At 69.7% G+C, this 57671-nt stretch carries 43 protein-coding genes and 2 pseudogenes (1 of these 45 running past the window's edge); 18 read left to right on the forward strand and 27 right to left on the reverse strand.

Translation table 11 applies throughout. The features are described from left to right. A pseudogene (locus tag AX018_RS07500) lies at positions 1–307 on the forward strand (IS5/IS1182 family transposase); the annotation flags it as partial. A gap of 62 nt (positions 308–369) precedes the next feature. Beyond that, positions 370–516, forward strand: coding sequence for a hypothetical protein (locus AX018_RS25190; RefSeq protein ID WP_170146204.1), 147 nt, complete (start codon positions 370–372; stop codon positions 514–516). A 73-nt stretch (positions 517–589) separates the two neighbouring features. Here AX018_RS25190 and pyrF read toward each other — a convergent pair whose 3' ends face one another. The 7 genes from pyrF to def form a co-directional block, all read right to left on the reverse strand. Then, positions 590–1414 (reverse strand): orotidine-5'-phosphate decarboxylase, encoded by an 825-nt coding sequence (gene pyrF, locus AX018_RS07505; RefSeq protein WP_111876754.1) that lies wholly within the window; start codon positions 1412–1414, stop codon positions 590–592. Positions 1415–1498: 84 nt separating this feature from the next. Then, positions 1499–2695 (reverse strand): phosphoglycerate kinase, encoded by a 1197-nt coding sequence (locus tag AX018_RS07510; protein WP_111876684.1) that lies wholly within the window; start codon positions 2693–2695, stop codon positions 1499–1501. A 133-nt stretch (positions 2696–2828) separates the two neighbouring features. Beyond that, a complete protein-coding gene (locus AX018_RS07515) occupies positions 2829–3152 on the reverse strand; it encodes an AzlD domain-containing protein (RefSeq protein ID WP_111876755.1) in 324 nt (107 codons plus the stop codon). A gap of 34 nt (positions 3153–3186) precedes the next feature. Next, the gene (locus AX018_RS07520; RefSeq protein WP_111876756.1) at positions 3187–3987 is read right to left on the reverse strand and encodes an AzlC family ABC transporter permease; all 801 of its coding nucleotides are present in this window, start codon (positions 3985–3987) and stop codon (positions 3187–3189) included. A 62-nt stretch (positions 3988–4049) separates the two neighbouring features. Then, positions 4050–5042 (reverse strand): methionyl-tRNA formyltransferase, encoded by a 993-nt coding sequence (gene fmt / locus AX018_RS07525; RefSeq protein WP_111876757.1) that lies wholly within the window; start codon positions 5040–5042, stop codon positions 4050–4052. 34 nt (positions 5043–5076) lie between these two features. After that, positions 5077–5604, reverse strand: coding sequence for a hypothetical protein (locus AX018_RS07530; protein WP_111876685.1), 528 nt, complete (start codon positions 5602–5604; stop codon positions 5077–5079). A gap of 2 nt (positions 5605–5606) precedes the next feature. Beyond that, a complete protein-coding gene (gene def / locus AX018_RS07535; protein ID WP_111876686.1) occupies positions 5607–6116 on the reverse strand; it encodes a peptide deformylase in 510 nt (169 codons plus the stop codon). A gap of 214 nt (positions 6117–6330) precedes the next feature. Between def and AX018_RS07540 the strand changes: the two genes are divergently transcribed. Both AX018_RS07540 and dprA read left to right on the forward strand, forming a co-directional pair. Continuing rightward, a complete protein-coding gene (locus AX018_RS07540) occupies positions 6331–7548 on the forward strand; it encodes a LysM peptidoglycan-binding domain-containing protein (protein WP_245951472.1) in 1218 nt (405 codons plus the stop codon). A gap of 58 nt (positions 7549–7606) precedes the next feature. Beyond that, on the forward strand, positions 7607–8833 hold the full coding sequence (gene dprA / locus AX018_RS07545; protein ID WP_111876688.1) for a DNA-processing protein DprA: 1227 nt from the start codon (positions 7607–7609) through the stop codon (positions 8831–8833). Positions 8834–8851: 18 nt separating this feature from the next. On the opposite strand, the gene argC is transcribed toward dprA, so the two are convergent. Next, positions 8852–9784 (reverse strand): N-acetyl-gamma-glutamyl-phosphate reductase, encoded by a 933-nt coding sequence (gene argC, locus AX018_RS07550; protein ID WP_111876689.1) that lies wholly within the window; start codon positions 9782–9784, stop codon positions 8852–8854. Between the two features lie 178 nt (positions 9785–9962). On the opposite strand from argC, the gene sucC reads away from it, so the two are divergent. From sucC to AX018_RS07585, 7 genes are all read left to right on the forward strand, one after another. Further along, the gene (gene sucC, locus AX018_RS07555) at positions 9963–11123 is read left to right on the forward strand and encodes an ADP-forming succinate--CoA ligase subunit beta (RefSeq protein WP_111876690.1); all 1161 of its coding nucleotides are present in this window, start codon (positions 9963–9965) and stop codon (positions 11121–11123) included. An 18-nt stretch (positions 11124–11141) separates the two neighbouring features. Then, positions 11142–12038 (forward strand): succinate--CoA ligase subunit alpha, encoded by an 897-nt coding sequence (gene sucD, locus AX018_RS07560; RefSeq protein ID WP_111876691.1) that lies wholly within the window; start codon positions 11142–11144, stop codon positions 12036–12038. Between the two features lie 125 nt (positions 12039–12163). Next, positions 12164–12850, forward strand: coding sequence for a TerC family protein (locus tag AX018_RS07565; protein ID WP_111876692.1), 687 nt, complete (start codon positions 12164–12166; stop codon positions 12848–12850). Positions 12851–13121: 271 nt separating this feature from the next. Next, entirely contained in the window at positions 13122–13931 is an 810-nt protein-coding gene (locus tag AX018_RS07570) for a Stp1/IreP family PP2C-type Ser/Thr phosphatase (protein ID WP_111876693.1), read from the forward strand. 120 nt (positions 13932–14051) lie between these two features. Further along, positions 14052–14711: an FHA domain-containing protein gene (locus tag AX018_RS07575; protein ID WP_111876694.1), complete on the forward strand. Its 660-nt coding sequence runs from the start codon at positions 14052–14054 to the stop codon at positions 14709–14711. 207 nt (positions 14712–14918) lie between these two features. Then, a complete protein-coding gene (locus tag AX018_RS07580; protein ID WP_111876758.1) occupies positions 14919–15422 on the forward strand; it encodes a pilin in 504 nt (167 codons plus the stop codon). Between the two features lie 173 nt (positions 15423–15595). Next, a complete protein-coding gene (locus AX018_RS07585) occupies positions 15596–17206 on the forward strand; it encodes a PglL family O-oligosaccharyltransferase (RefSeq protein ID WP_170146205.1) in 1611 nt (536 codons plus the stop codon). Here AX018_RS07585 and moaC read toward each other — a convergent pair. Next, the gene (gene moaC, locus AX018_RS07590; RefSeq protein ID WP_111876696.1) at positions 17184–17693 is read right to left on the reverse strand and encodes a cyclic pyranopterin monophosphate synthase MoaC; all 510 of its coding nucleotides are present in this window, start codon (positions 17691–17693) and stop codon (positions 17184–17186) included. The two genes, AX018_RS07585 and moaC, sit on opposite strands and share 23 nt — an antisense overlap. Positions 17694–17863: 170 nt before the next feature. On the opposite strand from moaC, the gene AX018_RS07595 reads away from it, so the two are divergent. Continuing rightward, positions 17864–19501: a M48 family metalloprotease gene (locus AX018_RS07595; protein ID WP_211322393.1), complete on the forward strand. Its 1638-nt coding sequence runs from the start codon at positions 17864–17866 to the stop codon at positions 19499–19501. Here the strand turns inward: AX018_RS07595 and AX018_RS07600 are convergent. The 3 genes from AX018_RS07600 to AX018_RS07610 all read right to left on the reverse strand — a co-directional run bounded on the left by AX018_RS07600 (position 19469) and on the right by AX018_RS07610 (position 21247). Further along, positions 19469–19825, reverse strand: coding sequence for a phage holin family protein (locus tag AX018_RS07600; protein ID WP_111876698.1), 357 nt, complete (start codon positions 19823–19825; stop codon positions 19469–19471). The genes AX018_RS07595 and AX018_RS07600 overlap by 33 nt on opposite strands. A 95-nt stretch (positions 19826–19920) precedes the next feature. Next, positions 19921–20394, reverse strand: a complete 474-nt coding sequence (locus AX018_RS07605) for a universal stress protein (RefSeq protein ID WP_111876699.1) — start codon at positions 20392–20394, stop codon at positions 19921–19923. Between the two features lie 115 nt (positions 20395–20509). After that, a complete protein-coding gene (locus AX018_RS07610; protein ID WP_111876700.1) occupies positions 20510–21247 on the reverse strand; it encodes a TerC family protein in 738 nt (245 codons plus the stop codon). A gap of 559 nt (positions 21248–21806) precedes the next feature. Between AX018_RS07610 and AX018_RS07615 the strand changes: the two are divergent. Next, positions 21807–22205, forward strand: a pseudogene (locus AX018_RS07615) (DUF3717 domain-containing protein); the annotation flags it as partial. An 84-nt stretch (positions 22206–22289) separates the two neighbouring features. Further along, complete coding sequence (locus AX018_RS07620; RefSeq protein WP_111876759.1) at positions 22290–22604, forward strand: DUF2007 domain-containing protein; 315 nt, start codon at positions 22290–22292, stop codon at positions 22602–22604. Positions 22605–22770: 166 nt separating this feature from the next. Here AX018_RS07620 and AX018_RS07625 read toward each other — a convergent pair whose 3' ends face one another. Both AX018_RS07625 and AX018_RS07630 read right to left on the reverse strand, forming a co-directional pair. Continuing rightward, positions 22771–23463 carry a type 1 glutamine amidotransferase domain-containing protein gene (locus AX018_RS07625; protein WP_111876701.1) on the reverse strand — a complete coding sequence of 231 codons (693 nt, stop codon included), beginning with the start codon at positions 23461–23463 and terminating at the stop codon, positions 22771–22773. A gap of 62 nt (positions 23464–23525) precedes the next feature. Next, positions 23526–24941, reverse strand: a complete 1416-nt coding sequence (locus AX018_RS07630; RefSeq protein ID WP_111876702.1) for a coniferyl aldehyde dehydrogenase — start codon at positions 24939–24941, stop codon at positions 23526–23528. 184 nt (positions 24942–25125) lie between these two features. On the opposite strand from AX018_RS07630, the gene AX018_RS07635 reads away from it, so the two are divergent. Next, entirely contained in the window at positions 25126–26067 is a 942-nt protein-coding gene (locus AX018_RS07635; protein WP_111876703.1) for a LysR family transcriptional regulator, read from the forward strand. Between the two features lie 109 nt (positions 26068–26176). Here AX018_RS07635 and AX018_RS07640 read toward each other — a convergent pair whose 3' ends face one another. Together AX018_RS07640 and purB are read right to left on the reverse strand one after the other, a co-directional pair. Then, positions 26177–26737, reverse strand: coding sequence for a YaeQ family protein (locus AX018_RS07640; protein ID WP_111876704.1), 561 nt, complete (start codon positions 26735–26737; stop codon positions 26177–26179). Positions 26738–26828: 91 nt separating this feature from the next. Then, on the reverse strand, positions 26829–28208 hold the full coding sequence (gene purB / locus AX018_RS07645; protein ID WP_111876705.1) for an adenylosuccinate lyase: 1380 nt from the start codon (positions 28206–28208) through the stop codon (positions 26829–26831). Between the two features lie 126 nt (positions 28209–28334). Here purB and AX018_RS07650 point away from each other — a divergent pair, with 126 nt between their 5' ends. After that, positions 28335–28949, forward strand: coding sequence for a glutathione S-transferase N-terminal domain-containing protein (locus AX018_RS07650; RefSeq protein WP_111876706.1), 615 nt, complete (start codon positions 28335–28337; stop codon positions 28947–28949). 357 nt (positions 28950–29306) lie between these two features. Here the strand turns inward: AX018_RS07650 and AX018_RS07655 are convergent, their stop codons facing one another. The 10 genes from AX018_RS07655 to AX018_RS07700 all read right to left on the reverse strand — a co-directional run bounded on the left by AX018_RS07655 (position 29307) and on the right by AX018_RS07700 (position 48556). Then, positions 29307–29933 (reverse strand): glutathione peroxidase, encoded by a 627-nt coding sequence (locus tag AX018_RS07655; RefSeq protein ID WP_111876707.1) that lies wholly within the window; start codon positions 29931–29933, stop codon positions 29307–29309. 86 nt (positions 29934–30019) lie between these two features. Next, positions 30020–31231, reverse strand: coding sequence for an HD-GYP domain-containing protein (locus tag AX018_RS07660; RefSeq protein WP_111876760.1), 1212 nt, complete (start codon positions 31229–31231; stop codon positions 30020–30022). 113 nt (positions 31232–31344) lie between these two features. Further along, on the reverse strand, positions 31345–35943 hold the full coding sequence (locus tag AX018_RS07665; protein ID WP_211322388.1) for a hypothetical protein: 4599 nt from the start codon (positions 35941–35943) through the stop codon (positions 31345–31347). 125 nt (positions 35944–36068) lie between these two features. Further along, positions 36069–39143: an efflux RND transporter permease subunit gene (locus AX018_RS07670; RefSeq protein WP_111876708.1), complete on the reverse strand. Its 3075-nt coding sequence runs from the start codon at positions 39141–39143 to the stop codon at positions 36069–36071. A 62-nt stretch (positions 39144–39205) separates the two neighbouring features. After that, on the reverse strand, positions 39206–40399 hold the full coding sequence (locus tag AX018_RS07675) for an efflux RND transporter periplasmic adaptor subunit (RefSeq protein ID WP_111876709.1): 1194 nt from the start codon (positions 40397–40399) through the stop codon (positions 39206–39208). Positions 40400–40505: 106 nt separating this feature from the next. Beyond that, on the reverse strand, positions 40506–41924 hold the full coding sequence (locus AX018_RS07680; RefSeq protein ID WP_111876710.1) for an efflux transporter outer membrane subunit: 1419 nt from the start codon (positions 41922–41924) through the stop codon (positions 40506–40508). Further along, positions 41921–42688 carry a CerR family C-terminal domain-containing protein gene (locus tag AX018_RS07685; protein ID WP_111876711.1) on the reverse strand — a complete coding sequence of 256 codons (768 nt, stop codon included), beginning with the start codon at positions 42686–42688 and terminating at the stop codon, positions 41921–41923. The genes AX018_RS07680 and AX018_RS07685 overlap by 4 nt, the downstream gene beginning before the upstream one ends. Positions 42689–42879: 191 nt before the next feature. Continuing rightward, entirely contained in the window at positions 42880–43080 is a 201-nt protein-coding gene (locus AX018_RS07690; protein WP_111876712.1) for an MbtH family protein, read from the reverse strand. A gap of 35 nt (positions 43081–43115) precedes the next feature. Further along, entirely contained in the window at positions 43116–44444 is a 1329-nt protein-coding gene (locus tag AX018_RS07695; RefSeq protein WP_111876713.1) for a glycosyltransferase, read from the reverse strand. A 14-nt stretch (positions 44445–44458) separates the two neighbouring features. After that, positions 44459–48556 carry an SDR family oxidoreductase gene (locus AX018_RS07700; protein ID WP_353618486.1) on the reverse strand — a complete coding sequence of 1366 codons (4098 nt, stop codon included), beginning with the start codon at positions 48554–48556 and terminating at the stop codon, positions 44459–44461. Between the two features lie 842 nt (positions 48557–49398). Here AX018_RS07700 and AX018_RS25905 point away from each other — a divergent pair. Beyond that, positions 49399–51216 carry a methyl-accepting chemotaxis protein gene (locus AX018_RS25905; protein WP_111876714.1) on the forward strand — a complete coding sequence of 606 codons (1818 nt, stop codon included), beginning with the start codon at positions 49399–49401 and terminating at the stop codon, positions 51214–51216. A 225-nt stretch (positions 51217–51441) separates the two neighbouring features. On the opposite strand, the gene glnE is transcribed toward AX018_RS25905, so the two are convergent. Further along, positions 51442–54192, reverse strand: a complete 2751-nt coding sequence (gene glnE, locus AX018_RS07710; RefSeq protein ID WP_111876715.1) for a bifunctional [glutamate--ammonia ligase]-adenylyl-L-tyrosine phosphorylase/[glutamate--ammonia-ligase] adenylyltransferase — start codon at positions 54190–54192, stop codon at positions 51442–51444. Positions 54193–54293: 101 nt separating this feature from the next. Here glnE and AX018_RS07715 point away from each other — a divergent pair, with 101 nt between their 5' ends. Beyond that, positions 54294–57671 carry the 5' portion of a YhdP family protein gene (locus AX018_RS07715; RefSeq protein ID WP_111876716.1) on the forward strand. 918 nt of this gene lie beyond the right edge of the window, so the window shows 3378 of its 4296 coding nt (coding positions 1–3378); it begins with the start codon at positions 54294–54296; the stop codon falls past the right edge of the window.

Below are 57671 nucleotides of genomic sequence, written 5' to 3' on the forward strand. Positions count from 1 at the left end.
AGGGGTACGCATCCTGATGTCAGGCCAAAAGCGAGGCATCACCCGAACGCTCAAGGCCATGATCCGCCGGCGCAGCGCCATCGAGCCGGCCATCGGGCACATGAAGATGGACGGGCGGCTGGGGCGCAACCCGCTCAAGGGGGCGCTGGGCGATGCGCTGCATGCGGTGATGTGCGGCGCTGGGCACAACCTGCGCATGATCCTGGCTGCGCTGCGGCTTCTATGCGCCCGACTCGGGCTGTCGATGCAGGCAGTCATCGCTGCATTGATCGCCCCTTCGCTCAACAACAGACCTGCCTGCGGCTGAAAACAGGATTGTTCAGGGCGGACTAGGTAGAGGGATTTCTCTACGGCAGCGGAGCGGGCTTCGTGCGGCTGGTGGACCGTGAAGGAAAGGTGCTGGGCGAATCCGAATTCTCGGAAAGCGCGATGGTGCGCCCTCACTGGTCGGACGATTGCCGCACTGTCAGCTTCGGCTCCGATGTCGATCCGGCTCCTTTGACCGTGCGGCCGTGACAGGCCAGCGCCGCCGCCGGAGCCCGCCCCGCCTCGGGCGCGCGGATGCGGGCCGGCGGTGCGGTTTGCTGCTTCAGCCCCGTGCCGCGTTCAGCGCATCGCGCGTGGCCTGGGCCGCGCGGCGTGCGGCGGCGGCGAAGTCGTCGCCCTCGCCCGCGTAGAGGATGGCGCGCGACGAATTGACCACGATGGGGCCGTTCGGCCGCAGCCCGGCGCGCACGGTGGCGGCCGCGTCGCCGCCCTGGGCGCCCACGCCGGGGATCAGCAGCGGCAGCGTGGGCGCGAGCGCGCGCACGCGCTCGATCTCGGCGGGGTAGGTGGCGCCCACCACCAGGCCGAGCTGGCCGTTGCGGTTCCAGGGGCCCTGGGCCTGCCGCGCGATGTGCTCGTAGAGCAGCGGCTGGCCGTCCACGCCCGCGAGGCGCTGGCTCTGCAGGTCGTCGCCGCCGGGGTTGGAGGTGCGGCACAGAAGGAACGCACCCTTGCCGTGGTAGGCCAGGTAGGGCTCGATGGAGTCGAAACCCATGAAGGGCGAGAGCGTCACCGCATCGGCGCCGTAGCGCTCGAAGGCCTCGATCGCGTACTGCTGGGCGGTGGAGCCGATGTCGCCGCGCTTGGCGTCGAGGATCACGGGCACGTGCGGCGCGGCGGCGCGCATGTGCCGCACGAGCCGTTCGAGCTGGTCCTCGGCGCGGTGCGCGGCGAAGTAGGCGATCTGCGGCTTGAACGCGCAGGCGAGGTCGGCCGTGGCATCGACGATCGCGGCGCAGAAGTCGTGGATCCGGCCGGCGTTGCCGCGCAGGGCGAGGGGGAAGCGCGAAGGCTCCGGGTCCAGGCCCACGCAGAGCAGGGAGTCGTTGCGCGCGGTCGCGTCCCGCAGTTGTTCGATGAAGGTCATGGCCGCCATTTCAGGGTCGAGCAGGCTGCATGTCGCCGTGTTTGCTAGGCATGCAGCTATGGTTTTTATAGTGCCTTGCGGGTCTCAGGCGGCGCGGGCGCGCTTTTGCAGGATCTCGAAGGCCGGCAGCTCCTTGCCCTCCAGCACCTCCAGGAAGGCGCCGCCGCCGGTGGAGATATAGCCCACCTGCTGCTCGATGCCGTACTTGGCGATGGCCGCGAGCGTGTCGCCGCCGCCCGCGATGCTGAACGCATCGCTCTCGGCGATGGCGCGCGCGATGGTCTCGGTGCCGTGCGAGAACGCGTCGAACTCGAACACGCCCACGGGGCCGTTCCAGACGATGGTGCCGGCCGACTGCAGCTGCGCGGCGAGCTTCTTCGCCGTCTCGGGGCCGATGTCCAGGATCAGGTCGTCCTCGGCCACGTCGGCGGCGGCCTTCACCGTGGCCGGCGCGTCGGCCGCGAAGGTCTTGGCCACCACCACGTCGGTGGGGATCGGCACCTCGGCGCCGCGGGCCTTCATGGCCTCGATCACGGCCTTCGCCTCGCCCACCAGGGCGGGCTCGGCCAGGCTCTTGCCGATCGGCAGGCCGGCGGCCAGCATGAAGGTGTTGGCGATGCCGCCGCCCACGATGAGCCGGTCCACGTTCTTCGCGAGGCTCTGCAGGATGGTGAGCTTGGTGGACACCTTGGAGCCCGCCACGATGGCCGCCAGGGGCCGGCGCGGGTTGGCCAGCGCCTTGGTGATGGCATCGATCTCGGCGGCCAGCAGCGGGCCGGCGCAGGCGGTCTTGGCGTATTCGGCGATGCCGTAGGTCGTGCCCTCGGCGCGGTGCGCGGTGCCGAAGGCGTCGTTCACGTAGATGTCGCAGAGCTTCGCCAGCTTCTGGGCCAGCTCGGGCTGGTTCTTCTTCTCGCCCACGTTCACGCGGCAGTTCTCCAGCAGCACGACCTGGCCGGGCTGCACGGTGACGCCGCCCACCCAGTCGGTGACCAGCGGCACCTCGCGGCCCAGCAGCTCGGACAGCCGCGCGGCCACGGGTGCGAGCGAATCGGCGGGCGTGAGCGTGCCTTCGGTGGGGCGGCCCAGGTGGCTCGTCACCATCACCGCCGCGCCGGCGTCCAGCGCCATGCGGATGCAGGGAACGGACGCGCGGATGCGCGTGTCCTCGGTGATGCGGCCGGCATCGTCCTGCGGCACGTTCAGGTCGGCGCGGATGAACACGCGCTGGCCACGGGCCTGGCCTTGGGCGCAGAGGTCGGAGAAGCGAAGGATGTGCATGGGGGGAGCGGTGTGGAAGGAGCCCGGCCCCGGCCGGAGAACGCGGCGGGTGCCCGGGCGGTGGCTGAAAAAACTGCGCAGGATTGTAGGCGGCGCCCCGCGCCCGGGGCCCTGGGGGCCGCAGGGCTACTACCTACCAGCCCAGCCCGATGTGCAGCGGCAGGTACACCGCCATGCCCACGCTGATCGTGCCCAGGATGCCGCGCCGCCAGAAGTAGTAGGCCACGGCCGGCAGGCGCGCGTCCCGCCAGGTTTCGATCAGCTCGCCGTGCGCCATGAACAGCTCGGGCGCGATCACGGCCGCCAGCGCCGCCAGCGGCGCGTACTTGAGGCCGCGCTTGAGCCAGTCGGGCATCGGCAGCTCGTTCTCGGGGATCATGAAGAACGCGCGGGTGACCAGCGTGATCACCGCCAGCCCGAGGATCGCGATCACGGTTTCGGTCACCGAGGCGTCCATGCCGCCTCCCGGTTCCATCGCGTGCGGGGCGGGGTCATGGATGCTCCTCCTCGCGCAGGGGCACCACGTCGCCGTCTTCCACGTGCTTCTTCTCGTCGGGCCGCAGCGTGCCGTGCGCGGGCACCAGCCGCACCTCGGGCTTGCGGCGCAGGTGGCGGTCCACCGCCTCGATCAGCAGCCCCGCGGCCACGGCGGCCGCGATCGCCACCAGGATGTTGAGCTTGAGCGGCAGCGAGAAAGCGGCGATCGCCGCCGTCATCGCCACGCCCGTGGCGAGCCACGTGGCGCGGTCGAACAGCATCGACAGCAGCACGCCCAGCAGCGCCAGCACGCCCGCGAAGCCCAGGCCCCAGGAGAGCGGCACCGCGTTCGCGAACAGGATGCCGGCGATCGAGGGCACCTGCCACGAGCACCAGTTGAGCGCCGCGGCGCCCCAGAAATACGGCACCTGCTCGGCCTGCGGCTCGGGCTTGGGAAAGCGCTTCATGAACGCGACGAAGATCACGTCGCCGCTGAAGTAGCCCAGCGCGAGCCGCTGGCGGCGCGGCAGCCACGCGAAATAGCTGCGCCACATGCTGCTGAAGATGACGAAGCGCAGGTTCACGCACGAGGCCGTGAGCCACACCACCCACAGCGGCGCGCCCACCGCGAGCAGCGGCAGCACCGCGAGCTGCGCGCTGCCGGCGTACACCGCCAGCGACATGGCGATGGCCAGGGGCGCCGACATGCCGCTCTTGACCATCGCCACCCCGGTCACCAGGCCCCAGGCCCCGATGCCCACGCTGGTGCCGATCATGTCGGTCATGCCCATGCGGAAATACGGGTGCCGGACCATGCCCCGCGCGGAGTCCGCCACGGGCTGGGGAGCGTCCCGCGTGGAAGTGCCGTCGTCCACGCTCATGCGGCCATCCCTTCGGGGCCGCCGAGCACCATGCCCGGCGCCAGCGGGCGGCCGCGCAGGAAGTCGCCCACCGGCAGGCGCTTGCCGCCCGCGCGCTGCAGCACCGTGAGCCGCAGCACGCCGCCTTGGCCGGGCGCGCCGCAGGCCACGGCCACGCCGGTGCTGTCCACGGCCAGGACCTGCCCGGGCCGCGCATCCGCCGGTGCCGGCGCGCCGCCGACCGCGCACCCCCAGACCTTGATGGTTTCCCCCTCGCACTGCGTGGAGGCGCCGGGGAACGGGTCGAAGGCGCGGATGCGCCGGTCGATGGCTTCGGCGGGCAGGGCCCAGTCGATGGCGCTCTCGGCCTTCTCGATCTTGTGCGCGTAGGTCACGCCCTCGGCGGGCTGGGGCGTGGCGTCGAGGCCGTCGCGGGCCGCCCATTCCAGCGTCTGCACGATCAGGCGCCCGCCCAGCTCGGCCAGCCGGTCGTGCAGCGTGGCGGTGGTGTCGTCCGGCGCGATGGCGGTTTTTTCGTGCAGCAGCATCGCGCCCGTATCGAGGCCCGCGTCCATCTGCATGATGGTCACGCCCGTCTCGGCGTCGCCCGCCTCGATGGCGCGGTGGATGGGCGCCGCGCCGCGCCAGCGCGGCAGCAGGCTCGCGTGGATGTTCAGGCAGCCCAGCCGGGGCAGGTCCAGCACCCACTGCGGCAGGATCAGCCCGTAGGCGGCCACCACCATCGCATCGGCCCCGGCGGCTTCGATCGCGGCGCGCGCGGCGGCGGCGTCTTCGGGGTACTTGCCGTCCAGCCGCAGGCCGCGCGGCTGCGCCACGGCGATGCCCCGGGCCAGGGCGCACTGCTTCACGGGCGAGGCCTGCAGCTTCATGCCGCGCCCGGCGGGCCGGTCGGGCTGGGAGAACACCAGGGGCACCTCGATGCCGGCGGCCAAAAGGCGCTCCAGGGCCACCCGCGCGAAATCGGGGGTGCCCGCAAAAATGATCTTCATGGACAACGGCAAGCGGGGGCGTCGGTGCGCCCGGTCAGAAAGGAGGCCAATCGCGCGGATCGGGCTCGTCGGTGAACATTACCTTCTGCACCACGCCGCGGCGGTCGATGTGCACGTGCGCGAAGCGGCGCGTTCTCAGGTCGTCGAGGAAACGGTAGGTCCAGATGTCGCCGTCGAAGCGCGCCACCTGCTCCACGCGCATCGGCGGGCCGAAGGTGCGGCGCACGTCCTCCACCGACCAGCCCGCCGGGATGCCCGCGAGGTTCTGGAAAGTGAGCACCTGGTCGCGGCGCACGAGGCGGCCCGTGGCATCGAAATCGAGGTGGTACACCTGCCGGCCCGCGGGCTGGGTGCTGTAGAGCAGGCGCTCGCCGCCGCCGGGCAGCGCCGTGGACGAATAGGGCGGGCCCAGTTCGCGCAGCACGTCGTCGCGGCGCGCGCCCGGCTGCAGGAAGTCGGGCGACGCGCAGGCGGCCAGCAGTGCCGCCAGCCCCGCCATGGCGGCCAGCCGGCCCACGGAGCGGGCGGCGAACCGCCATGCCGCCCCGAGCCGGCCCGTCATCGTCATGCCCGGGCTCCCCGCTGCTGCTTGACCATCTTGGTCTTGATGCGGTTGCGCTTGAGCGGCGAGAGATATTCCACGAACACCTTGCCCATCAGGTGATCCATCTCGTGCTGGATGCAGACCGCCAGCAGCCCCTCGGCCTCGATCACGCGCGACTGGCCTTGCGCGTCCAGGGCCTGCACGCGCACCGAGGTGGAGCGCTCCACCCCGTCGTAGATGCCGGGCACGGAGAGGCAACCCTCCTCGCCCATCTGCTTTTCCTCGCTGGCCCAGAGGATCTCCGGGTTGATGATCACCAGCGGCGTGTCGTGGTCCTCGGACACATCGATCGTGATGATGCGCTCGTGCACATCGACCTGCGTGGCGGCCAGGCCGATGCCATGGGCGTCATACATCGTCTCGAACATGTCGTCCAGCAGCGCGCGCACGCGGTCATCCACCGCCTGGACGGGCTGGGCCACCTTGTGCAGGCGCGGGTCGGGATAGCAGAGGATCGGAAGAAGGGCCATGGCGGGACGGGCAAAGATGTCGCTATTTTCGCCACTTTCACCGGGCATTGCCGCGGCGCGCCTCAATAATCGTTGCCCGATCCGGGGCTTGGGCCCAGAATCCGCGATGGTTTGTAACGTATCGGCCGGCGAGTTTTGTCACCAAGCAAGACGGCCCGCCGCCTGCGAGGGGCGTTTTGCAATGTGTGCTGACAAGAGGAACGGGATCGAGAACATGAACGCATCCATCCGCCCGCGGGCCCCGGTACTGGGCGCTCTGGCGCTGGCCGCCGCCGCGCTCGCGGCCCCCCTGGCCGGGCACGCGCAGAACTACCCCGTCACCGCCGACCAGCGCGCCACCGCCCAGCAGGTGGCCTCGCGCGGCGTGCCGCTCTCCGAACTCTCCCCCACCGCGCCCGACACCTACGTCGTCAAGCGCGGCGACACCCTCTGGGGCATCTCTGGCATCTACCTGCAGCGCCCCTGGCGCTGGCCCGAGCTCTGGGGCATGAACCTGCAGGCCATTCCCAATCCGCACCTCATCTTCCCGGGCCAGACCCTCTATCTCGAGAAGGTGGACGGCTATGCCCGCCTGCGGACCACGCCCGGCGACGGCGCAGTGGGCGATCCCGACACCGTGCGGGTTTCCCCGCGCACGCGCAGCGACAGCTTGGCCGGCACGGCGCTGCCCACGCTGCAGCCGCACCTGATCGAGCCGTTCCTCGTCGAGCCCCTCGTCGTGGACGAACTGGCCCTGTCGCAGGCGCCCCGCATCGTCGCCACCGTGGACGAGCGCGTACTGATGGCCACGGGTGACCGTGCCTACGTCCGCGGGCCGGCCGGCAATCCGCTGCGCCTCGGGCCGGGCGTGCCGCGCCAGTACCGGGTGTTCCGCAGCGCCATCCCCATGAAGGACCCCGAGACGGGTGAGATCCTGGGCTACGAAGCCCAGTACGTCGCCCGGGCGGAACTGGTGCGCAGCGAAACCACGGAAGAAACCCGCAACGCCAAGGGCGAGTCCAGCATCGACGTGGTTCCGGCCACCATCAACATCATGGGCACGAAGGAAGAAGTGCGCTTCGGCGACCGCCTGCTGCCCACGCCGGAGCGCGGCTACACGAGCTACACGCCCCGCGCTCCCCAATCCACCGTGGATGCGCGCGTCGTGTCCATCTACGGCAGTGCCGCCGTCGCCTACGCGGCGCAGAACCAGGTGGTCGCCATCAACCGCGGCACGCGCGACGGCATGGAGCCCGGGCTCGTGCTGACCGTGCTCACCAAGGGCGAGCGCATCGTGGACAAGACCGACGAAGACCGCGCCACCATCAAGCTGCCCAGCGAGGCCAACGGCACGGCCATGGTCTTCCGCACGTTCGACCGGGTGTCCTACGTGCTGCTGCTGCAGGTGCAGCAGGGCGTGCGCGTGGGCGATCGCCTCGTCAATCCGCAGTGATGCGGCGCTGAGCCGGCCCGGCGCGCCTCTGCGCGCGGGCCCGGCGCCCCGTCCCCGCATGCAACGCGACGAACTCACCGCATGGCTGCGGCTCACGCTCACCCCGGGCGTGGGCAACGGGACCGCGCGGCGACTGCTGGCGGCTTTCGGCCTGCCGCAGCAGATATTCATCCAGACCGAGAACGCCCTCCTGGCCTGCGCAACAGCCGCGCAAGCCCGGGCATTGCGCAAGGAGCCCCCGGGGCTCGCGGCCCTGGCGGATGCCACGTGGCGCTGGCTGCAGGAGCCGCCGCCCCCGGACGATGCCCACGCGCCGGTGCGCCGCATCGTGACCCTGGGCGACGCGGCGTATCCGCCGGCGCTGCTGGCCACCGAAGACCCGCCACTGTTGCTCTATCTGGCGGGCGCGCCACGCTGGCTGGACGGCAGCGGGCCGTCATCCTGGCCGGTCGAGCGCTGCGTGGCCATCGTCGGCAGCCGCAATCCCACGGCCCAGGGCGCGGAAAATGCCCGGCAGTTCGCGCGCGCCCTGCGCGGCGCGGGCCTGTGCATCGTGTCCGGGCTGGCCCTGGGGGTGGATGCCGCGGCCCATGAGGGGGCCCTGGACGCCGAGGGTTCAACCGTCCCGGAGGATGGGCCGGCGACCATCGCCGTCGTCGGCACGGGGCTCGACCGCGTGTATCCGGGCCGCAATCTGGCGCTGGCCCACCGCATCGCCCGGCACGGGGTGATCGTGAGCGAATATCCCCTGGGCACGCCGCCGCTGGCGGCCAACTTTCCCAAGCGCAACCGCCTCATCGCGGGCCTCTCGCAGGGCACGCTCGTGGTGGAGGCGGCGCTGGCGTCCGGATCGCTGGTGACCGCGCGCCTTGCGGCGGAGCAGGGCCGCGAGGTCTTCGCGATCCCCGGGTCCATCCATGCGCCCCAGTCGCGCGGCTGCCACGCGCTCATCCGACAGGGGGCGAAGCTCGTGGAATCCGCGCAGGACGTGCTGGAAGAACTGCGTTTGCCGGCCGCCGGGCGGAGTCCCTCGGTAACGGTCGGGGTCGCCACGCAGCCTGCCGATGCCGATGTGGGGGCACCGCCGCCCGGCATGGCTCCCGACGAAGGGCCGCATGCCGCGCTGCTGGAGGCGTTGGGGTTCGACCCGATGGGCCTGGATGCCCTGGTCGCCCGCACCGGCATGGATGCCGCCCGGCTGCAGGTGGCCTTGCTCGAACTGGAACTCGAAGGGCACGTGGCCCGCTTGCCGGGCGGCCGCTTTCAGCGCATGGCGCGGGGGTGAGCCCCGCGCGCAGGCCGGCTACAGGCCCAGCATCAGCTTCAGGTTCTGCACGGCCGCGCCGCTTGCGCCCTTGCCGAGGTTGTCCAGGCGGGCCACGAGCACCGCGTGGCGATGGGTTTCATTGGAGAAGACGCGGATCTCCAGCGCGTTCGTGCCGTTGAGCGCCAGCGCGTCGAGCTTGCCGTCGTCCGTCGGCGGGAGCACGCGCACCCACTGGTCGGGTGTGTTGCTGCGCGCGTAATGCGCGGCCAGCGCCTCATGCAGGTCGGCCCCCTTGGGCGTGCCGGGCAGCAGGTCCAGGTGCAGCGGCAACTGCACCAGCATGCCCTGCGCGAAGTTGCCCACGGACGGCACGAAGATCGGCCGGCGCGTGAGCCCGGTGTACTTCATGATCTCGGGCAGGTGCTTGTGCGACAGGCCCAGCGCATACAGCTCGAAGGGCGTGGCGTTGCCGCTCTCGTACGCCTCGATCATCGTGCGCCCGCCGCCGCTGTAGCCGCTCACCGAGGGCAGCGCCACGGGCAAGTCGGCGGGTACCCATCCTGCATCCACCAGCGGGCGCAGCAGCGCGATGGCGCCGGTGGCATAGCAGCCCGGGTTCGCCACGCGCGTGGCGCTCACCACCGCCTCCCGCTGGCCGGCCGCCAGTTCCGGAAAACCGAAGATCCAGCCCGGCGCCGTGCGGTGCGCCGTGCTGGCATCGATCACCTTGATCGTGCGTCCCGTGGATTGCTCGATGGATTCGACCAGGGCAACCGTCTCGCGCGCCGCGTCGTCGTGCAGGCAGAGCACCACCAGGTCCACGCCGGCGATGAGTTCGCGCTTGGCCGCCGGGTCCTTGCGCAACTCGGCAGCGATGCTGATCAGCTCCACCTGCGGCATGGCCTGGAGCCGCTCGCGGATCTGCAGACCCGTGGTGCCGGCTTCGCCGTCGATGAAGATCTTGGCCATGTGGGGGCTCCTGGAACGATGGGCGTGGCGCTGGGCGCAGCCATGGGGGGTAAACGGCATCCGCAAGGGATGGTGCATCGCAGCATGATACAGTCGCCGGTTGCCATGTCACCAGCCCGCGGCCTGACACCTGCTCATGGCAAACGGGTTACCACCACCTTCCCCTGAGAGAGAACTCATGAAGATTCACGAATACCAAGGCAAGGAAATCTTGCGCAGTTTTGGTGTGCCCGTTCCGCGCGGCATTCCTGCTTTCACGGTGCAGGAAGCCGTGGAAGCCGCCCAGAAGCTCGGCGGCCCCGTGTGGGTGGTCAAGGCCCAGATCCACGCCGGTGGCCGTGGCAAGGGTGGTGGCGTGAAGGTGGCCAAGACGATCGACGACGTGAAGAAGCTCGCCGGCGACATCCTGGGCATGCAGCTCAAGACGCACCAGACCGGCCCCGAAGGCCAGAAGGTCCGCCGCCTCTACATCGAAGACGGCGCCGACATCCAGAAGGAATACTACGTCTCCATCGTGACCGACCGCGCCACGCAGAAGCTGGCGTTCATCGCGTCCAGCGAAGGCGGCATGGACATCGAGGAAGTGGCCCATTCCACGCCCGAGAAGATCGTCACCGAATTCATCGACCCGCTGACGGGCCTCGGTGAAGAGCAGGCCAGGAAGATCGCCTCCGGCATCGGCTTGCCCGCCGAATCGCACGCCCAGGCCGTGGACATCTTCCAGAAGCTCTACAAGTGCTACATGGACACGGATGCGTCGCTGGTGGAAATCAACCCCCTGAACCGCGACAGCAAAAATAATCTGACCGCCCTGGACGCCAAGTTCAATTTCGACTCCAACGCCCTGTTCCGCCACCCCGAGATCGTGGCCCTGCGCGACCTGGATGAAGAAGATCCGGCCGAAGTCGAGGCTTCCAAGTTCGACCTGGCCTACATCAGCCTGGACGGCAACATCGGCTGCCTGGTGAACGGCGCCGGTCTGGCCATGGCCACGATGGACACCATCAAGCTGTTCGGTGGCGAGCCCGCCAACTTCCTGGACGTGGGCGGCGGCGCTACGGCCGAGAAGGTCACCGAAGCCTTCAAGATCATGCTCAAGAACCCCAAGGTCAAGGGCATCCTGGTCAACATCTTCGGCGGCATCATGAAGTGCGACACCATCGCCACCGGCGTGATCACCGCCTGCAAGGCCGTGAACCTCTCCGTGCCGCTGGTCGTGCGCATGAAGGGCACCAACGAAGAGCTGGGCAAGAAGCTGCTGGCCGAATCCAGCCTGCCCATCATCTCTGCCGACACCATGGCCGAGGCCGCCACCAAGATCGTGGCCGCCGTCAAGTAAGAAGCCCGGAGAACACACATGTCGATCTACATCAACAAAGATACCAAGGTCATCACCCAAGGCATCACGGGCAAGACCGGCCAGTTCCATACGGAAAAGTGCCAGGAATACGCGAACGGCAAGAACGCCTTCGTGGCCGGCGTGAACCCGAAGAAGGCCGGCGAGTCGATCTTCAACATCCCGATCTACGCCACGGTCAAGGAAGCTGCCCAGCAGACCGGCGCCACGGTGTCCGTGATCTACGTGCCCCCGGCGGGCGCGGCTGCCGCCATCTGGGAAGCCGTCGAGGCCGACCTCGACCTGGCGATCTGCATCACCGAAGGCATCCCGGTGCGCGACATGCTCGAAGTGCGCAACAAGATGAAGGCCAAGGAAGCCGCCGGCGGCAAGAAGACGCTGCTGCTCGGCCCCAACTGCCCCGGCCTGATCACGCCCGACGAGATCAAGATCGGCATCATGCCCGGCCACATCCACCGCAAGGGCCGCATCGGCGTGGTCTCGCGCTCCGGCACGCTGACCTATGAAGCCGTGGCCATGCTGACCGAAGTCGGCCTGGGCCAGTCCACGGCCGTGGGCATCGGCGGCGACCCGATCAACGGCCTCAAGCACATCGACGTGATGAAGGCCTTCAACGACGATCCGGACACCGACGCCGTGATCATGATCGGCGAGATCGGCGGCCCCGACGAGGCGGACGCCGCCCGCTGGTGCAAGGAACACATGAAGAAGCCCGTGGTGGGCTTCATCGCCGGCGTCACGGCGCCTCCCGGCAAGCGCATGGGCCATGCCGGCGCGCTGATCTCCGGCGGCGCCGACACGGCCGACGCCAAGCTCTCCATCATGGAAGAGTGCGGTTTCGTCGTGACGCGCAACCCGTCCGAACTGGGCAAGCTGCTCAAGGCGCAACTCAAGTAATCTGTAAGCAAAATTACGGACGAATGGGGGCGTGAGCCCCGCTAAACTGCGCTTTCATAAAAAGAGAGGCGCCCGAAACTCCAAGGTTTCGGGCGCCTCTTGCATTCATAACACGGAGATTGCGCATGGAATTCCTGTACACGACCGACTTCTGGATCGGCCTCGTCAAGATCGTCTGGATCAACATCATCCTCTCGGGCGATAACGCGGTGGTCATTGCGCTCGCTGCGCGCTCGCTGCCCCCCCACCAGCAAAAGCAGGCCATCTTCTGGGGATCCGGCGCGGCGGTCGTGCTGCGGATCCTGTTGACCGTGGTGGCTGCGAAGCTGCTGGAACTCTCGTTTCTCCAGATCATTGGCGGGTGCCTGCTTCTCTGGATCGGTCTGCAACTCATGACGGATGGCGAGGACGATGCAGAAGGCAGCAAAACCCAGGCAGGCCTCATGGCCGCGGTCCGGACCATCCTCATCGCCGACCTGGTGATGAGCCTGGACAACGTCATCGCCGTGGCTGCGGCGGCCCATGGCAACATGGTGCTGCTCATCCTCGGGCTGGCCATCAGCATTCCTCTCGTGATCTTCGGCAGCACGCTCATGATCAAGCTCATGGAGCGTTTTCCCATCATCGTCCTGCTGGGGGCCGGCCTGATTGGCTGGGTGGGGGGCGAAACCATCGCGAGCGATGCCTCGCTGCACGACTTCGCGCAGGCCCATCCATCGCTGCATTACGTTGCCGCGGCATTGGGGGCGGCTTTTGTCGTCGGCATCGGCAAATTCATGCAGATCCGCGCCCAGCGGCAGGTCACCGCTTAGGGCCTTCGGGCTCCCTCAAGCCAAAAGACTCTCTTTTCCTTCACCATTCTTCCGTCGCACGGGGCTCGCCTGGCGGGCTGGGCGGGCGCTGGAGAGAGGTGCTGCGGCCAGCGCTCCTCAATTGCAGATGTCTCGTCTATGATGCGGCACGCAATGCATAGGGAAAAGGTATGGGGGAACTTTCACACACGGTAGCCGAAGGGATGGCGTCCATGAATGGCGCCATTGCTTCGCAGAGGGTTCTCCTGCTTCCTCCGGGGGCTGGTGCCGCATGAGCGTTCCCGCTGCTCTTTTGTACGAATTCTGCGCCTTGACCGACCAGGGCCGGGTGCGTTCCAACAACGAAGATGCGGTCGCGGTCGATGTCCGCGGCCAGGTGGCCGTTCTGGCGGACGGGATGGGCGGCTACAACGCTGGCGAGGTTGCCAGCACCATGGCCACCGATCTGATCCGGCAAGGCCTTGTCCAGTGGCTGGACGAGGATGGGCGCAGTGCGCCTCCCAGCGATCTGCGCGTGGCAATGGAAGCCTGCGTGGAATCGGCCAATCGTGCCATTTACCAAGCCTCGCAGTCCAACCCGCAGTATGCCGGCATGGGTACCACTGTGGTCGTGGCGGTATTCAAGGATGATCGCCTGGTGCTGGGGCATATTGGCGATTCGCGCTGCTATCGCTTGCGCAATCGCACGTTGTACCAGATCACGCGGGACCATTCCTGGCTGCAGGAGCAGGTGGACGCCGGCATTCTCACACCCCAGGAAGCCGCTCTCTCGGGCTTCCGCAATCTGGTCACCCGCGCGCTCGGAGTGGAAGAAACCACACTCCTGGAGGTCAATGAATTCCAGGTGGAACCCAATGACCTGTTCATTTTGTGCTCTGATGGATTGACGGATATGGTGGGCGACGATGAGCTGCAGGTACTGGTGAACGGCCCGGAGCCGCTTGCCGAGAGAGCGGCCCGCCTGATCGAAGCTGCCAATGTCCGAGGCGGGCGTGACAACATCAGTGTGTTGCTCGCCCAGGCGTGTGCAGCCGAGAAAAAGCGCGGATTGGTGTCACGATTGTTGCTTCGCACGGATTGAGGGCTGATCATGGCCCTTTTGGTCATTTTCGTGCCGCCTGTGCCCCGGGCTCCATCACGGCGCGAAGGTTGCTACACCCAGTCATCCCAAATTAGCTAGTAGACAGACGAGGAATGGTTCATGCCCAAAATGATCGTGTCGATCGACGGAGTGGTCATCAAGGAAGTGGCGCTGACCAAGGAGCGCACGACGCTGGGACGCCGTCCCTACAACGACATCGTCATCGACAACCTGGCCGTGAGTGGTGAGCATGCAGTGCTCCACATGGCCGGTGAGAACGTCGAAGTCGAAGACATCGGCAGCACCAATGGCACCTATGTCAATGGCCAGGCGGTCAAGCGGCAGGCGCTGCGCAACGGGGACCTGGTGGAAGTGGGCAAGTACAAGATCCGCTTTATGCACGATGGTGCTGGCGAGAACTACGAAAAAACGATGGTGTTCACCCCTGGGATGCTGCCTCCACGGACCCTGACATCCCGCCCGGCGCCCCTGTCTGCCGGCGCGGCACCCGCCGTGCCTTTGAGTGCGGCCATCCGGGTGGTCTCCGGAGCGGCGGCGGGCCGGGAGGTGGCATTGCTCAAGGTCGTCACCACGATCGGGAAGCCGGGGGTCGCGGTGGCATCGATCACCAAGCGGCACCACGGGTTCGTCCTGTCGCACGTCGAAGGCATTGAGTATCCCCGGCTCAATGGAAAGGCGACGGGTGCCGAACCCGTTCTGCTCAAGGACGGAGATCGGTTGGAGTTGGCAGGGACTGAGATGGAGTTCAAGCAGCAGTGAGGTGAAGCGGCCGCTCTGCTGCCTTTGGTTGTGTGTGCAACCTTTGATGACAGTGGTGGATGACAAGATTGTCAATCCAGCCCGCTTCCGAAGCAAAGACGCAGTGGCCGAAGGTAAATAGAAGCTGGCACGCAATCTGCTGATGCAATGTAGCCTGCGAGATCCTTTTGCAGGTTGACATTGCAACTGTTCCTCCAGGAGAGATTTATGAAGCGTACCGTTCAACAAGGTTTCACCTTGATCGAACTGATGATCGTGGTGGCGATCATCGGTATTTTGGCTGCCGTGGCATTGCCGGCGTACAAGGACTACACCATCAAGGCTCGGATGTCCGAAGTGGTTCTGGCCGCTTCCCAGTGCCGTACCACCATCAGCGAAACGATTCAGAGCATGCGCCTGGATGCCACTCTTTCGGGTACGAATGCTTTCGGGTGTGATGCCGCCAATCCCACGAAAATGGTGGCTTCTATCGTGACCGATTCGAACACGGGCGTGATTACCGTTACGCCGCATGCAACCAATCTGGGTGTGAGTATGGGCGCTTCTGACACAATTACGTTGACGCCGAAGAAGGATAGCAACAACGGTAACTTTGCTCTCGGTACGGCGAGCACGGCGAGCACGTCGAATGGACAGGGGCTTCAGGTTTATGAATGGATTTGCAAGAGTACGAATGTGGCTCTGAGGTACGCACCTGGTTCTTGCAAGTAAATTACTGAACGCTTAGCGTTTATTCAAGAAGGGGGCGTATGCCCCCTTTTTTCTTGGCCCTGGAAATGATGGTTTCAGTCTCCCCTGCCCCCTCACGCTCGATATCCGCAGTCGCGTTGGCTGCGTGGGTCTATGCCCTGTGTTGGTTACTGCCCAATCACCACGAGCCATGGATGGACTTCTATTCCGACGCCTGGGCAGCCTGTGTGCTATGGGGATTTGGCGTCGTGGTGTTGTGGCGGATCAGCAAATCGCAACGGCTGGCATGGCATGTTCTCCCCTTGCTGGTCCTGGCATGCTGTGCGATCGTGTGGGTGCAATACGCCATTGGCTTGGTGGAAGCGCGGGGCGTGGCATGGACCAGTTCCCTGTATCTGATGGGACTGGCATTGACCATGTTGGTTGGCGCAGCGCTTGAACGTTGGCGGCCCGGGCAATGCGCCGACTTTCTGTTCATGGCGGCGTTGGTGGGGGCATTGGGATCGCTGCTGATTCAGTTTCAGCAATGGTTGCGCATCGACCCCGGCTCCGCGTTTTGGCTTTTTGTTCCAGCACCACCTGACCGCTTTTTTGCGAATCTGGGGCAGCCGAATCAGTTGGCCAGCCTGCTCTGCTTGGGCGTGCTGGCTTGCGCGTGGTTCCATCAACGAGAGCGGCTGGCTGGCAGCGTGGCCTGGATGCTCGCTGTGTTGCTGGCTGTCGGGCTGGCACTCGCTGAGTCTCGCACGACCTGGCTTGTCGTGCTTTTGTCCTTGGCGATGCTGGTCTTGTTCCGCAAGCGCTTGGCCATCACGCGGGGCGTCATGTTCGGCGCCTTCACTTGGGCAGGAGTGCTCACAACCTTTGTAGTCGCTTTGCCGCACGCCAATATATGGCTGGGATTGGAAACCCAACTGCGACCCGTGCGAAGTATCTCGAACCTGGAACTGCGTCTGGACGTTTGGGCGCACCTCTGGGAAGCGGTATGGAGCCGCCCTTGGTTGGGTTTTGGCTGGATGCAAACCAGCTTCGCGCAGTTCACTCCAAACCCTTATGACATGGTGACGGCTGGAACGCACCGCCATGCCCACAATCTGCTGATGGATCTGCTGGTTTTCGTGGGGATTCCACTGGGTCTGGTTTTATGTGCCGCATTGGTCATGTGGGCCATTCGGGCGATCCGTCACATGACACAGCCCGGGCATTTATGGATGCTGCTGTTCGTGGCGGCGCTGGGTGTGCACGCCATGCTGGAATATCCCCTCTACTACGCCTATTTTCTGCTGCCGTGCGGGCTCATGGTGGGCGCACTGAACGAGGTGTTGCGGTTCAGGCCCGTCGGGCGGACGGGGCGTTTACCGGTCGCTGGTCTGATGGGATTGGCAGGTGTGGTTTTGGTCATCGTGATCCATGATTACGTGCGGATCGAAGAGGACTTTTTCTCGCTACGCTTTGAGCGCCAGCAATTGGCTGCGCCCTCCGAGCGTCTGGCCCCTGAAGTGGTAGCCCTGACCCAATTGCAGGATCAGATGTGGCTCATTCGGGTCGATCCCGGCAAGGCGCACACCGAGCAGGACCTGGAGCGCGCCTTGCGGACCGCGAAACTCCTGCCCAGCACCGTGACCCTCTACAAGCTCGCCACCATGTATGCCATGGCGGGGATGCAGAAGCAGGCGGAGTATTGGGTCGTCGTGCTGACACGCCTGAATGAGCCCAGTCAAAAACTGGTCAATGAACTGCACCGCCAGTGGAATGAGCAGGCAGAGGTTTATCCGGAAATGGCTAAGGTAGCGTGGCCGAAGTAGGTGGTATTCGCAGGTCCGATTTACCACCGATTTTCGTCAACACCCTCACGCGGCCGATCACCATGTGCTTGTCCACCGCCTTGCACATGTCGTACACCGTGAGCAGGGCGACCTGCGTGGCCATCAACGCCTCCATCTCCACACCCGTTGGCCCGACGGTTTCCACGGTGGCAGTGCATTCGATGCCCACGGTTTCCGACGCTGTCGCGAATTCCACGGCCACCCGCGTCAAGGCCAAGGGGTGGCAGAGCGGAATCAGATCGCTGGTCCTTTTCGCGGCCTGAATGCCCGCGATGCGTGCGATGCCCAGCACATCGCCCTTCCTGGCGGTGCCGGACTGGATGATGGCCAGGGTTTCCGGCTGCATCTCGATATGGCCGGTGGCGACGGCAACGCGGTGCGTGGCGGGCTTGGCGCCCACGTCGACCATATGGGCTTGGCCTTGGGCGTCGAAGTGGGTCAGGGGGGAGGTGGGGGTGTCGCTCATGCGGTAGGGCCGGCACGCGGGTGATCCGCGTGCGCGAAACATTCCAGGGGTCAGGGCATCATACGGGCCTGTGTGGCGGTCTAGGCTGCCCGGATCAATGCAGGAGACTTCGCGTGCCATTTGATCGAGAACGGCCTCTAACGCTTGTACGTCGAGCGGCGGCAGCTTCTATTTTTACCGTGGGTGGTTTGTGCGGCGTGGCTGCCGTGCATGCGCAAGCCGCTCTGCCAACGCTTGGAGACAACTCCGACCTCACCACGGGCCAGGAACGCCAGCTGGGCGATCGCATCATCCGCGAGATCTACCGCGACCCCGACTACATCGACGACGCCGTACTCAACGAGTACATCCAGGGTATCTTCCAGCCCCTCGTCAAGGCCGCCCGCGAGCGCGGAGAGCTGCCGCCCGAGCTCGACGAGCGCTTCGCCTGGGAAATCCTGCTCGGCCGGGATCGCACGGTGAATGCCTTTGCCCTGCCGGGCGGCTATTTCGGCGTGCATCTCGGCCTGATCGGCGTGGTGAGCACCCGTGATGAGCTGGCGTCGGTGATGGCCCATGAGCTGAGCCACGTCACGCAGCGCCACATTTCCCGGCTGATCACGCAGCAGAGCCGCCAGGGGCCGATGGTGCTGGGAGCCATGGTGCTGGGGGCCCTGGCGGCCGCGAAGAATCCGAGCGCGGGCCAGGCCATGATGATCGGCAGCCAGGCGCTGGCCGTGCAGAACCAGCTGAATTTCTCGCGCGACATGGAGCGCGAGGCCGACCGCGTCGGATACGGGCTGATGGCGCCCGCGGGCTTCGCGCCGCAGGGGTTCGTGGCGATGTTCGACAAGCTGCAGCAGGCCAATCGCATCAACGACAACGGGAGTTGGCCGTACCTGCGCAGCCACCCGCTGACCACGCAGCGGATCGCGGACCTGCATTCGCGGATTCCGCCCGGGGCCGAGCGGGCCGCGCCTCCCGCGCCGACCCTGGAGCACGCGATGATGGCCGCGCGTGCGCGCGTGCTGGCGCGGCCGGGCGTCGATGTGTGGCGCCAGTGGGTGAACGAGCCGCAGGCCAGCGGCTTTGCCGCGCAGCCGCCGGCCCGCCGCGTGGGGGTGTGGTATGCGGCCTCGCTGAGTGCGTTGCAGCTGCAGGACATGGCCGCCGCCCGCGCGGCGTTGCGGTCATTGCGGCAGGCGGTGGAAGGGGATGCGGCGGGCGTGAGGCAGGCCCGCCTGCTGGCGGCCGAGATCGAGCTGACGGCGGGGCAGCCGGAGGCGGCACTGGAGCAGTTGCCGCCGGTCCCCGTGTCCGGTGCGGCGGCCGCACTCGTGGCCGGTGGTGCCGCGCACCTGGAGTCGGCTTCTGCCACCCCGGCCGCTGGCGGGCCGGGCCATGCGGCGAAGGGATCGGTGGGAGGCGCGCGCGAGGGGCATTCCGCCAGCGCCGTCTTCGGGCCCGGCCGGCCGGAGATGGTGCTGCGCACGCAGGCGCTGCTGCGGCTGAACCGGGCGGGCGAGATGGCGGGGACTCTGCAGACGTGGGTGGCGAACCATCCGCGCGATGCGGGGGTGTGGTACCTGCTCGCGGCGGTGTGGCAGCAGCAGAACCAGCCGCTGCGCTCCATTCGCGCGGAGGCGGAAGCGCATGCCGCGCGGTACGACTACGCGGCGGCGGTGGACCGCTTCAAGGCCGGCCAGGACATGGCGCGCAAGACGGGCAGCCGGGGCGGCGACGCGGCGGACTACATCGATGCGTCGATCATCGAGACGCGCCTGCGCGCGACCGAGTCACTTCTTAAGGAACAGGCCGCCGAGCGCTGATTCGATGAGCATGCCCAGCCCCGTGTAGATGAGCGAGCCGATCAGCGCCGCGCCGAAGCCGCTGACCTGGAAGCTGTCGCCCAGCACCGAGGCGGCAGCCCAGAACATCAGGGCGTTGATGACGAAGAGGAAAAGGCCCAGCGTGACGATGGTCACGGGCAGGGTGAGGATCACCAGGATGGGCCGCAACACCACGTTGAACAACCCGATGACGAATGCCGCGAGGAGCGCCGAGCCGAAACTGCGCACCTCGACGCCGCTGTACACGTAGGTCACGCACAGCAGCGCGGCGGCGCTGAGCAACCACTTCAGGATGAGTTTCATGGCGCCGGAGGATAGCACCGAGGGCCCCGGCAGTCTGTGCCGGGGCGGGTGCTCCCGCCGCGGGCCGAAGACCCGCGCGGGCGCCGTGGGCCCGATCAGGACTGCTCGGCCACCAGCATGAACAGCGCGCCCAGGCTGGCGAGCGTGCCGGGCAGGGACCAGCGGCGGGGCGCCGGCTTGCGGATGACCAGCGGGGCCGCGACGGCGGCCGGCTGGGGCGCGGGTGCTTCCTGCTTGGGGCGCCGCGCATCGACGATCTGCGCCGCGCCGTGCTCGGCCTGCAGCTCGGTGACCAGATCGGGCAGCGGGCCCTTGGCCACGACCTTGGTCACGGGCACGCCGCTGGCCTGCAGCCAGGGCAGGACCTGGGCGAAGAGCTTGTCGGCCCACTTGGCGCGCCAGTTTTCCCGGGCGCTGTGGCTCACCCACTTGCTGATGCGATGGGTCATGCGCGGCGCGCAGGCCACCAGCACCCAGTGGGTGCCGCCGGCATGGGCGCGCGCGGCCAGGGGGGCGAGGATCTGCTGCGCGTAGGCCGCGTCGTCCACGTACACGATGACTTTGTCCATGAGAGGCTCCTTGCGGGGTGAGTGTGCGGAAAGTGTCTAAAGGGTCGAGTTGCCAGGGCGTGCAGAGTTCACACGGAAATCGCGCAAGCCTTGCCCGCCCGGCCGTGCTCCACCATCAGCCATGCCCTGCGGGTGCGGCGGCGGCCGTGGCGCGGCGGGCGAGCACTGCCTTGCCGATCAGCAGCACGATGAGCGCGCCGGCCACGCTGGCGCCGTACTTGACGGCATCGCTCTGGGGCACCTTGAGCATCCACTGCCACTTGTCGGGGTTGGCCAGCACGGGGTCGGTGACCAGCATGCCGCCGGCGATCCAGCCCAGCAGCATGCCGCCGGCGGTGATGATGAGCGGGAAGCGCTCCATGAGCTTGATGACGAGCTGGCTGCCCCACACGATGATCGGGATGGAGATCAGCAGGCCCAGCACCACGAGCAGCATCGAGTGCTCGCCCGCGTTCTGCGCGGCGCCGGCGATGGCGATGACGTTGTCCACGCTCATCACGAGGTCGGCCACGATGATGGTCTTGATGGCGGCGAGCAGCTTGTCGCTCTCGGCCACGTTGCCGTGGCCGTCTTCGTCGGGCGCGAGCAGCTTCACGCCGATCCACACGAGCAGGATGGCGCCGACGAACTTGAGGAACGGCAGGTTCAGCAGCGTCATCGCGAAGGCGATGAGGACCACGCGCAGGATGATGGCGCCGGCGGTGCCCCAGATGATGCCCTTGGTGCGCTGCGCGGGCGGCAGCTTGCGGCAGGCCAGGGCGATCACCACCGCGTTGTCGCCACCCAGCAGGATGTCGATGATGATGATCTGCCCCAGCGCGACCCAGAACTCGGGCGAAGTCAAGAAGTCCATAAATTCCTCGTTGTCATTGGCGATAGGAGGACGGGCTGCCACGCATGATCGCGGTATTCCGGCGCCTCCGCAAACGGAAGGCCCGCCAGGGACAGATCAAGGAAGGGGGCACTGCGTTGGCGCCCGTGGGTGGCGCCGGTGCCGGGGGATGCACAGCCTTGATCAGCCCGTGGTAGGCCTATCAAAGGTCTTGCTCGGCCGGCGGACCCGTTGCGGTCCACCAGGCCCGGAAATGCCGGAAGCATCGCTGCTTCGTACTGACGACATGACCGACAGTGCCAGCACTCTGGCCGGCGGCCGTCTTGCCTGGACTGGGAGCTACTCCCCCTCGAAGCCCGCATTGGAACACAGCCGCGGAAGCCGGTGCAAGCCGGGTTCCGGGTATTCCTGGCGCTGTTTTGAAGCCAAAGTGCCTCCATGTCGCCGTCGCGATTGATTAGCTTGCTATTAAATAAGGAGCATTGGCGTTTCCCCGGGGGGCAGGCGAGGCGCATGGCCCCGGTGCCGGTGGTGGCGTGGCCGCGCGGGTAAGATCGGCCGCCTTTTTTCCCGCCCGCCCATGGCCGCCCTGCACATCACCGACCTCGAAGCCGCGATCAATTACTGGCGCGCCCGCGCCCCGGCGCGCGAGGGCCTGGCGCTGGTGCCCGAGCTGCAGGCGCTGGCCGGGGTGTATGCGCGCATGGTGTACGCGCACGAGGACCGGGTGGAAGAGTCCGCCCTGCCCCCGGACGCCATGGCCGCGTGGCTGGCCTGGTACGAGACCACGCCCGACACCCCTTGCATCGCCATCTGCTCCACCAGCCAGGGCGATGAGCAGTGCAAGGGCTGCGGCCGCAGTTTCGCGGAGGTGCAGCACTGGCTGGCGATGACGCCGGCCGAAAAGCGCAGGGTTTGGCGGCGGATCACCATGGAGGGCGTCGCCTGGCGCTTCAACCGCTACGCGGAGCGCGCCGCCGCGTCGGGCGCCCGGCGCAGCGACGCCGGCGGCTTGACGGGCTGCGGCTTTACGCCGGCTCCGGCTGCCGCTAAGGTGGGCTCCATGCTGCGCTTGACCCAGGCCCCCAACATCGCCATCGCCACGCTGTGGGCGGATCTGTTGTGCGAAGGCGGCATGCCCGCGACGGTGCAGCGCCAGCATCTGCTCGCGGCGGCGGGGCACCTGCCCCCCGACCAGTGCCTGCCCGAGATCTGGCTGGAGCATGCCGAGCACGCGCCCCGGGCGCGGCGGCTGCTCCAGGAGCTGGCGGACCTGCCACAGCGGCGCTGGCAGTGCGCGGCATGCGGCGAGCGGGTCGAGGGCGGCTTCGAGCAGTGCTGGAACTGCGGCGCCGCCATGCCGCAGGGCGCCGGCTGAACACGCGGCCTGTGCGTGTGCCATCGCCTCTGGCCTCGGCCCACCCAGGCCATGGTCCTGGATGACCGGTTGTCCATCACCGAGCCAGCGCAGCGCGCAGACCTGCAAGCGCCCTGGATCAACGGGGGTTGATCCGAGGCGCATCGGTGAACGTGGCGGACCCCGGTTACGGGCGGCTCTCGCCGCGAACCTGCGCGATCAGTTCCCTGGCGACCGCTTCGGAGCTGGCCGGGTTCTGGCCGGTGACGAGGCGCCCGTCAACGACCAGGTAGGGGGCCCAGTCCGGTCCCTTTTCGTACAGCGCGCCTTGCGCCTTGAACTCGTTCTCGATCAGGAAGGGCACCACCTTCGTGAGCTGCACGGCCTCTTCTTCGCCGTTGGTGAAGCCGGTCATGTGCCGGCCCTTCACGATGGGATCACCGTTGGCGGCCTTCACGTGGCGCAGGGCGCCCGGCGCATGGCACACCAGCCCATAGGGCTTGCCGGATCGGTCGAACGCCTCGATGAGCTGGATCGAGGCCTGGGATTGCGCCAGGTCCCACAGCGGGCCGTGGCCGCCCGGATAGAACACCGTGTCGAAGTCTTCCGCCCGCACCGACGACAGGGGCACCGTGTGGGCGAGCGCCTGCTGCGCGGCCGGGTCCTTCTTGAAGCGGTGGGTGAACTCCGTCTGGAAATCGGGCAGGTCGCTCTTGGGGTCGAGCGGCGGCTGGCCGCCCGCGGGCGAGGCGAGCACGATGTCCGCCCCCGCGTCCTTGAAGACGAAGTAGGGCGCGGCGAACTCCTCCAGCCAGAAACCCGTCTTCTGGCCCGTGTCGCCGAGCCGATCGTGGGAGGTAAGCACCATCAGGACTTTCATGATCTGTTGCCTTTCATGCGTTTGAATGTCGATTGCCAGGGTTCCATGGCGTGCATGGGAAATCAGGAGAATGCCGCCTGCACGGCCGCCATCTTGTCCGCGTAGGGCGCGCGCAGCCGCAGGCCGCTGGCGCCTTCGTTGCTCTGCTGCACGACGGCCTTCGCATGGGTGAAGCGGCGAAAGCCATGCACCCCGTGGTACGCCCCCATGCCCGAGGCCCCCACGCCACCGAAGGGCAGCCCTTCGATGACGGAGTGGCTCATGACGTCGTTGAACACCAGGGCGCCCGAGGTCGTGCCCGCGGCGAAGGCCTGCTGGCGCGCCGCGTCTTCTCCGAAATAGTAGGCCGCCAAGGGGCGGGGGTGCGCGTTGATGTACCCGATGGGCTCGTCGCGGCGGTCATACCCCCGGATGGGCAGCAAGGGCCCGAAGATCTCTTCCTGCATCACCTGCATGCTGTCGTCCACGTCCAGCAGCAGGTGCGGAGCGATCTTGCGGGTGGCCGCGTCGAACCCGGGCTCGCCGGCGGGCGCGAGGCCCACGACCCGGGCGCCCTTGGCCCGGGCATCTTCGATGAGCTGGACCAGGCGCTGGAAGTGCCGGTCGCTGATGATGGCCGTGTAGTCCGGGTTGGACTGCATCGTGGGGTAGGTCCGTGCCAGGAACTCCCGCGCGGCCGCGACGAACGCGTCCTGGCGGTCTTTGGGCATCAGCACGTAGTCCGGTGACAGGCAGATCTGTCCGGCGTTGAAGGCCTTGACGGTCAACACCCGCTCGGCGGCAACGCGGACGTCCGCATCGTCGTCGATCACCACCGGGGACTTGCCGCCCAGCTCCAGCGTCACCGGGACCAGGTTCTCCGCGGCGGCGCGCATGACGTGGCGGCCGACCGTGGTGCTGCCCGTGAAGACCAGATGGTCGAACGGCAGCCCGCTGAATGCGGCGCCCACCGAGGCGTCTCCGAGCACCACCCCGAACTCCATGGGATCGAAATAGCGCCCCACCAGCTCGGCCAGCAGGTCGGAGGTGCGCGGCGTCAGTTCGGAGGGCTTCAGGAGCGCCGTGTTGCCCGCGGCGAAGACACCCGCCAGCGGCCCGAAGGCCAGGTTGATGGGGAAGTTCCAGGGGCTGATGATCCCCACGACACCGAGCGGCTGCGGCTGAATCCAGGCGCTCATCCCGTGGGCGGGTGCCGCCACCTTCTCCGGCTGCATCCATTGCTCCAGGTGCTCCGCGGCATACCGCAGCGAATGGGTCGGCGTCAGCAAGTCCGCCGTCAGTGACTGGAATTCGCTCCGGTGGCCGAAATCCGCCGAGATGGCCTGGGCGATGCCCTGGCGGTTCTCCTGCAGGAGCTGGACCGCGCGCCCCAGCCGGTCGCGGCGCAATGCCGCGCTGGCGGCACCTGCCTGGACGTGGGCGCGCTGCATGGCCCTCACGATGGACTGGAGATCTTCTGAAATATGGTCTGTTTTCATGGCAGAGCCCGAGGCTGGATGTCTGTTGGGAACTCGCCGAACCGGTCCGTTCATCCGGTCCGGAGGGGCCGATGACCGCAGAGGTCGACGCGCGGTTTGGGGATGCATCGATTGTGTGATCCGGTGCGAAACCGCGCCAATCAATCGTTTTCAGACGGGGTATAAATCAATTTATGATGTGCCGATGTCATTGGGCCGACTCAGAACCTTCATCGAGGTCTACAGGCAGCGCTCTCTCAGCGCCGCGGCGCGCTCGTTGCACCTGACCCAGCCGGCCGTCTCGCAGCACATCGCGGGGCTCGAAGAGGCGATCGGCCGGTCGCTCTTCCTGCGCGAATCGACCGGCGTGGTTCCCACGGCCGCAGCCGATGAACTGGCGGCCGACATCGGCGACAAGCTGGATGCCGCGGAGGCCGCGCTGGCCTCCGCACGGGCCCGGTCCGACGAGGTGGCGGGCTCCCTCCAGATCATCGGCCATGCCGACTTCCTGGCCGAAGTCGTCGCCGCCGAGCTGGCCCCGCTGCTCCAGGCAGGCATCCGGGTCCGCCTGCAGACGGGCGGAGGGGACATGACCCGGCACATGCTGGTCGAAGGCCATTGCGACCTGGGCATCTCCGCCTTCGCCAGCACCGACAAGCGGCTGCGCAGCGATCCGATACGCACGGAGGCGGTTCTGGCCGTCGCCGCACCGGCGGTGGCCGCGCGGCTCGCCTCGGCGCCCGATCTGGGGGACGCGCTGGCGGCCGAGCCCTTGCTTGCCTACAACTTCGAGCTGCCGCTGATCGATCAGTGGCTGGAGCACAACCAGCTGCAGCGCGGGCTGGCGAGCCCGGCCCTGGTCGGCCAGGACCTGCGCACGCTCAGAAGCCTGCTGGCCCGGGATTTCGGCTGGACGGCGCTCCCGCTCTACCTGTGCCGGGACGCGATCGCGCGGGGGGAGCTGGCGGAAATCACGCCCCCGATCGGCCGCACCTCGCTGCGCTACCACCTGCTGTGGTCACCCAGCGCGCTGCGCAAGACGCGGGTGGCGCATGCACGGCAAACCCTTCTCTGGAAGCTCGGCGCGGCGTCCGCGAAACACGGGGCGGCGGAACGTGGTGGCGAGGCTCCCGCGCAGGCGCTTTGAAGCCACCCCATTTGCTATTGTTTTAATAGCTACTTGTGCAGCGTACACGGCGACATGGAGGCCGTCCGGGCATTGAAATGCCCCTGGGGGCCCTGGCGGGCCGCCCGCATCACTTCCAGCGCAGGGGTTCCAGGTGCACGCTGCCCAGGTTGCTGCCGAGCGTGAGGGCGCCCTCCTGGATCGTGGCCTGCAGCTGCATGCTGCGCTCGGCCAGGGTGGCGAGCTGCTGGGTGGCGTCGGAGGGCAGGCGCCAGACCGAGAGCTTGTCCAGCCGCGAGAGCTTGCTCTCGATGCCCTTCCACCAGACTTCCGCCGCGTGGTGGAAGGCATAGACGGCCACCGCGTCGGCGCGGCTCGCGGCCTTGGCGAGCGGCTTGTCCTCGGGCTGGCCGACCTCGATCCAGAGGCGCTTGCGGCCCGTGAAGTCGGTGAGCGAGATGTCCGGATCGTCCGGGTCCGAGAGGCCCGCGCCGAAGGCCAGGGTGCCGTCGCCCCGGCACACGGTCTGCAACTGGTGGGCCTGCAGCGCCAGGGCGGCCAGCCGCACCATCATGCGCTCGTCGGTCTCGCTGGGGTGGCGTGCCAGGGTGAGCGCGTGGTCGGCGTAGTAGCCGTGGTCGATGTCGGCGATCGACACGTGGGCCTTGAAGATGGTGGACTTGATCGCCATGGGTGGGGGTTTCCGCAAGGGGCGCTGCCCGTGCCGGGAGCCGGGCGCGGGCAGGCGGGGCGGCGCAGCAGGGCGCCAGGAGGGCGATGCGTCAGACGCGGCGCGCCAGCTCGGCGGCCTTGCCAGTGTAGCTGGCGGGCGTCATGGCAAGCAGGCGCTCTTTCTCGGCATCGGGGATCTCCAGGCTGCGGATGAGCCCGTGCAGCGCCTCGGCCGTGACGGTCTTGCCGCGCGTGACTTCCTTGAGCTTCTCGTAGGCGCCCTGCACGCCGAAGCGGCGCATGACGGTCTGGATGGGCTCGGCCAGCACTTCCCACGAGGTGTCGAGGTCGGCGGCCAGCGCCTCCTCGTTCAGCTCCAGCTTGTTCAGGCCGGTCATCAGCGAGGTGTAGGCCAGCGCGGCATAGCCCAGGGCCACGCCGATGTTGCGCAGCACCGTGCTGTCGGTCAGGTCGCGCTGCCAGCGGCTCACGGGCAGCTTCTCCGAGAGGTGCCTGAGCAGCGCGTTGGCCAGGCCCAGGTTGCCCTCGGCGTTCTCGAAGTCGATGGGGTTGACCTTGTGCGGCATGGTGGAGGAGCCGATCTCGCCCGCCTTGAGCTTCTGCTTGAAGTAGCCCAGGCTCACGTAGCCCCAGATGTCGCGCGAGAGATCGACGAGGATGGTGTTGGCGCGGGCCACGGCGTCGAACAGCTCGGCCATGTAGTCGTGCGGCTCGATCTGGATGCTGTAGGGCTGGAAGGTGAGGCCCAGGCCCATGGGCTCGGGCGTCTCGACCACCTTGCGGCTGAAGGCCTCCCAGTCGAAGTCGGGCCAGGCGGAGAGGTGGGCGTTGTAGTTGCCCACGGCGCCGTTCATCTTGCCCAGCATCTTCACGGCGGCAATGCGCTCGCAGGCGGCCTGCAGGCGCACGACCACGTTGGCCAGTTCCTTGCCCACGGTGGTGGGGCTGGCCGTCTGGCCGTGGGTGCGGCTCAGCATGGGCACGGCGGCGTGCACGTGGGCCATCTCGCGCAGCTTCAGCACGATGCGGTCCAGGCCCGGCAGGATCACCTGATCGCGGCCCGAGCGCAGCTGCAGCGCGTGGCTGGTGTTGTTGATGTCCTCGCTGGTGCAGGCGAAGTGCACGAACTCGGCCGCCTTTTCCAGCTCGGGGCGGGCCTCGAACTTCGACTTCAGCCAGTACTCGACCGCCTTCACGTCGTGGTTGGTGGTCTTCTCGATGTCCTTGATGGCCGCGGAATCGGCCTCGGAGAAGTTCTTCACCAGGCCCAGCAGGTAGGCGCGCGCGCCGGTGGTGAGGGGCTTGAATTCGTCGAAGCCGGCATCGGAGAGCGCGATGAACCAGGCCACCTCGACCTGCACGCGGCGGTGCATGTAGCCGTGCTCGCTCATGATCGGACGCAGGGCGGAGAGTTTGGCGGCGTAGCGGCCGTCGAGCGGCGAGAGGGCGGTGATGGTGGACAGGCTCATGGGGCGGGATTGTAGGTGCGGGCCGTGGCGCGGCCGCCGCACCGGGTCCCGCCCGATGCGGCGCGATGGCGGGTAGCCCCCTAGAATCGGGCCGCCCGCTGTCTTGCCCGTGCCCGGATAAACACCATGAAACTGATCGGATCCTCCGCCAGCCCCTATGTGCGCAAGGTGCGCATTGTGATGGCCGAGAAGAAACTGGACTACCGCTTCATCGAGGAGAACGTCTGGGCCGAAGGCACCACGATCGCCACGTCGAACCCGCTCGGCAAGGTGCCGTGCCTCGTGATGGAGGGCGGCGAGGCGGTGTTCGATTCACGGGTGATCGTCGAGTACCTCGACACCCTGTCGCCGGTGGGGCGGCTCATCCCCACGCAGGGCCGCGAGCGCGCCGAGGTCAAGACCTGGGAGGCGCTGGCCGATGGCGTGATGGATGCCGCGGTGCTCGCGCGCCTGGAGGCCACGTGGGCCGGCCGCCAGGACGTGGAGCGCAGCCAAGCCTGGATCGACCGCCAGCTGGCCAAGGTGCATACCGGCCTCAAGGCCATGGCCCAGGGGCTGGGCGAGAAGCCCTACTGCAGCGGCATCCACCTGAGCCTGTCGGACATCGCGGTGGGCTGCGCCCTGGGGTGGCTGGAGTTCCGCTTCCCGCAGGTCGCATGGCGCGCGGAGCACCCGAACCTGGGCCGCCTGCTCGACAAGCTCATGCAGCGCCCGAGCTTCGCGGACACCCGGCCCCAGTAGGCACTGCGGAAAAAGAGGGGGCCTGCCGTTCGCCGCCCCCAGAAAAGCCGAAAGCGCGCACCTTGCGGTTGCGCGCTTTTTTTTGCACTGACGGCTGTGGAAAAAAAAAGTTGCGAAGCGTCCCGAAACGAATTAGAGAGGGAGGGAGGAGAAGCGCTTCAGGATTTCAGTCGGACAGATCCGAAAGGCTTCGCAACGAGAAACTGGAACTCAATACAAGAGGGCATGCATCAAAACTTGCCCACGGCCCGTAGATTAGTGCCATTTCTGAGAAGTTCCAGAGGGATGGGGCCTAAAAGCATCAAAAAATGTAACGCTTTCCGCACCTCAGAATATGACACCGAAAAATGTAGCAAATTAGCGAAAAAGCTTCAGCTGCTGTTCGATCGCGCGGACCAGCCGAGGGTCGTCCGGTTTCACCGCGCTGCCGAAGCTTTCGACCACTTTTCCGTCGCGATCGATCAAATACTTGTGGAAATTCCAGCGCGGAGCCTCTCCTGACTGGGCTGCGAGCTCGCGATAGAGCGCCGAAGCCTGCGGACCCTTGACGCTGCTCTTGGCAAACATCGGAAATTTCACCCCGAAAGTGTTACTGCAGAAGTCGGCGATTTGAGCATTGCTGCCGGTTTCCTGCGAGAAGTCGTTGGACGGAAAGCCCAGCACCGAGAAGCCCCGGTCCTTGTAGCGGGAGTGCAATGCCTCCAGGCCCTCGTACTGGTTGGTGAAGCCGCAGTAGCTGGCGGTGTTGACCACGAGCAGCACCTGTCCCCGGTATTGGCAGAGCGGCTGCGGGGACTCGTCCTGCAGCCGCTCCATCGTGTGCTGCAGCAGCGCGGGGCACGCGACCGGTGCCTGTGCCTGTGCCGGCGCGGAGGCCCCGCCGCTGGCGGGCTGGGCTGCCTGGGCGGAGGGCGTGAACGCCAGCACCGGCGTGGCGGCGGCGCCCAGGGCGGCAAAGGCAAGCGAGGTCAGTCTGCGCAGCATGGCGTTCTCCTGGTGGGGGGCGGTTGATGGGCGGGGAAGGTCGCATGCTGCCACGGCTTGGCCGGCCGGGTGCGGCTTTGGGGGTTTCAGACCAGCGCCAGCAGCCGGGCCAGCGGCAGCTGCACCCGCACGTCGCGCAGGGCGACGGCGCCGGTGATTTTCCACGAGGGCTGGGCGGTGTCGCGGGGGATGGGTTCGCCCGTGGGCATGCCGTTGCGGTTGAGCACCACGGCGACGCGGGGCGTGGTGGCGCTGGCGCCGCGGCGCAGCGCCACGGCCACTTCCTGGCTGGCCAGCCGCACGAACGCGCCGGGCGGGTACACGCCCAGCGCCTTGACGAGCGCCATGCCCGCTTCATCGACCTGGTGGGCTTCGTCGTAGTAGGTGGCCTGCATGGCCGCGGTGACGGGCATGGGCGCGCGCGAGGCGCGGGGGGCGAGGCGCGCGGCGAAGATGTCGGCGCGCTGGATGAGCCGGGCGAGCTGCTGCGCTTCGCTCTTGGCGGCGAGCGAGCCGGGCATGCGCAGGTGGTGGCTGCGAACGGCTTCGAGCCAGACGGGGTCGTCCACCCCGAGCTGCCGCAGCATCGCCCCGGAGCGCTCGGCATGGCTCTCGATATCGGCCAGCTGCTGGGTGGACAGGGGCTGCGTCTGCACCGCGAGCTGGTCCTGCATCGTGGTCATGGCGATGTTCATGGACAGCGCAGCGCGGCCGAGCTGCAGCACCCGCGGCACGGGCCAGCGCAGGTGCTCGGCGGCGGCGATCATGCACACGCAGGCCACCAGCATGGAGTGCGTGCCGCTGTACTGCTGCATTTCCTGGCCCGAGAGGTAGATGAGCGCGAGCAGGGTGGCGTCGGGCGTGGCCGCGCAATGGCGGGCCAGCTCGGTCAGCAGGGTCTCGAAGCGTTCGCCGAATTCGCCGGCCGGTGGCGGCGCGCGCAGCAACTGCGTGGTGCGCAGCTGCAGTTCGGGCCAGTCGGGCGGCCCGTTCGCGGTGGGCGCGCGGTCGCGCGCGGAAGGGCCGCTCGCGCTGATCTTCATGGCCGCGATCTGCCCCAGCGAGGTGTCCGTGAAGAGCATCTTCTGGAGCTGGGCGAGGTAGGCGCGGTGGCTGTCGCCCGACTCGTCGGTGTCCACGCACAGGCTCAGGCCGCGCGCCACCATCAGGTTGAGTTCGTCGCGGCCGCGGATCACGTAGCCGCGCTGCGCGAGCAGCACGCCGTTCGCTCCGCGCAGAACGAAGGGCAGCGGTTGCCCGAGCGGGATCGAGTCGATGTTCAGCGCGACAAGGTTCATGATGAGTCGCCGCATTATCGGCCGCGTGCGCCGCGCCGAAGGCGGGCGAAAGGGGAGGGTTTCGCCTCTGTTCGGGCTCTCGCCTGGCGTGTTTCCGGACGGGGCGCTGTGCGTCACCTGCCGGGAGGCGGCTGCCGCCGGGCTGCTTCGCCGCCTGGGTCATGGGGTGGGCGGGGCAGTGCGTGCTTCTCGTGCCCGGCGCCGAACGTGTGGTTGCCGGACAGGACCGGGGGCCAGGTGGAGGCCGGTGGCCTGGGTTGCCCCTGTGCGGTCGCACTGCCCCGGGCATGGGGTGGAAGGGGCAGTGGGTGTGCTTCGCGCCGTGGCTCCGCCGGGCGGTCGCCGGACTGGACTGGCGCACGCGTCTGCGCCGGCGGCTTTGGGTGTGCGCTCCCCGGCAGCGACGGCTGCCGGGATGGGGGCTGCAGGTCTTCCGGTCGGGGGAGCGGATAGGACGGGGCGGCGAGTTCCGGGGCTGGGGGCCGGGAGCCGTCCGGCGGCTTGGGCAGCGGATGGCGCTCCGCCACGGGACGGGGCTCCCACCGTACGGAGTGGTCGGCGGGCGCGGCGTTGTGCTGCTGGAGCGATCGCCCCACCTGCTGGGCGCCCGCCGGCAGGAATTCATGGAGCCGGGTCGATTCGGCGCTGGCCTTGCCCTGCAGGATGCCGAGGGTGGCGCTCTGCGCGTTTTCGTCCCTGGATTTGGATTTGAACTGGAGGTTGTTGGCGATCCAGGCGTCGTGGCTGTCCAGCAAGTCGCGGACCTGCCCGCGGTAGTCCTCGGCATCGTCCGTGCGGCCGTCCTCGCGCGCGGCCTGTTCCAGCCCGAGGAGGGTGTCGTAGGCCTGCGCGGCTTCCGGCCGCAGTTTCGTGACGACCGAGAAAGCCATGCCGGGGGCGCTGGCCGCGGCGGCCTGCACCAGGGTGTCCCGGAGCCGCTGCCACGCCCTGCCGGTCTTCTCGGCATCGGTCGCGCCGGGCACGTTGTCGCGGCCGGCCAGGGTGGCGACGAACTGGTGCTGCCGGGGCTCCAGCTCCTCCAGGAAGTCGTCCAGGTCCTCGAACTCCCGGATCATCTGCGTCTGGTCCGCCCAGGTCTCGCCGTTGCGGGTGGTGATGCGCAAGGTCGTGTCCACGCCGCTGTTGGCGATCTGGTGGCGGATTTCTCCGCCCACGCCGCGCACGCGCGGCACCGCGCTGGGGTCTTGCTGCGAGGAGGGAACCAGCGTGATGCTGGCGCCCGCGCTCGCGCGAAGGTCGGCGCGGTGCTGTGCCGAGAACTTGTATTCCTCGACGTTCAGGCCCGAGCGGCTCTCGGTCTGGACGGAGTGCTGGCGCTGGTTGGCGGTGGCCGCTCCGGCCTTCACGCCGATGCCGACCGCGCGCCGGGTGGCGCGCCGGTCGTCGGGGTCGCGGTGCTCGGGGCCCCGCACCCGCAGGGTCGCGTCGGCGCCGAAGCCCAGCTCGGAAGCCCGGCCGCGCTTTTCGGCCGTCAGCTCCGCGATGGCGAGATCGGGATGGTGTTCCAGCAGGTGGGCCAACGGGTCCGCCGCCTCGCCGCCGGTCTGCCGGGCATGGGTGAGCGTCACGAGGGCATCGGTGAACTGCTGGCGCAGCGTGTCCTCGTGGCCCGCGGTGCGCCGCATGCGCAGGCTGACCCCCCGGGTCTGCGACTGCTCGATGCTGGCCTCGAACCGCAGGTCGAAGCGCAGGGCGATGCCGGCCTCGTCGTCCCCCAGGTTGAATTCATGGTCGGTCTCGCCGAGGGCGCCGCGCAGGCCTGCATTGAGCCCGATGCTGGCGTTGTGGGAGTCGATGGTGCCGATCTGCATCTGCATGGCCGCGCCCACCATGTTGAGGTCGAGCGAGCGCTCCCGGGCCAGGCCCATGCCCGCGATGGGCGCGATGAGTTCCTGCGCGGTGGAGGTGAGCGAGACGGCCTTGCCCAGCTCCAGCCGGGCCTGCCGCGCATCGCTGCTCTTGATTTTTTCTCCGAGGCTGATGCGGTGCACGAGAGACTCCACCACGGCCGCCGCGTCGCGCGGTCCGCGCAGGTCGTTGAAGAGTGTCACGGTGTCGGCCATCGCGAGTTCGAAGCGGCTCACGTGCACGTCCCGCTGCAGCGCCTGCAGCGCCAGGGCGGCATGCGCGATGGCGCCCTCCACGGTGGGCGCGCCATCCGGTGCCTGTGCATCGGGCAGGGCGCGGTCGCGCACCGTGTCCGGAATGGCATCGGCCAGCGTGCGCAGGACGCGCCCCGCGTCGGCTCCTTCCGCCTTCATGGTGTGCCAGGCATCCTGCACCGCAGCGGGCCAGGACTCCAGAACCATTTGCCGGGCGAGGTTCCAGGGCGGGCGTTCGCTTTTGGGATAGCCTGCCAGGAGGGTGCGGGTGAGCTGGTTCTCGATGGCCTCGAAGGTTTCGATGCGCAGCGAGCGCAGGACCGCCGCGGGCTTCACCGCGGCCAGGGCCGCAGCGGCGGCGTGCAGGAGATCGCCCAGCGCTTGTTCCTCGGGCACCTCCTTGTCGGCGGTGGCCTGCACGGCCTGGGCCACGCTGGCGAAGGCGTCGATGGCCTCATGGGCCAGGGCGTCGCCGCGCTGCCCGCGCGCGACCTGCGTCGGCGCCGTGGTGGGGGCCTGTGTGCCGTCCAACAGGGCGCGCAGGTCGATGTGGTCCGCCAGGAGCCTCAGCAGGTGTCCGGCATTGGGGTGGTGGCCGCGCAGGGCCTGCCAGTCGGCGGCCAGCGATGGCGGCAGACCGGCCGCCCCGCCCTCTCCCAGGCGGGCCTCGACCTTCTCGAAGAATCCCAGGCCCAGTCGCTTGAGCGCCTGGGGCGGGGCGGGCTGCCGGGCGCCGCCGAGGTCCAGCTCTTCCAGCACGCCCCGCAGCAGGGACTCGGCGGGCGCCAGCCCCTGCGCGGCCCGGGCCTGCAGGCCTTGGCGGATGTCGCGGGCGGTGCGGTGCAGGGTCATCACCGCCTCTTGGCGGTCGGGGAGCAGGCCGTTGGCGGAGGCCGTCTGGGTCAACTGGCGCATCACCGATTTGCGCCACATGGTGGGCTGGGTGCCCGGCAGCCAGGAGGCGATGACCGGCAGCGCGGGCGCCAGCAGGCCCTCGAATCCGGTCACGCTGCTCTGGACTGCCTTGGGCAGGCTGCCGGAGGCCCAGTTCTGCAGCCGTCCCCAGCGGCTCTGCGCGGCGCGTTCGTTGCGGTGGGCCGTCTGCTCCAGCGCGCCGTCGCTGAACTGGCCGAGCCGCTGGCGGACCCGGTCGTAGCTGGAGCCGGGCTCGTCGGTCATGAAGCCGCTGTGCACGCCGTTGAAGGCGATGCGCTGCCGCCGCGCCTGCGCGGTGTCCGGCGCATCCGTCGGGGACGGTGCCGTCTGCGCGGCGGCGTGGGCCACGGCGGCGCCCAGCCAGTCGCGCTGCGCCGGCGTCACCTTGCCGTCCGTCCGCTGCGCTGCCTGCTGCAGCTCGACCACCGCCGCCATGGCGACGCGCAGGGCCGTCTGCGTGGCCGCATCGGTCGTTTCGTTGGTCACGGCCTTGGCCAGCAGGCGGGAGCCGCCCTGCGGCCTCGCCAGCGCGCAGGCAAGCCGCAGCGCCGGGTCGGCCAGTTGCCCCGTCTCCTGCATTTGCCCGGGCGACCCGAAAACCTCCTGCGCATGCGCGATGAGGTCCGCGGGGGTGATGTCGCGCAGGGTTTCCATGGCCTGCACGAGTGCCTCGGGGTCGCCCGGGAAGGTGCTGCGGGCCACGTCGACCAGCATCTGCGCCGCGAGCACGTCCGCCAGCTTGTGGCCGGCGTCCAGGTGATCGGCCAGGGCCTGTGCAGCGTCCCGCAGGCGGGCCTGCAGCGGCTGCGGCACCGTGGCCACCAGGCCGTCCAGCGCGGCGCGGCTCGCGGCGGACGCGGCATCGCGCGCGCTGTGCAGGGCCTGGTCGCGCGCCTGGGCGAGCTGGTCGGCGGCCTCTTTCGTTTCCAGGCGCTCGCCATCGGGCAGGTCCACCTGGGCCGCGAGCTGGATGGCGGCGCGGGCCTTCTCCGCGTGGGCCACGCTCGCCAGATGCTGCAGGACGAGCGGTGCCTTGCGGTGTGGAGGGCTGTCGCCGGTCGTCTGCCGCCCCTGTGCCGAATGGAACAGCGCCAGGGCATCCGCCGGCACGCTGGAGGGCCCCTTGCCGATGGCGAGCAGCGAGAGGGCCTGCTGGACCCAGTACTGCGCCTGATCGGCGATGCCGCCCGCGCCGGAGGGCTCGTCCGGGAGCGCATCGCCGGATTGCATCGCAGCAAGGGCCTGCTGCACCGCCTGGGCCAGATGGGAGCGGGTGGTGCCCGGCATCGGCACCCGGCCATCGCCCTCGAAGCGGGGGGCCCGCACCTGGTTGTTGCGCCCCACCGGGTGCTGGGTCTGGCTGCCGACGGTCAGCGGGCCGATGTTCGCGCTGGCCGTGGTCTTGCCCGACTTCCAATGGTTCTTGAGGCGGGAGAGCAGGCCCGCCTTGGCGCGCGGGGCGATGTGCTCGGTGCTGTAGAGCGACGCCGCGCCCCCCTCGGGCGGGCTGCGCTGCTCCAGCCCGGCGGGCGGGTTCAGCACGGGCCGTTCCGGGCTCTGGGTGCTCGGGCTCGGGCCAGGCGCCTGCACGCTGCCGGCCGGAGGGGGGTGGGCCTCACGCGGGGATCGCGTGAAGATCGTCTTCAGGGTCATGGGTCTTCTCCATCACTGTTCTTGGAGACCCATGCTGAGCGATCCGCCTTGCGGAAACTTAAAAAAACCGAAGCCGCTGATCGTGGTGCGAAGCGCGGCCGGACCCGGGGGCGGCCGCGCTGGCATCATGCGGGCGGCCGCGCCGGGCGCCTCAGCACCACGCGGTGGAACCACTGTGCGAAGTCGTCCACGTAGGTGAAGACGGCGGGCACCACCAGCAGGCTCAGCACGGTGGAGGTGATGAGCCCGCCGATCACCGCCACGGCCATGGGCGAGCGGAAGCTCATGTCGGCACCGCCCCAGGCCAGGGCGATGGGCAGCATGCCGGCGCCCATGGCGAGGGTGGTCATGATGATGGGCCGCGCGCGCTTGTGGCAGGCGTCCAGCAGCGCGTCCCAGCGGCTCATGCCCTGGTCGCGCCGCGCGACGATGGCGTACTCCACCAGCAGGATGGAGTTCTTGGTGGCGATGCCCATCAGCATGATGAGCCCGATGAGCGAGGGCATCGAGAAGCTCTTGCCCGCGATCAGCAGCCCCACGAACGCGCCGCCCAGCGAGAGCGGCAGCGCCATCAGGATGGTGACGGGCTGCAGGAAGTCCTTGAAGAGCAGCACCAGCACGAGGTAGATGCAGACCACGCCCGTGAGCATGGCCATGCCGAAGCTCGCGAACAGCTCGCCCATCATCTCGGCGTCGCCCACGTCGATCAGGCGCACGTTGGCCGGCATCTGGCGCACCGAGGGCAGTTGCCGCACGGCTTCGGTCACCTCGCCCAGCCCGCGCGTGCCCAGCTCGATCTCGAAGTTGACGTTGCGCGCGCGGTCGTAGCGGTTGATGACGGCCGGGCCGCTGCCCACGTCGAGCCGCGCGACCTCGCCCAGGCGCACGGGCCCGCGCGCACCGGGCACGGCCAGGCGCTCCAGCACCGAGAGGTCTTCGCGGGCCGTGTCGTTCAGGCGCACGACGATGGGCACCTGCCGTTGCGCGAGGTTGAGCTTGGGCAGGTTCTGGTCGTAGTCGCCCACGGTGGCCACGCGCAGGGTTTCGGCGATGGCGCTGCTGGTCACGCCGAGGTCGGCCGCGCGCGCGAAGTCGGGACGCACCGTGATCTCCGGGCGCACGAGGCTCGCGCTCGACCCGATGTTGCCGATGCCCGCGATGGTGCGCAGGTCGCGCTCGACGGCGCGGGCCACGTCGGAGAGGGCCTGCGGGTCCTCGCTCGCCAGGGCCAGCACGTATTTGTCGTTGGAGCCGCCCAGGCCGATCTTCACGCGCAGGCCGGGCAGGTCTTCCATGGCGGCGCGCAGCCGTTGCTCGATCACCTGCTTGCGCGGCCGCTCGCCGCGCGGCACGAAGCGCAGCGTGAGCGTGGCCTTGCGCGGGTCGCCCGCGCTCGATCCGCCCGCCATCGGGTCCGCCCCGGCCGAGCCGCCGCCGATCGCCGTGTAGATGCTGCGCACGTGGCCGACCTTCTGCACGCGCTCCATCGCCATCGCGACCGCCGCGCGGGTGTCGTCCAGCCGGCTGCCCGGGGGCAGCTCCAGGGTGACCTGGGTCTGCGCGTTGTCGTCGGGCGGTATGAAGCCCGAGGGCAGCAGCGGGATGAGCGCGATCGACCCCGCGAAGAACAGCAGCGCGCCGGCCAGCGTGAGCACGCGGTGGCGCAGGCACCAGGTGGAGGCGCGCATGTAGGCGGCCAGCCAGCGCGGCTCGTTCTCCTGGCCGCTCATCGGCTTGAGGATGTAGGCCGCCATCATGGGCGTGAGCAGCCGCGCCACCACCAGCGAGGCGAACACCGCCAGCGCCGCGGTCCAGCCGAACTGCTTGAAGAAGCGCCCCGGGATGCCGCTCATGAAGGCCGTGGGCAGGAACACCGCGATCAGCGTGAAGGTGGTGGCGATCACCGCGAGGCCGATCTCGTCGGCCGCCTCCATGGCCGCCTGGTAGGGGCTCTTGCCCATGCGCAGGTGGCGCACGATGTTCTCCACCTCGACGATGGCGTCGTCCACCAGGATGCCGACCACCAGCGAGAGCGCCAGCAGCGTGATGATGTTGATCGAGAAGCCCAGCAGGTACATGCCGATGAAGGCGGGCAGCACCGACAGCGGCAGCGCCACGGCCGAGACGATGGTCGCGCGCCAGTCGCGCAGGAAGAGCCAGACCACGACGATGGCCAGGATCGCGCCCTCGTAGAGCAGGTGCATGGAGCTGTCGTACTCGTCGCTCGCGATCTCCACGAAATCCACCGTGCGGGTGAGGCGCAGGTCCGCGTGCTCGGCCACGAGCCGGTCGAGCGCGCGCTGCACGCCCGCGCCCACCTCGACCTCGCTGGCGCCGCGGCTGCGGGAGACCTCGAAGCCGATCACCGGCTTGCCGTCCAGCAGCGCGGCGGTGCGCTGCTCGGCCACGGTGTCGGTGACGGTGGCGAGCTGGTCCAGGCGCACGCGGCCGCCGCCGGAGAGGGGGATCTCCATCGCGCCGATCTCCTGCGCAGTCTGCACGGTGGCGATGGTGCGCACGGGCTGCTCGGCGCCGCCCAGGTCGGTGCGGCCGCCCGCGCTCTCGGTCTGCACGAGGCGCAGCTGCCGCGACACGTCCGCCGCCGTGGCGCCCAGCGCCTGCAGCCGCAGCGGGTCGATGGCCACGCGCACCTCGCGCTGCACGCCGCCCACGCGGCTGACGGCCCCCACGCCCGGCACGGCCAGCAGCCGGCGCGTGAGCGTGTCGTCCACGAACCAGGAAAGGGCCTGGTCGTCCAGCTTGTCGGAGGCGATCGCGAAGGCCAGGATGGGCTGGGAGGAGAGTTCGAGCTTGGTGACGATGGGGTCGCGCAGGTCGGCCGGCATGTCGGCGCGCACGCGCGAGACGGCCGAGCGCACGTCGTCCACGGCCTCCTGCACGGGCTTTTCCAGCCGGTACTCGGCCGCGATGGTGGCCGTGCCGTCCACGATGGTGGTGGTGATGTGCTTGAGGCCCTGCGTGGTGGCGATGGCGTTCTCGATCTTGCGCGCCACGTCGGTTTCGAGCTGCCCCGGCGCCGCGCCGGGCAGCGCGGCGGTGACCATGACGACCGGCAGGTCCATGTCGGGGAAGTTCTGCACCTTCATCGCGCGGAACGACAGCAGGCCCGCGAAGGTCAGCAGCACGAACAGCATCGCGGCCGGGATGGGGTTGCGGATGGACCAGGCGGAGAGGTTCATGGCAGGTCCTTCGGGCGGGGTGCGCAAGAGGGGAGGCGGTGCGGCATGGAGAGGTTTGCTCCTTATTTGCTAGCAGCCTTCGCAGGCGATACGCCGACATGGGGGCTGGAAGATGCGGCTTTTACCGGTGCGGCCGCCTCCACGCGCACGAGATCGCCGTCGTTCAGGAAGGCGCCGCCGCGCTCCACGATGCTGGCGCGCTCCTGCAGCCCGGAGGCGATCTCCACCCGGTCGCCCGTGCGCTGGCCGGTCTTGACCTGGCGCATCGCCACGCGCCCGCCTTCCACCACTTCGAACACGGCGCTGAAGCCGTCGCGCACCACCACGGCCGACTGCGGCACGGTGAGGGTGTCGCGCTGGCCCAGAAGGAAGTCGCCGCGCGCGAACATGCCCGCGCGGATGTCGGGGTGGGCCGGCAGGTCCACATAGACGAGCGCGTTGCGCGTCTGCGTGTCCACCGTGGGGGCGACCACCCGCACGGTGCCTTCCACCTCCGCGCCGCTGGCGGCCGTCACGCGCGCGCGGGTGCCGGCCTGCACGCGCGGCAGGTCGCTGGAGGTGACTTCGGCGCGCCATTCGAGCCGGCCCTTGCGCACCATGCGGAACAGCTCGGTGCCCGCGCCCACCACGGCGCCCACCGTGGCCGTGCGCGCCGAGATCACGCCGCTGTCGGGCGCCAGCACCTGGGTGTGCTTCAGGCGCAACTGCTGCGTGGCGAGCGCGGCCTGCGCCGCCTCCACGCGGGCGGCGGCGGTTTCGCTGGCCGTGGTGTATTGCTGGATCTGCTGCTGGCTCAGGGCGCCCGAGGCCTGCAGCGTGCGGGCGCGCTCGGCGTTGGCGGCGGCCTCGGCGGCGCTGGCGCGCGCCTCCAGCAGGCTCGCGCGGCTCTGGGCCAGCTCGGCCTGCACCGTGTCGGCCGAGAAGACGGCGAGCACCTGGCCCGCGCGCACCGTGTCGCCCACGTTCACGCGCACCTCGGTCAGGCGCAGGCCGTTGCTCTCGGTGCCGATGCTCGCCTCCTGCCATGCGGCGACGCTGCCGTTGGCCGGCAGGCGCGCGGCCAGCGCGTCGCGCCGGGGCGTCGTCACGGTCACCGAGAGGGCGGGGCGCGGCGAGGCCTTGGCGGCATCCGCGCCGCGCTCGCTCTCGGCGTGCGAGGCGGCGGGCGCGAACAGCAGGGCCGTGCCGCCGGCGGCGGCGATCAGGCAGGCGGCCGCCAGGGCCAGGACGGTGGGTTGGGAGCGCAGGCGCAGCATGGGCAAATCCGTGGTTGCGGTCGGTGACGGGATCGGGGAAAGAGGTCGGAGGAAAAGGCGGTGCCCCCCGGGGGAGGGCCCGCCAGGGGCGCGCTAGGGCCCCGGGCTAGGGCGATGCGGCCTGCGGGGCTTCCCAGCCGCCGCCCGCGGCGCGGTAGAGGCTGATCCACGCGGCCATGCGCTCTTGGCGCAGCGTGATGAGCGCGGTCTCGGAGGCCAGGGCCAGGCGCCGCGCGTCCTCCAGCTCGACGAGGCTCGCCAGCCCGCCGCGCCAGCGCGCCTCGGTGGCGACGAAGGAGGTGCGGTAGCCCTCGGTCGCGCGCTCGGCGTCGTCGCTGCGCGCGGCCGTGCTGGCGAGCCGCACCAGGGCCTGCTCGACCTCGCTCACCGCGCGGCGCACGTTGGCGCGGTAGAGCTGGGCGGCCTCCTGGTAGCGGGCCTCGGCGGCATCCACCTGCGCGGCGCGCCGGCCGGCGTCGAAGACCGGCAGGCTCAGCGCCACCGGCCCGATGGACCACGTGTCGGTCGCCACGCTGGTGCCGCCCGAGGTCCCCCAGCCGCGGCCGACGGAGCCGCTCAGGCTGAGCCGGGGCAGGCGCTGCGCGCGGGCGTTGCCGACGTCGGCGCTGGCGGCGGCCACCTCGCGCTCGGCGGCATACACGTCCGGGCGCTGGGCCAGCACGCGGGCCGGCAGGGATTCGATGGCGAAGAGCGCCTGCGGCGCCGGCCGGGCCGGGCCCGCCGCCTCGGCGGCCACGCGGGCGCGGAGATCGCTCTCGGCCAGGCCGGTGAGCGCGACCAGGCCCTTGAGGTCGATCTCGCAGGCCATGCGCTGCTGCTCGGCGCGCACGCGGCCCTCGGCGCGGCTGGCCTGCGCGAGGGCGCGCGTGGCGGGGGCCGTGAAGCCCGCGCGCTCGCTTTCTTCAGAGAGCCGGGCGCTCTCGGCGCGCGAGCGCGCATCGGATTCGGCCACCTCCACCTGCCGCAGGCACTGGCGCCAGCTGTCGTACTGGGTGGCCACTTCCGCGGCCACCGACACGCGGGCCTCGTGCCACTGGGCCTGGGCCCCCGCCAGGCGCTGGCGGGCCGCCTCATTGGCGGCGGCGTTGCCGCCGAACAGGTCCACCTCCCAACTGGCCTGCAGCGTGCCCTGGATCGTGGTGGCGAGGCCGCCCGCCTGCTGGTTCACGCCCCGGCTGCCATTGCCCTGCGCGTCGAGTGCAGGCAGCAGCGCGGCGCGCGCGGCCACCTGCGTCGCGCGCGCCTGCTCCACGCGGGAGCGCGCCTGCGCCACGCCGGGCGCCACCTCCTGCGCGGCCGCGATCAGGTCCACCAGCAGCGGATCGCCCATGCGCTCCCACCAGCGCGCGAGGTCTTCGACGCGCCCCTGGTGCGGCAGCGGGGCCTGCCATGCGGCGGGGGCGGGCGTATCGACGCGCGCAGCGGGGGCCGTGACCGCGCAGCCGGCCAGCGCCAGCAGGGCGGCGGTGGGCAGCAGGCAGCGTTGGACAAGGGGGAACGTCATGGTTTCGGCGTCTTTCGGCGGGCCGGTTGGAGAGAAGGGGATGGAGAGGCGGCGGCGCGGCGGCGGGAGGGTGCCCGGCGCTCCGGCAGGGTGGCGCGCCGCCAGGCCTCCTCCGCCGCGACCATGGCCATCGCATAGTCCGTCATGCGGTCGGCCCAGAGCTCGACGGCCTGCGGGGTGGCCAGCAGTTCCGGCTTCACGGCTTCCACCACGTCGCGGTGGCCCCAGAGCTGGAAGGCCTGGCCGGAGAGGGTGAGCGCCAGCCGGTGGATGCCCAGGTCCGGCACCGCGACTTTCATGTGGTGGCAGAGCAGGCGCACCAGGGCCTCGTGGGGCTGGCGGACTTCCTTGTCCATCTCCCGCTCCCACTGGCCCGTGGGCTCCAGCATCTCGCGGATGTGCAGGCGCACGCTCTGGCGGGCCAGCTCGCCGTGGCTCAGGGGCGCGAGCGCCCCATGGAAATAGCGCCCCAGCGATTCGCGCAGCGTGATGTCGGGGTTCGCGAAATCGGCGATCAGCGCGTGGATGTCGCAGAAAGGCTCGGTGAACACGGCGCTGTAGAGCGCGGCCTTGTCCCCGAAGTAGTAGCTCACGGCGGCCACGTTGGCCTGTGCCGCCGTGGCGATGGCGCGGATCGAGGTCTTGGCGTAGCCTTGCTCGGAGAAGAGGCGCAGCGCGGCCAGCAGCAGGCGCTGCCGCGCGGACGCGGGCTCCTCACCGGAGGGCGGCGGCGGGGGCGCGGATCGGGAGCGTCGGGCGGGCATGGTGGCGGATTACACCACAATCAATCAAACGTTTGTTTGAATTTCATGTCCACCGCCCTCGGCCATGGCGAATGGCTCCGCGCCGGTTCGCCGTCATGGGCGATGGCGGCGCTGCCCCGCCCCGCCCGGGACCGGACGGCGCGTGCGGCGTGCGTCGTCACGGTCCGTGCCCGCCTGGGAGGCGACGGGGCTCAGGCGACGGTGGCCGCGCTGCCCTGCGCCGCTGCGGCGCGCGCTTCGATGTGCGCATGGCATTCATTGGCCGGAGCCGCGCCGAACACGACGGTCCAGCCGGCGGGCACGTCCATGAAGGGCGGCCACAGGGACGATTGGCCGAGGGCGTTTTCCAGCACCAGGAAGTGGCTGTTCTTGTCGTCGAGGGGATGGGTCATGGGAGGGTCTCTTCGGGTTCAGGGTGTTTCGGGGCTCATGCGCAGTCGGCCGTGGCGGGCTCGCCGCGCGGCAGCGCATGGAGCGCCTGCAGGGACTGGGTGATTTCCGCCAGGGCGTCGTGCCGCGCGAAGGCCTCGCGCAGCGCGAGGGCGCGTTGCCGGTACGAGGGGTTGCCCAGCAGCTGGTGGACGGCGTCGGCGACCGCGCGGCTGCTCGGCTGGCCGGTCTTGAGGTTGATGCCGGCACCGGACCATGCCACCCGCGCCGCGATCTCCGGCTTCTCCTCCGAACTGCCGGCCACCGCCAGCGGGATGCCCAGGCTGAGGGCGTGGTTGACCGAGCCGTAGCCGCCATTGGTGACCATCGCATGCACCTTGGGCAGCAACTGGTCGTAGGGCACGTAATCGACGACGCGGGCATTCGCCGGCGCGGCCGCCGCCAGCTCGGGCGGCACCGGCCCGCCCGTGGTGGCGATGACGTGCAGGTGGGGCATGCCGGCGAGGCCCTTCAGGGTCGGGATGATCAGCTGATGGGCGTTCTCGTTGGCCAGCGTGCCCTGCGTCACCAGCACCACGGTGCGCCCGTCGCCGAGTTCGTGCCACCAGGGCGGCGGTGCGAAGTTCCGGGTCGGCGGCGCGAGCAGCGGCCCGACGAAGCGCACAGACGCCGGCAGGTCGCTGCGGGGGTATTCGAAGGCCTCGGCCGTGAGCTGCAGATACAGATCGGGCAGGGTCACCACGGCGTCGCTGAAGAAAGCCGGCAGCGGCGGCCTGCCCAGCCGGGCCAGCACGCCGTCGAAATACCGCTGCACGTCGCCGAACATCGTGCGCTGAACGGTGGCCTGCATCGTCTGGCCATGCTGCCGCTGCTGCGCGGTGGCGGGCGGCGGCATGGCCGACCCGAACACGCAGGTGTCGATGCTGGAGAGGGCCAGCGCGGAGATGCCCAGCGCGGCGATCGCGGGCCGCTCGCTCCGTGGGCCGAGCAGCATCGGGAACGTGCCGAAGAACATCGTGTCCGTGATGATGGCGTCGGCGTCGAAGTGCTCCAGGCTGCGGCGCAGCCCCTCGTGTTGCGGTTCGATGGCATCCGCGAAGAAGGTCTTCAGCCCGAAGCACATCCGCGCGTGGCCGGGCGGCAGCCGCAATCGCTGCGGAAAGCGCTGGTCGAGTTCGCGGTAATCGAAGTCGATGGACGGCAGGAAGGAATCGAACGACGCGCCCGTGCCTTCCACCCGGGCCCGGAACAGGCTCGCGGTGTGGACCCGGACCTCGTGGCCGAGCTGGACGAGATGCCGGGCCACGGCCAGCATCGGCATGACATGGCCCGGCAGGCCCGTCGCGGCGAGAAGATAGCGTGCCATTCGATTCTCCCTGGTCAGAGCAGCGCGGGTTCCGGCTGCGTTTCCTGGACTCCGGTGGCGCCCATGCCCAGGTTCTCCAAATAGCGCCGCAGCAGTTGCTGGCTCACCGGCCGGATCGGCGCGCCGATGGCCTCCAGCCGGGCCTGGGTGGCCGCACCGCAGAGGATCGGGGGGATCGCCTCGGTGCTGTAGCCGTTCAGGATCGCCAGCAGGGCCGCGAGATCGTGGTCCTGCGTCATGCCCAGCCGGGCGTGCGCGTGGTACAGCCACGTGTCCAGGTCCGCCGGTTCGAGGGCGCGGCCCAGTTGCCGGAACACCTCTTGCACATCGCGGGCGTGCAGGGGATCGGAGCCGAGCAGGTGGAAGATCTGCCCCCAGGAGTCCTGCAGCTGCGACAGCCGCACGATGGCCCGGGCCACGTCGTCCGCCGGCGTGAGGTTGAGGGGCAGGTCCAGGTCGGGGATCATCTCCAGATCGGCATACAGCCGCGCGACGCGCCAGAACACGTCGGCTTCGTTGCATGCCGCGTGGGTGTGGTCTCCCGTGACCGAGCCCAGGCGGTAGATCACCACCGGAAGGCCCCGGGCCTGCGCGGCGCGGGCCAGGCGGTCCGCCACCCATTTGCTCTGGGCGTAGCCTCCGACCAGTCCGTCGGCCGTGGCCAGGGCCGCCTGCTCGTTCACCACGGGGGTTTCGGGGTTGAGGCCGATCACGCCGAGCGTGGAGACGAAGTGCATTACCTTCGGGCGTCCGCGCATCGTCCATTCGAGCAGCGTGACCACGCTGTCCACGTTGGACGGCTTCAGGCTCGCATACGGATGCAGGTAGTCCACCTGGGCGGCGCAGTGGTAGATGGCGTCGCATTCGTCCCGTACGCGCCGCATGGCGGCCTCGCCCATGCCGAGGTGCTCGGCGCCCAGGTCGCCGGTGACGACTTCCACGCGGGCATCGTCCCAGGCGTCCGAGAGCTTGCGTTCCGCCAGCGCGTGCTTCAGGCGCCCGCGGCCCGAGGCCTCGTCGGGCGCCCGCACGTGGCAGATCACCGACGCGGCCGTGTCGCGCAGCAGGGTGGCCAGCAGATAGCTGCCCACGAAGCCGCTGGCCCCGGTGAGGAAGACCCGCTGCGGCACGGTGGGCGCGACCACGCCCGGCCCCTGGATATGCGCCGGCAGCTCGGCCTGCGCCAGCAGGTTCACGGCCGGGACTTCTCCCCCCGCGTCTTCCATCCACGCGGCCAGTTCCGCGATGGAGGGGCGGTTGTACAGCTCGGCGGGCGGGAAGTCCGGGTGCATGCGCTCGCGGATCTGCATGCCCAGCTGGATCGCCATCAGAGAGTGGCCGCCCAGCTCGAAGAAGTTGTCGTGGATGCCGACCTTCTCGACCTTGAGCGCGTGCGCCCACAGTTCGGCGAGCGTCTGCTCGGTGGCCGTGCGCGGCGCCACATACGCGGCGACGGGCGTGGGCGCCAGGGGCGCCGGCAGTGCCTTGCGGTCGAGCTTGCCGCTGGGCCCCAGGGGCAGGCGTTCCAGGGCGACGAAGGCGGTGGGCACCATGTAGTCGGGCAGGTGCTGCGCGACGTGGGCCTTCAGCGCGAACGCATCCGCTTCGGTGCCCTCCGGGGGCACGCAGTACGCCACGATCTGCTTGTCGCCGGGGGCATCCTCCCGAACCACCACGGCGGCCTGCGCCACGCCCGGGTGGCGCAGCAGCGTGGACTCGATCTCGCCCAGCTCGATGCGCAGGCCGCGGATCTTGACCTGGTGGTCGGCCCGGCCCAGGAAGTCCAGCGTGCCGTCGGCGCGCCAGCGCGCGAGGTCTCCGGTGCGGTACATGCGGCTTCCCGGCAGGCCGTGCGGGTTCGCGATGAAGCGCTCCGCCGTGAGGCCGGGGCGGTTCAGGTAGCCGTGCGCCAGGCCTGCGCCGGCGATGTACAGCTCGCCCGTCACCCCGGCCGGCACGGGCTGGAAGCCGTGGTCCAGCACGTACATCTGCGTGTTCCAGATGGGGCGGCCGATCGGGATGCGCGCGAGCCCATGGCATTGGGCGGGCACGCAGTCCCAGGCGGTGACGTCGACAGCGGCCTCTGTGGGGCCGTACAGGTTGTGCAGCCGGCAGTCCAGCGTGCGGTGGAACTGCTCGGCCAGGGCGGGCGCGAGGGCCTCCCCGCTGCAGATCACCCGGCGCAGCGAGGCGCAGGCCGCCGCCGCGGGGTCGCGCAGGAACACCTCCAGCATCGAGGGGACGAAGTGGAGGGTGGTGATCTGCTCCTGCGCGATCAGGCCCGCCAGGTACGCCGGCTCGCGGTGGCCTCCGGGGCGGGCGAGTACCAGCGTGGCGCGCGTGATCAGCGGCCAGAAGAACTCCCAGACCGATACGTCGAAGCTCGACGGCGTTTTCTGCAGCACGCGGTCGTCGGCCTGCAGGCCGTATTCCGCCTGCATCCAGCGCAGGCGGTTGACGATGGCGCCGTGGGACACCACCACGCCCTTGGGCTTGCCCGTGGAGCCCGAGGTGTAGATGACATAGGCCGGGTGCGAGGGCTGCAGGCGGACGGCCGGCGCGGGCGTGGCCGGGCCCGGGGGCTCGGCGCCGGCCGCCGTGGCGTCATCGACGAGGAACCGGGGGATGCCTGCCTCGAATCGGCCGGTCAGCTCGCCGGTGGTCATCAGGCACACGGGCCGGGCGTCTTCCAGCATGAAGGCGAGGCGGTCGGCGGGGAAGTCCGGATCGATGGGCAGGTAGGCCGCGCCGCTCTTGAGGACGGCCACCAGCGCCACCATCAGTTCCAGCGACCGTGGGATGGCCAGCGCGACGATGTGCCCGGGGCCCGCGCCCATCGCCGCGAGGCGGTCGGCCCATTGCCGCGCCCGCTGGTCCAGCTCGCCGCGCGCCATGGACTGGCCTTCGAACCGCAGCGCGGTGCCCTCGGGGTCCGCCGCGAGGCCGGCCTCCACGAGTTCCGTCAGGTGGGCCTGGGGATGCGGGTGCGCGGTGTCGTTCCATCCGGCGAGCAGGGTGCGGCGCTCCTCGGCGGGCAGCACGTCCACCCGGCCGATGGCCTCGGTGGGGTTGCGAGCCAGCGCGCCCAGCAGGTTCAGGAGCCAGCGCTGGTGATCGGCCAGTGCCTCGGGGGTGTAGAGGGCCGGGTTCGCGTCGAAGTCGATCTGCAGGTCCTGGCCGTTGCCCCGCTCGTACATGAAGATGCCCAGATCCTGCGCGGTGCCGTTGGTCAGGTTGCGCGGCTTGGCCGGATGGGTGCCGAAGCGCAGGTCGTAGTCGAAGGGCTCGACATTGACCACGGTGGAGAAGAGATGGTGGTTGTCCGCCAGCAGGTCCAGGTCCTCGCGCAGGTTTTCGTAGCGGTAGGCCTGGTGCCGCAGGAGCTGGCGCATCTGCCGGCCGACCTCGCGCAGCAGGTCCGTAAACGGGATGTCGGGCCGCATCGCCAGCCGCAGGGGCAGCACGTTCGCGACCATGCCGGGGGTGCGGCGCATGCGGTCGTTGTAGCGCGCGGTCACGGGCACGCCGAGCACCAGATCGGAAACGCCCGTCATCCGGTAGAGATAGGTGGCCGTCGCCGCGATCAGGATCTGCGGGAGCGTGCTGCCATGGCTCTGCGCGATGTCGCGCAGGACGTTCACCTGGGCGGCGGGCCAGTGGGTCTTTTGCCGCAGCAGGCCGCCCACGTTGACGCTGCGATCGTCGGCAAGGCTCAAGGGGGACGGGCGATCATGGAAGCGCTCCATCCAGTGCTGCCGGTCGCGCTGGAAGCGCTCGGAGTTCCGGTAGGCGCGGTCTTCGTCGACCAGCGTGGAATAGGGCTCCGGTTTCGAGGCGGCAGAGGCGGTGCCGCCGTCCAGCAGCGCCGTGTAGAGATCCGCCATGCGGCGGGCGATGATGCTGCCCGCGAAGCCGTCGAACGCGATGTGGTGGCCGCGGCTGTACCAGATGTGGTGCTCGGGCGACAGCTTGATCAGGGCGCTGAGCCACAGCTGGTCGCGGGCCAGGTCCAGGCGGCGCGTGAAATCCGCCCTCATCCATGCTTCCGCGCTGGCCGAGGGGTCGCTCTCCTGGCTGAAGTCCAGCACGGGGAACTCGCCGGAGAATTCCATTCCGCTTCTACCCACTGCCTGGGGCCTTGGGACGTGTTGGCGAAATGGAGCCGGGTGGCCTCGACCTCGTGGCTGACGATTTTCAGCGCCTCGATGAATATCTCCGAAGACAATAGACCATGTATATCGATGGCTTCTGCCAAATTGAAATTGGTATCACGGGATGCCAGGTGGACACCGATCCACATTCCCATTTGGGCGGCGGTCAACGGTGTGCCATGGGCGAGTTGATCTAAAGCACGCATGAAGCTGCTCCGTTCTATTCATAGCTTGAAATGGAATGGAGAGGCCTGCGAGGGCCTCCGGGGCGGTGGAGTGGTGGGCTTATCTTCAGACGCAGGAACGCAGGGGTACGGTTATGTTTCTATTGGCCGTGTGTCCTCGCTATTTCCCTCCCTTTATCGACGCACCGACTGGGATGCGTCCCCTCTATGAATATCCCGCGGGCCGCGGGGTGGCATTGGGTTGGGGGAGTCCGCTTCTTTGGGCGGTGGTGAAACTTTGTCACCCCTCCCCTGTATCGTTGCTAAATGATTGATTAATATCAATGTGTAAGAATTTATGGGGTAAATAAATGGGAAGACCCATAAATTCCTTGAATGAGAGAGCCAAGAAAATATCTTATAAACAATGCCAATCGATATGGCTTTGCAAATAGATATTCGGGTTTCCATCGGCTGTTTCTGCCTGGAGGAAAAGGGCAGCCGGGTTATCGGCCCCGAGAGGATCTAGCCATCCCGGGGCGCCCCGTCTGCCCGGGCAAATGCCGACCGCGGCCCCCTTGCGCTCTGGCAAAATTTCGTTGCGATTGACCGGCGGCAGCTCTTTGGCAGGGGGTGGCGATGATTCGGAGTTTTTCCATCAGGTCGGGGCTGTTCCTGGTCCTGGCGTTCTTCACCGCGGCGCTGCTGGTGGCCGTTGCGGTGGGCTGGATGGGCATCCGGTCCGGCGTCTCGGCGTCCGAGAGCCAGGCACGCGTGTCCAAGGACATGCTGGCGCTGAAGCAGGCGGAGATCCGCATGTGGGACAACCGCGTGGCCCTGGCGGTGGCCCACCGCAACATGCTGCGCGGAGACGCGCCCCCCAGCATCCGGAGCCAGACCGACCGGGCCGACAAGGCCATGCAGGACGCCGCGCAGATCCTGCAATCCGTGGCGCAGGGCATGTCCGCGCAAGACCGCCCGCTGGCCGATTCCGTGCTCACCGCCTTCAAGGCCTACGACGTGCTGGTGCGCCGGGGCAGCGCGGGGCTGGCCGGCGGCAACGTGGAGGAATACAGCGGCAAGGAGATCGTGGACCAGCGTAACCGGCTCCTTGCCGAAATGGACGGCCTGATGCAGAAGCTGTTCCAGGCGGCCGACCAGCGCGGCCAGGGGCTGCACGACGACACCGTGCGCATGCTGCGCACGTCCGAGATCGTGGCCGGCTTCCTGGTCGCCACGGGTCTGCTGCTGGCCATCGGATGCTGGCTCTTCATCCGCCGGCAGGTGCTCGCGCCGCTGGACGAGGCCGGCGTGCTGCTGGAGCGGGTGGCCCAGGGCGACCTGACGTCGCGCATCGAGGTGCGGTCGGGCAACGAGATCGGCCGTCTCCTGCTGGCCGCGCGGACCATGCAGGAAGGGCTGGTGCGCATGGTCTCGCAGGTGCGTCAGGGGGTGGAGGAGATCCGCGTCGGCGCCCAGGAGATCGCCCGGGGCAATTCGGATCTGAGCGGCCGCACGGAGCAGCAGGCCGCCTCGCTGGAGGAGACCGCCGCCAGCATGGAGGAGCTGTCCTCCACCGTGAAGCACAACGCGGACAGCGCCAAGCTGGCCAGCCAGCTCGCCACCGGCAGCATGGAGGTGGCGCGGCGCGGGGGCTCGGCAGTGGACGAGGTGGTGGTGACCATGCAGGCGATCTCGGAGAGCTCGCACAAGATCGCCGACATCGTCAACGTGATCGACGGTATCGCCTTCCAGACCAACATCCTGGCGCTCAACGCCGCCGTCGAGGCGGCCCGCGCGGGCGAGCAGGGCAAGGGGTTCGCGGTGGTGGCCTCCGAGGTGCGGGCCCTGGCGCAGCGCAGCGCCGAGGCCGCCAAGGAGATCAAGGCGCTGATCGCGGATTCCGTGGGCAAGGTGGGCGCGGGCTCGTCGCAGGTGGAGCGTGCCGGCTCCACGATGCAGGAGATCGTCGCCTCGGTCGAGCGTGTGACCGACATCATGGGCGAGATCTCCGCGGCCTCGCGCGAGCAGTCCTCGGGCATCGATCAGGTGAACCAGGCGGTCGTGCAGATGGACCAGGCCACGCAGCAGAACGCGGCGCTGGTGGAGCAGGCCGCGGCGGCGGCGGCCTCGCTCGAAGAGCAGACCCAGCGGCTGCAGTCCGCCGTGGCGCAGTTCCGCGTGGCGGCCGGCGACGTGCCCCGGGGCGGGCCGGCGCCCGTCGCCAAGCCCCGGCCGGCTGGCGCGGCGCCCCGGCCCGTGGCGCGGCCCATGCCGGCGCCGGCGCGGCCGGCGGTGGCCGCCCCGGCCCCTGTGCGCGCGCCCGCGCCCCGCAAGGCGCCGGCGCTGGGCCGCTCTGCCGCGCCGCCGCCGGCGCCTGCGGCATCCACGCCACCTCCCTCGGGCGCCGCGAAGCCGCCGGCCGCGCGGCCGGACGACGAGTGGGAGTCTTTCTGAGTCCCTGCGCCGGGACGGCCTGCCTCAGTCCCGGAGTGCTCCTGAAAATATAGCTATATCTGCAGCAGGGACGGCGACATGGAGCCCCTTTTGCCACAAAACCGCCTCCAGAAGGCGGGCGGGCTGTTCAGGCGGCGTGTGTGAGCTTGATGCGGGCCGTTGCCGCGCCGCGCGGGCATGCCCCGGCGGGCGCCGCGGCCATGCCGGGGCCGCGCCCGCCCCGGTTCAGCGGGGCGCCTCGCCGAACACGGCCCGCCACAGCGCCAGCACGGCCTCGCGTTCCGCGTGCAGCGCCTCGGGCGGCACGCGCGTGGGCTCTTCGTTGAGCCGCGCGCGGTGCTGCACCTGCCGCAGCGTGCGGTAGGCGGTGGCCGCCGCCGCGCCCACGCCCGGGGGGAGCAGGCCGGCGTCTTCCGCGCGCTGCAGCAGCGCGATGTTGCCCAGGTTGTCGCACAGGCCCGGGTGGGCGCCCGCATGCGCGAGGATGAGGTACTGCACGGCGAACTCGGCATCCACCATGCCGCCCGTGCCGTGCTTCACGTCGAACTGGTCGGGGGGCACCGGGTGCGCGGCGCGCACGCGCTCGCGCATGGCGGCGATCTCCGCGTGCAGTGCGGCGGCGTCGCGCGGGGCGGTGATGACGGCCGCGCGCACCGCGTCGAAGCGCTCGCGCAGCGCCTCGCTGCCGAGCACGAAGCGCGCGCGCGTCATGGCCTGGTGCTCCCAGGTCCAGGCGGTGTTGCTGCCCCGGCGCTCCTGGTAGTTGGCATAGGCCTCGAAGCGCGTGACGAGCAGGCCCGAGTTGCCATTGGGCCGCAGGGCGGTGTCGATCTCGTAGAGGTCGCCCTCGCTGGTCTTCACGGTGAGCCAGTTGATGAGCTTGCGCGCGAAGGCGGCATAGACCTCGGGGGCGCGGTCGTCGTCGTCGTCGAACACGAAGACGATGTCCAGGTCGCTGCCGTAGCCCAGCTCTTTCCCGCCGAGCTTGCCGTAGCCGATGATGCCGAACTGCGGCGTATCGCGGTGCCGGTTGCGCAGCCGCTCCCAGCACCAGGCGGCGGTGATGCGCAGCACGCTGTCGGCGAGGGCCGAGAGGTCGTCGGCCACCTGCTCGACGGTGATGCGCCGCTCCACGTCGCGCGCCAGGGTGCGGAAGGTCTCCGCGTGCTGCGCGCGGCGCAGCAGGTTGAGCAGGGCCTCGTCGTCGTCCTCGCCGGTGGAGCGCAGCGAGGCGATGCGCAGGCCCAGCTCGCGCTCGAAGTCCTCGGCCACGAAGCGCTCGGACAGCAGCGCATCGCCCGCCAGCTCGTCGATCACGCCCGGGTGCTGCAGCATGTAGCGCGCGGGCCATTGCGCGGCGCCCAGCAGGTGCATGAGGTGTTCATGCACCGAGGGGCGCTCCAGCAGCAGCGCCAGATAGCTTTCGCGGCGCAGCAGCGGCTCCAGCCAGGCCACGAGGCGCACGGCGGCGTCTTCGTTGACGCGGCCCTCGGCCAGCCAGCGCGCCGTGCGCTGCACCAGCCGCAGCAGGCGCGCCCGCGCCTCGTCGCGCAGCGCGGCCACGCGGGGATGGCCCTGCCACTCCGCCACGCGCTCGCGCACCTTCGGGGGGAGCTGCTCCAGCAGCGTGTCGAGTTCGGGCACGGGGGCCTGCTGCGCGCGCGGGCCGCCGCAGCCGCCGCCGCTGCACTGCCGCTTGCCGGGGCCGCCGAGCAGGGTGTCGAACTCCTGCGCCACCAGTTCGCGGTGGGCGTCGAGCTGGTGCAGGAAGGCGCAGCAGCCCAGGCCCAGCGTGGCGGCGATCCAGGCCAGGTCGTCGTCGCGCGTGGGCAGCACGTGGGTCTGCTGGTCGTCCAGGTACTGGATGCGATGCTCCACGCGGCGCAGGAAGGTGTAGGCCTCGGCGAGCGCATCGGCGGTTTCCTGCGGCATGAGCCCGGCGCGCGCCAGGCGCTGCAGGGCCTCCAGCGTGGGTCGGCAGCGCAGTTCGGGGAACTGCCCGCCGCGCACCACCTGCAGCAACTGCACGGTGAACTCGATCTCGCGGATGCCGCCGCGCGAGAGCTTCACGTCGTTGGCGCGCTCGGGGTGGCCCGCGCTGCGCTTGGCGGCATGGTCCCGGATCTGGCGGTGCAGCGAGCGCAGCGATTCGAACACGCTGTAGTCGAGATAGCGGCGGAACACGAAGGGCAGCACCACCGCGCGCAGGCCCTGCACGGCCGGGTGGACGAGCCCGTCCAGCGGCGCGACGATGCGGCTCTTGAGCCACGCGAAGCGCTCCCACTCGCGGCCCTGCACCTGCAGGTAGTCTTCCAGCGCCGCGAGCGAGACGGCCGGCGGCCCGGAATTGCCGTTGGGCCGCAGGGCGAGGTCCATGCGGAAGACGAAGCCGTGCTCGGTGGTCTCGCCCACCAGGGCGTGGATGGCCTTCACGGCCCGGCCGAAGTATTCCTGGTGCGAGATGCGGCCCCGGCCGCCGTCCACGCCGGCGGTGTCGCCGTCGTGCTCGTAGACGTAGATCAGGTCGATGTCGCTGGATACGTTCAACTCGCGCGCGCCGAGCTTGCCCATGCCCACGATCCAGAGCGCGACGGGCTGGCCCTCCGGGCCCACGGGGGCGCCGTGGCGCGCATCGAGCTCCTGGCGGGCGTGGCGCAGGGCCTCGTCCAGGGCCAGCTCGGCCAGTTGGGTGGTGGCGCGGGTGATGTCGGAGAGCGGCGCGCCGTCCTCGCAATCCAGGCGGACCAGCCGCTCCATGAGCAGCTGGCGCAGCACGCGCAGGGCCGCGCCCGTGCCGTGCCCCAGCGCGCGCAGGGCCGCGAGGGCCTCGGCCATGGTCTGGCGGGTGGGCGCTCCCGGCGGCAGCAGGGGCAGCTCGGATGCATAGCGGCGCAGCAGCCGCTGGTGGAATCGGGAGTGGGCGGCGCCGGCGGCAGTGGCCGGGCGCGCGTCCGGGTCAGCGAACGGCGTGGACATATGGCAAGCAAGAGGCTCCGAAAGCGTACATACCGACACCCTTTGGGGCTGAACCCCCATGGCGGGCGCGGGTCATAATTCCTGCCACATCCAAGCCCACCATGATTGAGACGACACCGCACCCCTCCCGCCTGCTCCGATGCATGGCAGGCCTTGCGCGGTGGTCACTGGGATCGTTGATTGCCTTCTGGCTGCTGGTGACCGTGGCCTGGGGGGTGCTACACGGCTGGATTGTGCCGCGAATCGGCGAGTGGCGTCCGCAGCTGGAGGCCCATGCCGCGCGGGCCCTGGGGGTACCCGTGCGCATCGGCGCGCTTTCGGCGCGCTCCGAGGGCCTGGTGCCCACCATCGAGTTGACCGACGTGGCCCTGCTGGACCCGCAGGGCCGCGAGGCCGTGCGCCTGCCGCGCATCGTCGCCGCGGTGTCCCCACGCTCGGCGCTGCGCCTGGGCTTCGAGCAGCTCTACATCGAGCGGCCCGACCTGGACGTGCGCCGCGAGGCCGACGGCCGGCTCGTGGTGGGCGGCCTGTCGCTGCACAGCAGCGTGGGCCCGGGCGAGGGCAGCGCCGTGGGCGACTGGCTCTTCTCCCAGGGCGAGCTGGCGCTGCGCGGCGGGACCGTGCGCTGGACCGATGCGCGGCGCGGCGCCCCGCCGCTCGAACTCTCCGGCGTGGACATCGTGCTGCGCAACCGGGGCTGGCGCCACGCCATGCGCCTGGACGCCACGCCGCCCGCGGCCTGGGGCGGGCGCTTCACGCTCATGGGCCAGTTCCGCCAGCCGCTGCTCACCACGCACGGCGGCGCCTGGAAGCACTGGAGCGGCCAGCTCTTCGCGGATTTCGCGCGGGTCGATGTGTCGCGGCTGCGCCAGCATGCGGACATCGAGGGCATCGAGGTGGCCGAGGGCCGGGGCGCCCTGCGCGCGTGGCTGGACGTGCGCCGGGGCGAGGTGGCCGGCGGCACGGCGGACGTAGCGCTCGCGGACGTGAACGCCACGCTCGGCGCCGGGCTGGAGCCGCTGGCGCTGGCGTCGGTGGCCGGCCGCGTGGGCGGGCGGCTGCTGGAAGGGGGCTTCGAGGTGTCCACCGAGGGGCTGCAGTTCCTCACGCAGGGCGGCCTGCGCTGGCCCGGCGGCAATGCCCTGCTGCGCCAGGCCGGCCGGGACCCGGCCAACCCGGGGCGCGAGCAGGGCGAGCTGCGCGCGGACCGGCTCGACCTCGCGGCGCTGGCGCAGATCGCCAGCCGCCTGCCGCTGGGCGACGAGCTGCATGCCGCGCTGGACCGCTACGGCCCGCGCGGGCTCGTGGAAGAGGTGCAGGCCAACTGGCGCGGCCCGCTGGACGCGCCGAAGCAGTACCAGGCGCGCGGCCGGGTCTCGGGCCTCGCGCTGGCCGACGGCCCCGCGGGCGGGACCGCGAAGCCGGCCGCGCTGCCGGGCGTGCGCGGCGCCATGGTCGATTTCGAGCTGACCCAGGCGGGCGGCAAGGCGGCCTTTTCCATCCAGGACGGCGCGCTGGTGCTGCCCGAGGTGTTCGAGGAGGCCGTGGTCCCCGTGGACCGGCTGTCCGCCAGCGTGCGCTGGCAGGTGGACGGCGGCCGCATCGCCGTGCAGATGCCGGACCTGCAGTTCGCCAACGGCGATGCCCAGGGCGAGGCCCGGCTGACCTGGGCCACCAGCGATCCGGGGCATTCGGCCGGCCGCTCGCGGTTTCCCGGGGTGCTGGACCTGAGCGGCACGCTCCAGCGCGCCGACGGCACGCGCGTGCACCGCTACCTGCCCCTGTCCATCCCCGCGGAGACCCGGCACTACGTGCGCGACGCGGTGACCGCGGGCACCGCGTCGGGCGTGCAGTTCCGGGTCAAGGGCGACCTGCACGACATTCCCTTCAACCACCCGGGCCAGGGCGAGTTCCACATCGCCGCCAAGGTGAAGGACGTGACCTATGCCTACGTGCCCCCCGGCCTGCAGCACGCGGGCGACCCGGCGTGGCCGGCGCTCACGCAACTGGCCGGGGAGTTGGTATTCGACCGCTCCAGCATGGCGGTGAAGGGCGCGAGCGGCAGCTTCGCGGGCTCGCCGAGGCTGCGGGTCGGCAAGGTGGAGGCGCGCATCCCCGACCTGTCGCACACCGTGGTGGGCGTGAACGCGCAGGCGCAGGGGCCGCTGGCCGACATGCTGGCCTTCATGGCCGGCTCGCCGCTCTCGCGGCTCACCTCGCACGCGCTCGACCAGGCCACCGGCACCGGCAACGCGGACCTGCAACTGGCGCTGAGCCTGCCGATCAGCCACATCGACCAGTCGAAGGTGCAGGGCAGCGTGGCCCTTTCGGGCAACGACGTGCGCATCACGCCCGACGTGCCGCTCATCGCCCGCGCACGCGGTGCCGTGCAGTTCAGCGACACCGGCTTCACGCTGGCCGGCGTGCAGGGGCGGGCGCTGGGCGGAGACCTGCGGCTCGAAGGCGGCATGCGGCCGGGCCCCGGCGGCGCGCAGGAATCCGTGGTGCAGGTGCGCGGCCAGGGCGTGGCCAGCGCCGAGGGGCTGCGCCAGGCGGTGCAGTGGCCGGGCGTGCCCGAGCTGGCCCGCCATGCCACGGGCAGCACCGCCTATGCGCTGGTCCTGGGCGTGCGCCGGGGCCTGCCCGAGGTGCTGGTGACGACCAACCTGCAGGGCATGGCCCTGACGCTGCCCGCGCCCCTGGGCAAGGCCGCCGATGCGGTGATGCCGGTGCGCTATGAGTCGCAACTCGCGCGCGAGTCGGTGGTGGCGGGCGGCAATGGCGCCGGCGGGGCCGGCGCGCTGCCGCCGGTGCGCGAGCAGGTGGCGGTCGAGGTCGGCGGCGTCGGCTCGGCGAACTACGTGCTCGACCATTCCGGGCCGCAGCCGCGCGTGCTGCGCGGGGCCATCGCCGTGGGGCTCGCGCCGGGCGAGGCGGCGGTCATGCCCGAGCAGGGCGTTGCCGCCAACGTGCACACGGCCCACCTGGACATCGATGCCTGGCAGGCCGTGCTGGGTGCGGCGGCACCGGGGGCTTCCGCGGAGGCGCCGCGCGCGCCCGCGCCCGCGCCCGCGCCCGCGCCCGGCGCATCGGCGGTCTGGGGCGGCAGCGCCCGGGTGCCCGCGGGCGGCGCGCAGGAATTCATGCCCACGGTGCTGGCCGCGCGCGCCCAGACCCTCACCCTGCAGGGGCGCACGCTGCACGACGTGGTCGCCGGCGGCTCGCGCGAGGGCACCACCTGGCGCGCCAACGTGGATGCGCGCGAACTCAGCGGCTACGTGGAATACCGCCCGGGCGATGCCGCATCGGCCGATGGCGCGGGCGGCCGGGTGTTCGCGCGCCTCTCGCGGCTGTCGGTGCCGCAGAGCGAGGCGCAGGAAGTCGAGGAATCGCTGATCGCCACGCGGTTCGCCGACACCACGCTGCCGGCGCTCGACATCGTCGTGCAGGACTTCGAGCTGCGGGGCCGGCGGCTCGGG

This window comes from Paracidovorax anthurii (assembly GCF_003269065.1).
Taxonomy (GTDB): Bacteria; Pseudomonadota; Gammaproteobacteria; order Burkholderiales; family Burkholderiaceae_C; genus Paracidovorax; species Paracidovorax anthurii.

Bases quoted from the DNA above. Each gene is read 5' to 3' on its own strand.
- pyrF (WP_111876754.1), bottom strand. From the start codon at position 1,414: ATGACCTTCATCGAACAACTGCGGGACGCGACCGCGCGCAACGACTCC.
- AX018_RS07510 (WP_111876684.1), bottom strand. From the start codon at position 2,695: ATGCACATCCTTCGCTTCTCCGACCTCTGCGCCCAAGGCCAGGCCCGT.
- AX018_RS07515 (WP_111876755.1), bottom strand. From the start codon at position 3,152: ATGGACGCCTCGGTGACCGAAACCGTGATCGCGATCCTCGGGCTGGCG.
- AX018_RS07520 (WP_111876756.1), bottom strand. From the start codon at position 3,987: ATGGTCCGGCACCCGTATTTCCGCATGGGCATGACCGACATGATCGGC.
- fmt (WP_111876757.1), bottom strand. From the start codon at position 5,042: ATGAAGATCATTTTTGCGGGCACCCCCGATTTCGCGCGGGTGGCCCTG.
- AX018_RS07530 (WP_111876685.1), bottom strand. From the start codon at position 5,604: ATGACGGGCCGGCTCGGGGCGGCATGGCGGTTCGCCGCCCGCTCCGTG.
- def (WP_111876686.1), bottom strand. From the start codon at position 6,116: ATGGCCCTTCTTCCGATCCTCTGCTATCCCGACCCGCGCCTGCACAAG.
- AX018_RS07540 (WP_245951472.1), top strand. From the start codon at position 6,331: ATGAACGCATCCATCCGCCCGCGGGCCCCGGTACTGGGCGCTCTGGCG.
- dprA (WP_111876688.1), top strand. From the start codon at position 7,607: ATGCAACGCGACGAACTCACCGCATGGCTGCGGCTCACGCTCACCCCG.
- argC (WP_111876689.1), bottom strand. From the start codon at position 9,784: ATGGCCAAGATCTTCATCGACGGCGAAGCCGGCACCACGGGTCTGCAG.
- sucC (WP_111876690.1), top strand. From the start codon at position 9,963: ATGAAGATTCACGAATACCAAGGCAAGGAAATCTTGCGCAGTTTTGGT.
- sucD (WP_111876691.1), top strand. From the start codon at position 11,142: ATGTCGATCTACATCAACAAAGATACCAAGGTCATCACCCAAGGCATC.
- AX018_RS07565 (WP_111876692.1), top strand. From the start codon at position 12,164: ATGGAATTCCTGTACACGACCGACTTCTGGATCGGCCTCGTCAAGATC.
- AX018_RS07570 (WP_111876693.1), top strand. From the start codon at position 13,122: ATGAGCGTTCCCGCTGCTCTTTTGTACGAATTCTGCGCCTTGACCGAC.
- AX018_RS07575 (WP_111876694.1), top strand. From the start codon at position 14,052: ATGCCCAAAATGATCGTGTCGATCGACGGAGTGGTCATCAAGGAAGTG.
- AX018_RS07580 (WP_111876758.1), top strand. From the start codon at position 14,919: ATGAAGCGTACCGTTCAACAAGGTTTCACCTTGATCGAACTGATGATC.
- AX018_RS07585 (WP_170146205.1), top strand. From the start codon at position 15,596: ATGGACTTCTATTCCGACGCCTGGGCAGCCTGTGTGCTATGGGGATTT.
- moaC (WP_111876696.1), bottom strand. From the start codon at position 17,693: ATGAGCGACACCCCCACCTCCCCCCTGACCCACTTCGACGCCCAAGGC.
- AX018_RS07600 (WP_111876698.1), bottom strand. From the start codon at position 19,825: ATGAAACTCATCCTGAAGTGGTTGCTCAGCGCCGCCGCGCTGCTGTGC.
- AX018_RS07605 (WP_111876699.1), bottom strand. From the start codon at position 20,394: ATGGACAAAGTCATCGTGTACGTGGACGACGCGGCCTACGCGCAGCAG.
- AX018_RS07610 (WP_111876700.1), bottom strand. From the start codon at position 21,247: ATGGACTTCTTGACTTCGCCCGAGTTCTGGGTCGCGCTGGGGCAGATC.
- AX018_RS07620 (WP_111876759.1), top strand. From the start codon at position 22,290: ATGCTGCGCTTGACCCAGGCCCCCAACATCGCCATCGCCACGCTGTGG.
- AX018_RS07625 (WP_111876701.1), bottom strand. From the start codon at position 23,463: ATGAAAGTCCTGATGGTGCTTACCTCCCACGATCGGCTCGGCGACACG.
- AX018_RS07630 (WP_111876702.1), bottom strand. From the start codon at position 24,941: ATGAAAACAGACCATATTTCAGAAGATCTCCAGTCCATCGTGAGGGCC.
- AX018_RS07635 (WP_111876703.1), top strand. From the start codon at position 25,126: ATGTCATTGGGCCGACTCAGAACCTTCATCGAGGTCTACAGGCAGCGC.
- AX018_RS07640 (WP_111876704.1), bottom strand. From the start codon at position 26,737: ATGGCGATCAAGTCCACCATCTTCAAGGCCCACGTGTCGATCGCCGAC.
- purB (WP_111876705.1), bottom strand. From the start codon at position 28,208: ATGAGCCTGTCCACCATCACCGCCCTCTCGCCGCTCGACGGCCGCTAC.
- AX018_RS07650 (WP_111876706.1), top strand. From the start codon at position 28,335: ATGAAACTGATCGGATCCTCCGCCAGCCCCTATGTGCGCAAGGTGCGC.
- AX018_RS07655 (WP_111876707.1), bottom strand. From the start codon at position 29,933: ATGCTGCGCAGACTGACCTCGCTTGCCTTTGCCGCCCTGGGCGCCGCC.
- AX018_RS07660 (WP_111876760.1), bottom strand. From the start codon at position 31,231: ATGAACCTTGTCGCGCTGAACATCGACTCGATCCCGCTCGGGCAACCG.
- AX018_RS07665 (WP_211322388.1), bottom strand. From the start codon at position 35,943: ATGACCCTGAAGACGATCTTCACGCGATCCCCGCGTGAGGCCCACCCC.
- AX018_RS07670 (WP_111876708.1), bottom strand. From the start codon at position 39,143: ATGAACCTCTCCGCCTGGTCCATCCGCAACCCCATCCCGGCCGCGATG.
- AX018_RS07675 (WP_111876709.1), bottom strand. From the start codon at position 40,399: ATGCTGCGCCTGCGCTCCCAACCCACCGTCCTGGCCCTGGCGGCCGCC.
- AX018_RS07680 (WP_111876710.1), bottom strand. From the start codon at position 41,924: ATGACGTTCCCCCTTGTCCAACGCTGCCTGCTGCCCACCGCCGCCCTG.
- AX018_RS07685 (WP_111876711.1), bottom strand. From the start codon at position 42,688: ATGCCCGCCCGACGCTCCCGATCCGCGCCCCCGCCGCCGCCCTCCGGT.
- AX018_RS07690 (WP_111876712.1), bottom strand. From the start codon at position 43,080: ATGACCCATCCCCTCGACGACAAGAACAGCCACTTCCTGGTGCTGGAA.
- AX018_RS07695 (WP_111876713.1), bottom strand. From the start codon at position 44,444: ATGGCACGCTATCTTCTCGCCGCGACGGGCCTGCCGGGCCATGTCATG.
- AX018_RS07700 (WP_353618486.1), bottom strand. From the start codon at position 48,556: ATGGAATTCTCCGGCGAGTTCCCCGTGCTGGACTTCAGCCAGGAGAGC.
- AX018_RS25905 (WP_111876714.1), top strand. From the start codon at position 49,399: ATGATTCGGAGTTTTTCCATCAGGTCGGGGCTGTTCCTGGTCCTGGCG.
- glnE (WP_111876715.1), bottom strand. From the start codon at position 54,192: ATGTCCACGCCGTTCGCTGACCCGGACGCGCGCCCGGCCACTGCCGCC.